A 51,228-nucleotide genomic window follows, 5' to 3' on the forward strand; every position below is an offset into this window, starting at 1 on the left:
ACCAATAGTCGATCCGGTTGAAAATCCAGTATCGGTGCTCCCTGTTTGCATACCCTTCTGCCAGCGCCTACGAGTGACATCGCCGGGCCTACACCGATTACGTATCCCCCTTCGCTGGCCAGAGCTACCATGTGGATTAATTATCTACAGCTTTGATAATACACTCATATAGATACGATAGACAATCCGATTACAGGGATAGTATGTCGATTTAGTAGGAGTCGTTAAGGTGCGAACGAACCGTGGAAAACGGAACGCTCGCGGTCAGTACTCCTCGTTAGGGTTTGCAACCGACTTCTGAAGTGATATATTCTGGAACGCAGATAAGACACATTTCCCATAACTTGCGACAATATACCATTACCTAATATGAGTATGGCATTGTCGAGGTTAATGTGTGGGTATTATCCAAATCTACGCCGATACAAACAGCAATCCAAGTTCGATACCAACGATAGTTGGAGCACTGTAGATATCTCTTCTATATGAGGTATCGGATGTAATGGCATAATATCATCATACTGCGTGTTGTATGGTATCCCAACACGAACAGATTTCAAATTGTTCTGTTGAATGAAAGGGGATTGCTAACATTCAGACTACTGGAGTTAGCTGGATCGAGGCGCTAAGTCGCCTTCCGCCGCGACCGAACCAAAACTAAATGGCGGTGTAGGTCCAGTTTTCGCACACTGATGACTGCCAGACTCTCATCGTTCGAATCGTCGCTCGACGAACTGGGTGTCTCGGTGACACGCGTCGATCCGGGTTCGCTGTGTGAACGCCTCGACGAACTGATCACCGCACCTGCCGTCGGCGTGGCGCCCGAGGAGGCGTTCGACGATCCGTCGCTCTCGCTCGCCGAGACGGCAATCGAGGTCGATCCCACACCCGCAGCGTTGCGCGAGGCGACGACCGGCGTGACGGGGGCGCGAGTGGGCGTCGCCGATTACGGATCGGTGACGCTCTCGATGACTGACCGAGGGAGCGAACTGGTGAGCCTGTTCGTCGACCGTCATATCGCCGTCCTCCGGGCCGCCGATATCCTTGCGACGATGGAGGACGGCATCGACGCGCTCGACGACGAAATCGGCCGCACTCGCGGGAGTTCGATCATCGCGACCGGCCCGAGCGCGACGGCGGACATGGGTGCGCTGGTGAACGGAGCCCACGGGCCGCGAGACGTCCACGTTCTCGTCATAGAAGAGGAGGGGTCGTAACGATGGCCACTGCGGACGAACTCCGGGAATTGATGCGGACCGAGGGTGCGGCCGTCGCGACGAACACGCAGGCGTTCAACGACGGGCGATACGCGTCAGTGTCCGATCTCGAGGACTACGAGGCGCTCAAACGCGAGGCGCGAGCCATCAAGGAAGACGCCATCGAACGGCTGCCGGAGTTACTCGAACGGTTGACAGAGACCGTCGAGGAAAACGGCGGGACGGTGTATCTCGCGGACGACGCCGCGGACGCCAACGAGTACATTCGATCGGTTGCCGCCGAGCGGGAGGCAAATCGGGTCGTCAAGAGCAAGTCCATGACCAGCGAGGAACTCGAGGTCAACGAGGTGCTCGAGAAAGACGGCGTCGACGTCGTCGAGACGGACCTCGGCGAGTGGGTGTTGCAACTGGCTGACGAGGCCCCGTCGCACATCGTCGCGCCGGCCATTCACAAGTCCCGCGATGCGATCGCCGAGTTGTTCAACGAGCGATTCGACCCCGACGAACCGCTGGAAACCGCCGAAGAGCTGACTCGCTTCGCCCGCGAAACGCTCGGCGAGCAGATCATCGACGCGGAGGTCGGACTGACCGGCGCGAACTTCATCGCGGCCGAGACGGGGACGATGGCACTGGTTACCAGCGAGGGCAATGCCCGGAAATCCGTGGCCGCGACTGACACCCAGATCACCGTCGCCGGCGTCGAGAAGATCGTCCCGACGGTCTCGGACCTGCAGCCGTTCGTCGAACTCATCGGCCGATCGGGAACGGGCCAGGACATCACCTCCTACATCTCCCTGTTGACGCCGCCGGTGGAGACGCCGGTCGTCGACTTCGAGGACGATACGACGCCCATCTCCGAGTTCGACAACGACCGCGAGTTCCACCTGGTGCTCGTCGACAACGGCCGCATGGATATGCGGGACGACGAGCACTTGCGGGAGACGCTGTACTGCATCCGATGTTCCGCGTGCTCGAACTCGTGTGCTAACTTCCAGAGCGTCGGCGGCCACGCCTTCGGCGGCGAGACATACTCCGGCGGCATCGCGACCGGCTGGGAGGCCGGAATCGAGGGCCAGGACGTCGCCGCCGAGTTCAATGATCTCTGTACCGGTTGCACTCGCTGCGTGAACGCCTGTCCGGTCGGAATCGACATCCCTTGGATCAATACGGTCGTCCGAGATCGCACCAATCGGGAGAGCGAGGGACCCGCCGACTGGCTCGTCGACGGACTAACGCCCGACGACGAAGACGAGGGTGCGCCGCTTCAGAAGCGCTTTTTCGGCAACTTCGAAACGGTGGCAAAGCTGGGCAGCGCGACGGCGCCAGTCTCGAACTGGCTCGCCGGCACGACCGTCTCCCGGCAGTTCATGGCGCGATTTCTCGAGGTCGACCCTCGTCGCGAACTGCCGACCTTCGAGCGCGAGACGCTCGTCGACTGGTTCGCCGATCGCGAGTCGACGGTTGTCGACCCCGAGCGGCGGGCCGTCCTCTACCCGGATCTCTACACGAACCACGTGCAGGTCGACCGCGGAAAGGCTGCCGTCAGGGTGCTCGAGGCGCTCGGCGTCGACGTTGTCATCCCGCAGGTTCCGTCCAGTGGACGAGCACCGATCTCTCAAGGAATGGTCGCGACGGCGGCGGACCACGCCGAGCGAGTCGCCGATACCCTCGCCCCGCACGTAGCGGACGGCCGCGATATCGTCGTCGTCGAACCGAGCGACTACGCCATGTTCCAGCGGGAGTACGAACGGTTCGTCGACGAGGAGCGGTTTACCGCCCTCGCTGACGGAAGCTACGAGATCCTGGAGTACGTTTACGGCCTCCTCGAGAACGGCTCCGACGTCTCGGCGCTCGCGACGACCGAGGACGGTGCGGTCGCGTACCACAGTCACTGCCAGCAGCGGACCCTCGGACTGGAAGCGTACACCGTCGCTGTTCTCGAGGAGTGTGGCTACGACGTGGCCACGTCCGACGTCGAGTGTTGTGGCATGGCCGGAAGCTTCGGCTATAAGTCCGATTACTACGAACTGAGCATGGACGTGGGTGATCGCCTCCGCAAGCAGCTGCAGGTAGATGGCGTCCGCGAACGGCCGGTCGTCGCGAGCGGCACCTCCTGTCTCGAGCAGATTGATGCGCTTTTGGAGCGCCAGCCTCGCCACCCGATTGAACTGTTGGCCGAGTGAGCGGCGGTGGCGGCTCCCGGTCGGTCAGTTCAGGCCGACGTGGCGCCGGAACGACTTCTCCGTTATCCAGGCTCGATCCGCGTCCGAGAGCGAGTCGACGTGTTCGGCTTCGGACGAGAAGCGGCGTACGCGAACAGGGCAGCTATACGATTGCCTGCTACGGATCGGCGCCGTCGGATAATTCTGCCACCAGCGGCACCGTTCGTCGGAGATCCGCTTCTGACCGCAGCTTCGACGAGTCGCTCGGTCCGCAGTTTCGTTCGTTCCAACCTGTTCCGGTGAGAGCGGATCCGAACTCCGTGACGGCTGCCTAGCCGTGACATGCTCATCAACTCTCGCGTTCATCCGGTACTGCTGGTATCCGTCCTCGCGAACGTCGCAACGATATAATTACGCCAGTACCGCTGTAAGCCACTCTATCTTTGCTTTTTAGGAGACGGAAACTCCGTATCGAGTGAACGGAGCGAAACTCGAGCAGTGCGGTTCGGTCGAATCCCGGCTCCGGCAGCTCGAGACGGCCAAGCACTTTCCCAAACGGTTATGCAACCGCGGGGTGAATCCGCCACTATGAACACCCTGCTGACCGGTGCGTACGGCCGTTGTGGAACCGCCATCATCGATCATCTGCACGACGAACCGGAGTACGAGTTCACTTACCTCGACCGCAAGGTACCCGACGATAACAGCGTAGACGCCGATCACGACACTGTCGTCGCTGACGTTACGAACGGACTCGACGTTCGTGAGGCCGCTACCGATCAGGACGCGATGATCCACCTCGCCGGCTACCCCTTTACCGACGGCACGTGGGACGACGTCCACCAACCCAACATCATCGGCGTGCTCAACGCCCTCGAGGCCGCCCGCGAAGCCGAACTCGAGACGGTCGTTTTCGCCTCCTCGAATCACGTCATGGGGATGTACGAGGTCGAAAACGCGCCCGAACTGTACGTGGGTTCGGACGCCCCGTTCAGACTCACCCACGAGGATCCGGTCCGTCCGGACTCCTACTACGGTGTCTCGAAGAGTTTCGGCGAAGACCTCTGTCGGTACTACGTCGAGAACTACGAGTATCCAAAACGGGCCCACGCGATCCGGATCGGCAGCGTCCGAACGCCCGAGTACGACCATCCGTACGGCGACGCCGAACGCGCCGTCGACGGCGGCGAGTACGACCGCGACAGCGACGAGTACGACCGGCAGGTCGCTCGCATGAAAGCGACGTGGAACTCCCGCCGCGACTTCGCCCACATGATCGACTGCTGCCTACAGGCCGACGAGCCAGGGTTCGAAATCTTCAGCGGCGTCAGCGACAACGATCGGCGCTGGTACAGTCTCGAAAACGCCCGCGAAACCATCGGCTACGAGCCGCGGGACAACGGCGAAGAGTGGGACGCCCCGCCGGAATAGCGACTTTGAAGGGGGTTCGCGACGAATCGAGCGGTATGCACGTAACCTGCACGCTCTACGGCCCGCTTCGGGACGCGGTCGGCGACAAGAGCCTCGAGCGCGAGGTGCCGGCCGACGCGACCGTCGGCGACGTGTTCGACGACCTTGCGGACGACTACCCCAACGTTCGGGAGCTGGTGTTCGACGGCGACGACGAGTTCAGCGGATCGATCAGCGTCATGCGAAACGGTCGGAACGTCGCCTTCGAAGACGGGACCGAGACGCCGGTCGCCGACGGCGACACGCTCAGTGCGTCACCGCCGGCCGAAGGCGGCTGATGCGGGTGGGCTGACTACAGTCGGCTCGCGTGCCTCCTCAGTAGCATCGGTTCCAACGCACGTGGAACGAAACCGAAAAATTCCGGTCGGGTTCGGTCTTCAGTCGGCCTGTGCGTACTCCCCGACGGCGTCGGTCGGAACCGTCCCGTCGTCGTTCCAGCCGCGGAGTTCGTAGTACTCCTCGATCGACGACGCCAGATCCGGTAGGTCGTAGGGCAGTCTGTCCTCCTCGCCGTCGTACCCCCGCTGGGTCCGGAAGTGACGCTCGAGTTCGACGACGCGAGCGCCCACCGCGAGCAGTTCGTCATAGTCTGCGTCGAACAGGGCCTCGAAGCGGTCTCCTTCGACCGCGCGGCCGAGGCCGAACTGACAGATGACGCCGCTGTCTCTGAGCGCGTTACGGTTCTCGTTTTCGATCACGAGTTCGGCCTTGCCCGTCGTCCCCTGCGGGTCGACGTCGCCGCCGTACTCGTCGGCGAGCGTCGTCGAGTACATGTGGTCGGCACCGCGGTTCGAGACGGCGTAGGAGAGTCCCTGCCCGTTGAGCGCGCGGCCGTCGTGGGCGGCGAACTCCATGCCCTTGACAGAGAAGTTCTCGACGCCGAGCGCCTCGTGCGCGCGGGCGACGCCCTCCGCTAACAGATCGCCTTCGTCCTCGCGGAACGCGATCTTCTCGACGAGGTCGTGGACGAGGTCGGCGTTGCCGAACTCCGCTTCGCTCGCGAGATAGGCCGCGACGACGTTGCCACAGGAGATCGTATCCATCCCGTACTGATCGCACAACTCGTTCGACTGCATCACGTCGACCAGGTCGCCGACCCCGCAGTTCGAGCCGAAAGAAAAGACAGTCTCGAGCTCCGGCCCTTCGGTCTCGAGGCCGGTTTCCTCATCTTTCGTCGGCAGTTTACAGGCAAACGCACAGACCGAACAGGAGGCTTTCTTGTACTTTTTCTCCTCGACAGCGTTGCCACCGATGTTTTCGATGTCCTCGAACGAGCGTTCCGAAAAGTACCGCGTCGGGAACGAGAAGTTGTCGTTGATGAACTCGATCGAGTTCGTCGTTCCCTGGCGGCGCATGATGTGATCGCTGGTTGCGGCCTCCTGATGAACCGTCGACTGAACGTCTTCCGCTGGAACGTCCACGTCAGGTGCGGAGTCACCCTGGAACGTGACGCACTTGACGTTTTTCGCCCCCATCACGGCGCCGAGTCCGCCGCGGCCGAACGCTCGGCTGTCGTAGGTCATCACGCAGGCGAACCGAACGCCGTTCTCCCCCGCGGGCCCGATGGTCGCGAGGTTTTCCGCCTCGAGACCGTGGCGTTCGTTCATCGCCGCGGTCACCTCGGGAACCGTCGCCTCCTCGAGTTCGGGCACCACCTCGAACTCGACGTCGTCGTCGGTGACGTGGACGGCGAGCAAGTCGTCGCTTTCACCCACGAGTTCGACGACGCTGTGGCCGGTGTCGACGAAGTTCCGCGAGAGGTAGCCGCCGGCGTTCGCGGAGGCGACGCCGTCGGTCAGCGGCGAGAGAGCGGTACAGTTCATCCGTCCGGTAAAGCTCATCTGGGACTGCTGGAGCGGCCCGGTCGAGAAGTACAGGCGGTTCTCGGCACCGTACGGATCCGCATCGAACGGGATGCGGTCGTGGGCGAGCCTGGTCGCGACGCCGCGTCCGCCGATGAACTCGGCCAGTTCGTCTTCGATTTCGTTCGTTGTCACGGACCGGTCCCCGACATCGATCGTACAGAGCGACCCTTTTGCGTGGAGCATAGCGGTGACCAACGCGGGTAGCGATAAAAAATCTAGGGATCGCTCAAGACAGTGGGGGCACTTCGGACCGCCGTTTCAGACGGATTTCGATCGGTCCGAGAGCACAAATCGGACGGAGCTATTTTCGACTCGCTCCGAGACGTGTTTGACGAAGATACAAGACAGACTCGTAACACATATCGAACCTGTTACGATGGTTGCGTGGGGAACAGGAACTGCAGCGGCTGATAGCGGAAATACGTGCCGAATAGTATTACAGACATACCCCTGTAAACAGTTTTTGGATCCGAACGCTTTTTATAGATCAGCGACAACGGGGAACTAGTGACAGATCAAAACCAATCAGCCGACTCGAGCACACAATGCGGGTGCAAACTCGGGCGCATTACCGCGGAGTACGATCTCGTCGGTCTCGACGGCGATCTGATCGCGTACTGGACCGGCGCCGGCGACGAACAGTACAGCACGCGGGAACTCGCGACACACGTCAATCAGCGCGTCCTCGAGACGGCACTCGAGGACGCTGACCTCCCGCCGAAGGAGGGCGAAGTGGAGAACACGTACCGACTCCTGACCGACGACGACGTCAGCAGCGGGACGCAGGTTCAGACGCGAAACGAACTCGAGCGAGACGGCGTCCCGATCGAACAGGTCGAGTCGGATTTCATCTCCCATCAGACGGTGTACAATCACCTGACGGACTGTCTCGACACGGCACTCGAAACGCCGAGCGACGAGGAACGACTCGAGCGAAGCGCGGAGAAACTCGGGGCGCTCCAGAACCGGACGGCGGCGGTCACGACGGACACGGTCGACCAACTCGAGCGCAACGACATTCTCGATATCGGCGAGTTCAACGTCGCCGTCTCGGTTACGGTGACCTGCGAGGACTGTTTCCAGGAGTACACGGTCAGAGATCTGCTCGAGGAGCAGTCGTGTGACTGTGAGACCAGTAGTTGAAACGATCGAAGTGTTTCTTGAGGCCAATATGAGGGGATTGAACGACGACTGCTAAAAGCGACTATACGGCTTCAAACGGCCGTGTACTGGCAACTGACGGTGCTACGTGGGAGACTGCTCAGACGAGAACTACAGATAGGTTTGTGTCCCGTCTCTGTGAATTTTTCCGGCCGGATGTGTGTGCAGATGAAGTGGCAATGCCTATGTATAAGGAGGCGGTATGGTGGTCCATGGAAAGTGGATTAGATACGAAGAAACGAGAAGTTCCGGGGCAAGCGACCCTTTCCGTTGACAATATCGGGGGTATCGACGATGCGGAAGTCTCCTTCCGGCAGGGCATAAACGTTCTCTCGGGTCGGAATGCGACCAATCGAACATCGCTGCTGCAGGCGATTATGGCGGCACTCGGCAGCGATCAGGTAAGTCTCAAGGCCGACGCCGACGAGGGAACTGCGACGCTCGAGTTCGGCGACGATACCTACCGACGATACCTGCAGCGTCGAAACGGCACGATCACGACCGACGGCGACCCCTATCTCGAGGACCCGGAACTCGCCGACCTCTTCGCGTTCTTGCTCGAATCGAACGAAGCGCGACGGGCGGTCGCTCGCGGCGACGACCTCCGCGAACTGATTATGCGGCCGGTCGATACCAACGCGATCCAGGCCGAAATCGAAGAGTACGAGCAACGAAAACAACGGATCGACGACCAGCTCGACGAACTGGACGACCTCGAGCAGCGCCTGCCCGACCTCGAGGCGAAGCGAACGACGGTAACCGACGAAATCGAGACGCTACAGGCCGATCTCGAGGAGGCGCAGGCCGAACTCGAGGAAACGAACGTCGACGTCGAAGAGCGACGGGAGGAACAGTCCGAACTCGAGACGAAACTCGAGGAGTTACGCAGCACACGCTCCGAACTCGAGCGCACTCGCGATCGGATCGAAACCGAACGCGAGAGTATCGAGGCACTCGAGACCGAACGGGAGGAGGTTCAGGAACAACTCGAGTCGCTCTCGACGGGCGATGAAACGGAGATTAGCCGCCTCGAAGCCGAAATCGACGCGCTCCAGGACGAAAAGGCTGATCTCTCCGAAGAGATCTCACAGCTACAGAGCACCATCCAGTTCAACGAGCAACTTCTCGACGAGCCGGATTCGGTTCTCGCAAACACCGAGGCGAACGGCGGGGACGGACCCGTCACGGACCAGTTGCTGGAGGACGGCGAGACGGTCACCTGCTGGACGTGCGGTTCGTCGGTCGCTCGAGACCAGATCGAAACGACCGTCGACCAGCTTCGAAGCGTTCGCCAGGAGCGCCTCGAAGAGCGATCCGAACTCAGCTCCGAACTCGACGAGCGGAGAGAAACGCTTTCGAACATCAACGAGAACCGTACCGAGTACCAGCAGACCCAGCGGCGTCTCGACTCGATCGACGACGAGATCGACCGCCGAAACGACCGCGTCGACGAGTTGACGACGGACCGGGAGGCGCTGACCGACGAAATCGACGAGCTCGAAACGGAGATCGACGAACTCGAAACCGAGGATTACAGCGGTGTTCTCGATCAGCACAAGGAGGTCAATCAACTCGAGTTCGAACTCGAGCGCAAGGAGCGCAAACGCGACGAGATCGAGGACGAAATCGCCTCGATCGAGGACCGGCTCCGCGAACGCGGGGATCTCGAGGCCCGCCGCGAGGACGCTACCGACGAACTGACGGATCTCCGCACACGGATCGATCAGATCGAAGCGGACGCCGTCGAGGCGTTCAACGAGCACATGGAAAACTTGCTCGAGACGCTGGAGTACGACAATCTCGACCGGATCTGGATCGATCGGACCAGCCGCGAAGTTCGCGAAGGTCGTCGAAAAGTCTCGCGCTCGTCGTTCGATCTCAAGATCGTCCGCAGCACGGCTGACGGCGCGGCCTACGAGGATACGATCGACCACCTGAGCGAGAGCGAACGGGAAGTGACCGGGCTCGTCTTCGCGCTGGCGGGCTATCTCGTACACGACGTCTACGAGACGGTTCCGTTCATGCTGCTCGACTCCCTCGAGGCAATCGACTCCGAGCGGATCGCGACGGTCGTCGAGTACTTCGAGTCGTACGTGCCGTATCTCGTCGTGGCGTTGCTGGACGAGGACGCGCAGGCGATCGAGGGCGACCACGACGTGATCACGAACATCTGATCGGATCCCTTCGACGCGTTCGTTTTCACGATAGCCAAACTATTACATTCGTATGTATGTAACACACTACTCATCGAGGTAGTCGTGATTCAAGGAATATCCGAGAGAGTCGGAAGGAAGGAGTACCCGCCATGTCTGGCTTGATACCGTTGTGACGTCTCATTTCGGGAAATACCCGGTCTAATATACGCGAAAACTTTTCCGAAGAGGTCGGAACCGAAGTTCGACGTGTCGTCAGAAATTCCGCCCGCATTCCGAAGCGAGTTATCGAATTTTCTCCGTGCGGGTAATCCAAGACTGTCTCTTCTCTCTGCGAGAGAAGCGAGATAAGTAGCAATTAAAACAATACAACTCCTTGAAGGCCATTCGACTCTCTCGGAACGCCACCGTCTCAGTAGGATCTTGTTACCATATCACATTGAAGTGCAAATCCACGCTTTTTGGACACCTTGTCGCCTATTTTCGAGGTCTTGTCTGGAATGTGTCACGGAACCCACAGTGAGTTCGAAGAGACGGGACCGCGACAGCTCGAAAACCCATCCGAGATAGTCGAAAGTTTTCTGTGGGTGGAGATTGTGGGTACGAGAAATGGCGGGGACATCGAACCAGTCGGTCGGACGGGCGTTCAGGATCGTGGACGAACTCGCGGAAAACGGCGGGGGAAGCGTCTCCGAACTGGCGGACCGTCTCGAGATGCCCGTGAGTACGGTCCACGACTATCTGCAGGCACTCGTCGAGACGGGGTACGTGACCGTCACGGACAAGGAGTACCAGACGACGACGCGGTTCCTCGAGGTCGGCCACCGCCAGCGCCATCGCCTGGAGGTGTTCAAAGCGGTCCGTGACGAACTCGAGACCGTCGCTGAAGAGACGGGCGAACACGCGACGCTGATGATCGAAGAGGCGGATCAGGCGGTGATCCTCACCGTGCAAGAAGGGCCGGACGCCATCAACCTGTTCGCGTATCCGGGCGCCCGAATGCCGCTGCACGCAACGGCGCCGGGGAAGGCGATGCTCGCCCACATGGCCGACGACCGCGTCGACGAACTTATCGCTCAGCACGGGCTCGTCGCGGTGACGTCCCGGACCATCACCGATCCCGAGATTCTGTTCGAACAACTCGAGCAGATTCGGCGCCAGGGGTACGCGATCGACGAAGGGGAACGGATCGCGGGCATGGTCTGTATCGCAGCGCCGATCCTCGACAAGAGCGATCGGATACGCGGGGCGATCTGTGTCTGCGGACCACAGAGTCGAATCGACGAGTCGCGTCGAAACGAGATCGCCGACGTCGCAAAGCGGGCGGCGAACGTTACGCAGGTGAACCTGGACTACGTGTGAGCTGGCCGGTTACGAGTCCGAGACCGGGGCGAGTGCCTCGATCGTCCCCTCGGCCAGATCGTCGGCGGCCTGTTCCGGAATCGTCAGCAGCGGCCGATCGATGGCCGTCTCGGAGACGAGGTCGCGAAGTCGGTCCCGCGCCGCTTCCGGCGTGCCCGCAACGCCGAGTTCGTGGACCATCTCGTCGGTCACGTGGCCGGTGGCTTCCCCGCGGTCACCCGCCTGCCACGCGTCGGCGATCCGCTCTGCTCGGTCCGGAAACAGCATTCCGACGGCGTTCCGATAGCCGTCTGCGCTACCGGCGTAGTAGGCGATGTGGCCGCGGACGGCGTCGTACGCCTCGTCGGCGTCGTCGCTCACCGCCGCAGGGACGTACGGAGCGATCGTGATCTCGTTCGGGTCGCGGTCGGCCTCGCGGGCCGTGCGCTCGATGACCTCGAACGCGTCGTCGAGTTCGGAGAACGGGATATTGTGCGGGATCCACCCGTCACAGAGGCGGCCAACGACGCGACGGTTGGCCTGTCCGAGCGCCGCGTGATAGACCGACACGTCCCTGTTTACCGGCGGCACGCCGTCGACGCTGATCAGCTCGCCGTCGTAGTCGACCGGTTCGTCGCCCGTCAGGATGTTCTGGACGACCTCGATGGTCTCATGAGAGCGACGGACCGGTTGCTCGAACGCCATCCCGTGAACGTTCTCGATCGCCGTCGGCGTACTCGTCCCGACGCCCAGGGTCGTACGGCCGTCCGAGACGCGGTCGAGCGTCGCCGCGGTCATCGCGAGGACGGCGGGCGTCCGCGAAAAGACGTTGACGATGGCGGTCCCGATCTCGACGTCGTCGGTCACCGCGGCGATCTCCGAGAGTTTGACGACAGAACTCGTCCCCCAGAGCTCCCCCATCCAGACGGAGTCGTACCCCTGTGACTCCGCGCTGATAGCGAGATCGGTCGGATCGTGCGTGCCAATTCGCGGGATTACCAGTCCGAGATGCATGCCTTTCCCTTTGGGACTCTATTTGATAAATCATTCCGCGGCACGTCTTCGCTACCGGCCGACGAAGTCAGGATCGCCGTCGCCAAAGAACGCTTCGAGACCGCGTTCGTAGTCTTCCGTGTGGGTGGCTCCGGAGATGGCGTCCACCTCGGCGGCCAACTGCGACTCGAGGCTTCGTCCGTAGCTCTCGGTCAGCAGGCGTGTGGCGGTACCCAGCGCGCGGGTCGGGCCGGACGCGAGGTCGGCGGCGACCGACTCGAGTCGCTCGTCGAACTCGCCCGTGGGGGCGACCTCGGTGGCGAGCCCCATCTCCACGGCCATGTCGGGTCCGATCGCCTCGTCGCGGAGGACGATCTCTTTCGCCCGTCGGAGCCCGACGAGTCGGGGCAGGAAGAACGTCGAGCCGCCGTCGCCGGTCAGCCCGATTCCCGGGTAGGCGAACTTCAGCGTCGCGTCCTCGCCGAGCACGAGTAAGTCGGGCATAAGCGCGAGGCTGAAGCCGATTCCGGCGGCGATCCCGTTGACGCCGCCGACGACCGGCGTCTCGGCCTGCTGGAACTGGACGACGGCCTCGTGGGCCCGCCCGGCCAGTTCCCGCAGAATCGGCGCGTCCGATTCGTCGCCGGAAAACTGCGAGAGGTCGGCACCGGCGCCGAAGAAATCGCCGGCGTGGGTCAGTACGATACATCGGACCGCCGGGTCCTCGCCCAGCGTCGTCGCCACCGAGACCAGTTCGTTCGCCATCTCGAGGGAGAGTGCGTTTCGGCCGGCCGTGCTCTCGAGGGTCACCGTCGCGACGCCGTCGTCGCGTTCGACGGACAGATTGTCGTAGTCCATGTGCGCCGTCGGTTCGTGACGATATTGGTTAACTGTTATCGTCGCTGGCGACGAGTGCTGTCCGGACGGTACCGTTCTTCGGAATGGGACGCGAACGGGACCGGAAACGAAAATCCCGTCCCGACGGTGATGCCTTTCGATGACTCACCCGACGCACCGTCGCGGGCCGTCCGTCGGCGGATCACACACTTTAGTAGGTTCCTCCCCAATACTCCGGCATGGAGCTAACAGACGAACAAGAACTCATCCAAAACACGGTACAGGAGTTCGTCGCGAACGAGGTCGGGGCCGACGTTCGCGAGGCCGACGACAATCAGGAGTTTCCGGAAGACGTCTGGGATGGCCTCGCAGAACTCGACCTCACCGGACTCACCGTCCCGGAGGAGTACGGCGGCCTCGACGTCGATACGGTCACCTACAGCCTCGTCAACGAAGAACTCGCCTACGGGCATCTCGCCGTCGCCACGGCCCTGTCGGTCCACTGTCTCGCGACCTCGTGTATCCGCCAGTTCGGTTCCGAAGCCCACAAAGACGAGTGGCTCTCGGAAATGGTCTCCGGACGGCCGGTCGGCGCGTTCGCCCTCTCCGAACCCGACGCCGGCTCGAACCCGGCCGAGATGACGGCCGAGGCGACTCGAGACGGTGACGAGTACGTCATCAACGGGAAAAAACAGTGGATCACCAACGGCGAGCGGGCGGGCGTCGTCATCCTGTTCGCCAAAACCGATCGGGACGACCCCGACACCGTGACCCAGTTTCTGATTCCGAAAGACGTCGACGGACTCGAGGTCGGCAAAAAGGAGGACAAACTGGGGCTGCGGGCGAGCGACACAACGACGCTGCTCTTCGACGACGTCCGCATTCCGGCCGAAAACCGGCTGACCGAGGTCGGGCGGGGGCTCCAGGCCGCGTTCTCGATTCTGACCGGCGGCCGGGTCGCGATCGCGAGCCAGGCCGTCGGGGTCGCACAGGCGGCCCTCGACGACTCGATCACCTACGCGAACGATCGCGAGCAGTTCGGGAAGCCGATCGTCGAGCACCAGGCGATCGCTCACAAGCTGGCGGATATGCAGACCGACGTGCAGGCGGCCCGGCTGCTGACCCGCGACGCCGCGCGCAAGAACGACGACGGCGTCGATCCCATGTCGGCGGCCATGGCGAAGTACTTCGCCAGTGAGGCGGCGGTCGACGTGGCCAACGAGGCCGTTCAGGTCCACGGCGGCTACGGCTACACGAAGGATTTCGACGTCGAACGCTACTACCGCGACGCCAAGATCACTACCATCTACGAGGGCACGTCGGAGATCCAGAAGAAGATCATCGCTCGCAACCTGAAGCGGTAGCGGTCGTTCGGAGGGCGACTTTATACGGGTATCGCCGTTCTCGCGCAACTCCGGCCCTCGAGACGCTGCACCGAATCAGTCGTACTCGTAGAAGCCCGATCCCGTTTTCTTCCCCAGTTCGCCGGCCTCGACTTTGCGTTTGAGGAGGTAGGCCGGCTTGTACCGATCGCCGAGTTCCTCGTGGAGCGTCTCCGAGGCGTGGAGACAGATGTCGAGTCCGATGTGATCGGCCAGCGTGAGCGGCCCCATCGGCACGTTCGTCCCGAGTTCCATCCCCGCGTCAATATCCGCTTTCGTGGCGACGCCCTCGTCGAACGCCCGGATTCCCTCGTTGATCCAGGGCATGAGGATTCGGTTCGTGACGAAGCCCGGTTTGTCGTCAGACTCCCAGGTCGTCTTCTCGAGGTCTTCGGCGAACTCGTGGGCCAGATCGACGATCTCCGGATCCGTGTTCTCGCCGACGACGACCTCGACGCCCTCCATGATCGGGACGGGGTTCATGAAGTGAAGGCCGACGACCGACTCCGCGCGGTCGGTCGCGCTGGCGATCGACGTGATCGAGAGCGTGCTCGTGTTCGTCGCCAGCAGGGCGTCTTCGGCCGCGATATCGTCGAGATCCTCGAAGATGTCGCGTTTAATCTCGAGTTCCTCGAGCGCCGCTTCGACGATGACGTCGCAGTCCGCGAGCTCCTCGAGGTCGGTCGTGCCGGCGATCCGGTCGCGGACCGCCTCTGCCTCGTCCTCCGAGAGGGTCTCGTTCGAGACGAGTCGGTCGAGGCTGTCGTCGATCGTGTCGAAGCCGCTGTCGAGGTACTCCTGTTCGATGTCCCGCATCACGACGTCGTAGCCCTGCGTGGCGGCGACCTGTGCGATACCGCTGCCCATCGTGCCCGCGCCGACGACACCGACGCGGTCGATCGTTTCGAGATCCATCATCAGTTCCTGTTCCGACGACGATAATAAGCGTGCCGACTCGCCGGATATCGGCCGTCCCGGTCGACCGTCGGCCACACTCTCGTCGGAACCCGTTCGATACACATATAGTCCCGTCTGTGCAACAGTGGCGTGGTAGCTAATGTCGAAGGCATTTATCGGCGGAACGGGGATGACGTCGTTCGGGTCCTTTCCCGATCGAACGGGACGAGACATGTTTGCAGAGGCCGGCCTCGCCGCACTCGACGACGCCGGACTCGCGCCCGAGGACGTCGACGAAGTATTCTACGGCAACTTCGTCGGAACGCTCGCGGAGAACCAGGGCCATCAGGGACCGCTCGCAGCAGAGGCGCTCGGCACGACGGCCCCCTCCAGACGCGTCGAGAGCGCGTGTGCCTCGAGCGGGCTGGCGATCCGCGACGCCGTTCGCGCGGTTCGAACCGGCGAGTCGGACGTCGTCGTCGCCGGCGGCATGGAGCGGATGAGCAACATGGGAACGGCCGGGGCGACCGACGGCCTGGCCCGCGCGGCCGACGACCTCTTCGAGGTGCGGTCCGGGGTAACTTTCCCCGCGGCTTATGCGCTGTTAGCGCGGGCGTACTTCGCGGAGTACGGCGGCGATCGGACGGATCTCGCACACATCGCCGTCAAGAATCACGAGAACGCGCTCGTCAACGACCACGCCCACCTCCAGCAGGAGATCACGGTTGACGACGCCCTCGAGGCGCCCGAAATCGCGTCGCCGTTCGGGCTGTACGACGCCTGTCCGATCAGCGACGGTGCCGCCGCGGTCGTCCTGGTATCGCCGGCGTACGCGGCCGAACACAGTTTCGACGCGGGCGTCGCCATCACGGGCTCCGGCCACGGCGGCGATACGATGGGCGTACAGGATCGACGGTCGCTCGCGAAGACGCCGGCCACGCGTGACGCCGCCGAAGAGGCCTACGACGACGCCGGAATCGATCCGACGGACGTCGGACTCGCGGAGGTCCACGACTGCTTTACGATCGCGGAGGTGCTCGCGCTTGAGGGACTCGGCCTCTACAGCCACGGGGAAGCGATCGGTGCGGCCCGCCGCGGTGAGACGCGACGGGACGGAGCGCTGCCAGTGAACCTCTCGGGCGGACTGAAGGCGAAGGGCCATCCCGTCGGTGCGACCGGCGCGGCCCAGGTCGCGGCCATCCGGGCGTTGCTCGAGGGAACGCATCCCCGCGCCGACGCCGTCGGTGACGACGTGACCGTCGGCCTCGCACACAACGCCGGTGGCACCGTCGCCAGTGCAACGGTCCACGTGCTGGAGGTGGCGACATGACGGCCACACAGGAGACCGGATACGACGAATTCCTCGATGCGCTCGAGGCCGGCGAGGGGTACTACGCCGAGTGCTCGAACGGGCACGGAACGCTGCCGCCGCGGCGGGTCTGTCCCCACTGCGGGGACCGCGAACTGGAGACGGTACCGTTGGCGCCGACCGGAGAAATCGTCACCTACACTACCGTTTCCGTGCCGACGCCGGCGTTCGACGACGATGCCCCCTACGTTACAGCGATCGCGTCGTTCGGGCCGGTGCGACTGACCGGGATCGTCCGGAACGCCGGCGAGGACGACCTCGAAATCGGACGGGAAGTTACCGTCACCATCGAACCGACCGAAACGACCGACGAGCGGACGATCGCGTTCGAACCCTGACACCCCAACCACACATCCACCAGATTTCTCACGATGGCACACACGACCGATATCACCGTCGACTGGGGCGATACCGACGCGGGTGGCCTCATCTACTACCCCCGGTTCTTCCACTTCGTGATCGTCGGGTTGAACGACTACTTCAGCCCCGCCACCGGCGGCGACCATCCGATGGAATCGTACCGAAAAGAGGGCTACCTTCTCCCTGCGGTCGAGGCTTCGGCATCGTTTCACTCGCCGCTTCGCGCCGGCGACGCGGCGACGCTCGAAACGACCGTCGTCGACAGCGGGACCGCCTCGCTGACGATCGAATTTGCGATCGCTCGAGTCGCGGACGGCGAACACGTCGCCGACGGCGAGGTGTCGTTCGTCTTCGTGGACGAGGCGTTCGAAGCGGCGCCGCTTCCCCCGGAGATCCACGAGTGTATCCGCGAGCGCGGCGATACGACGGACTGATCGAGGGACTCATCTGGACGGATTGACATCGAAAAAAGCGATCGATCACGGCCACGGCGGCGTCGCCGAACTGCAGCGTCGTTCGATCAGGCGTGTTTCTCCTCTTCCTGCTCTCGCAGTTCGACCCGTCGGATCTTGCCGCTCGAGGTCTTGGGCAGTTCGTCGACGAACTCGATTCGTCGGGGGTACTTGTAGGGTGCCGTCTCCTCTTTCATGAACTCCTGGAGTTCGGTCTTGAGTTCGTCGCTTCCCTCGTACCCCTCGGCGAGGATCACGTACGTCTTGACGACGCTGCCGCGTTCGTCGTGTGGACTGTCGACCGCGGCGGCCTCCGCGACGGCGTCGTGGCTGATGAGCGCGTCTTCGACCTCGAAGGGGCCGATGCGGTACCCCGACGAGATGATGATGTCGTCGGCCCGGCCTTCGAAGAAGAAGTAGCCGTCTTCGTCCTGGGAGGCCAGGTCGCCGGTTCGGTAGTACTCGCCGGACAGCTTCTGTTCGTCGAGTTCGGGCTTCTCGTAGTAGCCGTCGAAGATCGCCGGGGAGTCGACGGGCACGGCAATTTCGCCGATTTCGCCGGGTTCGACCTCTTCTTCCTTGTCCATTTCGACGATCGTCGCGCCGACGCCGGGGGTCGGCTTGCCCATGCTCCCGGACTTGACCTCGATTCCCGGATAGTTCGTCACGAGCGCGACGGTCTCGGTCTGGCCGTAGCCGTCCCGCGGCGTGACGCCCCAGGCCTCTTCGATGCGCTCGATGGGCTCGCGGTTGAGCGGTTCGCCCGCCGAAAGCGTGTTGTTTAGCTGCACGTCGTAGGACTCGAGGTCGGCGTTAGCGAACATCCGGTACTGGGTGGGAACGGCACAGAGCTTGGTGACGCCCTCGTCCTCGAGGATCTGGAGGAAGGTTTCGGGTTCGAAGTCGCCGTCGTAGATGAGCTGCGTCGCACCGGAGGTCAGGCCGACGCCGACCGGGCTCCAGAACCACTTGGCCCAGCCGGTGCCGGTGGTCGCCCACAACAACTCCTCCTCGAGATCGGTGTCGTCGTCGACGCCCCACCAGTACGGGCCGTTGACCCGGTTGAAGCAGTACTGCCAGCGGTGTTTGTGCAGTACCGGCTTCGGCTGGCCGGTCGTCCCGCTGGTGTAGTTGATCGACATCGGGTCCTCCGCCGAGAGGTCGGGACCGTCGTACTCGGTCGGCTGATCGTCGATCACCGACTGGAACGTCGTCCATCGGTCGTCGTCGAGGTCGGCTTCGTCGCCGTCGAGGACGATCACGCGCTCGAGCGGCGAGTCGTCGAGGATCGGCTCGACCATGTCGGTGAGCGACTCGTGGACGATGACCGTCGTCGCGGTACAGTCGTTCGAGCGGAACTCGATGTCCTTCGCACGCAGCATCGACGAACAGGGAACCAGCAGCGAGCCCGTCGCGAGCGCTCCCAGCTGGATGGCGAACGCGTCCGGATGGCGCGGGAACAGGTGCATGACGCGGTCGCCCTTGCCGACGCCGAGCTCCTCGAGCCCGTTCGCAAATCGGTTCATGTCGTCGCGAAGGTCGGCGTAGGTTCGCTCCTCCCGATGCCCGTCTTCGTTCAGAAAGTGAACGGCGACCCGGTCCCCGAACGACGCCGCGTGGTCGGCGACGGTCGACGTGACCGTGTACGATTCGGGGATGTCCCATTCGAACTCCTCGACTATGGTATCGTAATCCACACCCATACCCGAACAATCATACCATGCCCGCTTTAATGTTTTGCTGACTCCGTTACTTTTGCCGAGAACGCCGTTTGTAGAGACTCATACTGCCGGTCAGAACGATTCGAAGATCGGTCGCGCTACTGCGGCCGTCATCCCCAAGGACGGCCGCGAATTCGCGACCGACTTCTCAGTGACTTCTGTCCGACAGTCTCACGAAAGGGAATCGAGCCTGGCCGTTACCTTCGGTAGGGACCGACGCGAGTCGGCAGTTATGGCGAGGTGTCGCGAGGGAACACTTAACACACTTTGCCTCGCGTCTCGAGTATGGACACGAGCGATCAGTTGTACGAACTGGACGCGACGGGATGGAAACGAGGGCTCTACGACGACGTCAAGCGAACGTTCAGAGCGCCGATCGTCAACTGGATCTTCCGGACGACGATGGCGAACTATCCCGAGTTCGTCCGCTACGCCTGGGGGCAAGTGAAGCCGGCGTTCGAAACCGCTCGGTTCGGCCGGTTCTCGGTTACCTATCGGGACACCGTTCTCTCGGCGGTCGAAGAAACGGAGCCCGTTCCGACCTATCGCTGCGACGAACTCGCGGTGTCACCCGCCGAATACGGTGAGCTTCGCGGTCAGCTCGCAACCTATGATATCGTCGCCCCGCGACTCGCCGTCCTCTTCGAACTCGTCGATCGAGCCCTCCACGACGAGCCGATCGGGACCGACCCCGATCGAACTCGTGCGGCGACGGCACCCCTTCCAGCGGACCTCGACGCGGATCGGGGCCGACCGCCGACGATGGTCGCGTTCGACGAGACGCCGGCCGAACTGGCCGACACATTGTCGGCCATTCAGTCCTTCCACGGGCTCGAGGACGGTCTTCCGAGCATCTACCGTACCCTCGCTCAGTGGCCCGACTATCTGGGTCCCATGTGGGACGACCTCGAGCCGCGCCTCGAGAGCGACGGGTTTTCGACCGCGACGAACGCCGGCCGAGAAGCGGTGACCGACTACGTCGACTCGCTGCCCTACACGCCGCGACTGGATCCCGACTCGCTCGAGAAACGGGGGATCGACGAGACGGCGACCGAGGAACTCGGGGACCTGTTCCGGGAGTTCAGCCGTGGAGCGATCGAGACCGTCATCCCGGCGCTGCCGATCTACGCGGCAACGGTCGACGCCGCCGGAAAGCGTTCGTCGGACTGATACTGTCGAACAGAACGACGTGAAGACCGGCCGCGCTACTGCGGCCGTCTCCGACGTCGACGGTCGCGAATTCGCGATCGACTTCGTATTGACTGCTGTCCGACAGTATGAACTGGGTTGGCTGCAGTTCGAAAGCACGACTCGAGAAGTAGCGCCGGTGTGTGAATCACCCACAATATTGCCGGTGCCGATCGAAGAGCGCCGTATGTCGTTCGAACCAGCAGCGGTCGAGGCGGTGATGGTCGACTCCTACGGCACCTTCGTCGATTCGTCCGCCGTGGAAACGACGCCGGAATTTTCGATTCGCCCTCCGACTTATCGATCCAGTACCTTCGAGCAGCCGTGTATTCTCGGATATTAGGTCTCTACCAGCGTAAGAATTTAATACTTGCATTATGACGAGAGGTAGTGTATGCAGACACATACCAAAGAAGCACTTGCGTCGATGATCGCGGCATTGGCGCTCATCGGTGTCATACACGCGGGGATCTGGTTCACCATATTCGGGACCCCCGATTTCACGGTGTTGGGGTTTCCGTTCCACTACTTCTGGCTGGTGGCCGGTGGGCCGATAGCGATGTTCGTCCTGTACTGGATCTATTACCAGTACGTCACGACGTCCATCATGGAGGAAAAGCAGCAGTTGAAGCAAGCGGCAGCAGACGCCGAAACGACCGGTGAAGTCGGTGCTGAGCCGGGTGATTCCGATGATTAATCCGCTACAGCAGGCCGGCGAGTATCCGTTCCAGGAAACGTTCCAGGAACTTGCGATTCCGATTCTGATCATCCTTGCGACGTTCGTCGTGTACTACGGGATCAGTTACTACATGAAAAATCGGATCAAGGGAACGGACGACTACATGGTCGCCGGCCGAACCATCGGCCCGTTCGTCAACGGCTCTGCGATCTCGGCGACCTGGGAGAGTCTGGCGACGTTCATGGGCGTCGTCGCGTTGATGGTCCAGGTCCAGATTCCGTTTCTGGCGGTGTGGACCAACTTCCTGCTGTCGATCCCGCTGATCGTCATCCTGTACGGGCAGACGCTTCGCCGACTCGGATCGTACACCCCGGCGACGTTCTGTAAGGACCGGTACGGGAATACGATGTCCGTCGTCATGGCGCTACTCATCGTGTTCGTCATGCTGATGTACGCGCTGGGTCAGTTCATCGGCCTCGCACAGATCGCCGAGATCCTGTTCGGCTGGGACTACACCCTCTCGCTGTTCGTTATCGCGGCACTCGTGACGGGATACGTGGTTATCGCGGGAATGTGGGGTGTGTCCTACAACTCCGCGCTCCAGTTCTGGATCATGTTGACGGCGGCGTTCATCCCGATGATGTTCGTGCTGAACCAGCTCGGCTCCTCGGGCTGGTTCTTCCCGCCGCTCGGATACGGGGACCTCGTCCCGGAGATGGAACAGACGAACCCCGGCTTCTTCGACATGACCTTCGATACGCGATGGTACTTCGCGATGTTCCTGGCGATGGCGCTGGGTCCGATCGGCATGCCCCACCTCGCACAGCGGATCTTCACCAGCCGCGACGTCGAGGCCGGTCGGAAGACCGTCTTCTGGTTCGTCGTCGTGACAGGCCTGATGTTCGCGACGATCTACTCCGTCGCGTTCGCCGGCGTCTACTGGCTCGGTCAGGAGGGGTACGAAGTCGCCGAAGCTGACTTCGACAAGATGATCTTCTACCTCAACTTCGCGTTCAGCGGCGATACGGTGACCGGGTACGTCGTCGCCGGCGCCATCGCCGGAGGCCTCTCGACGGTGAGCGGCCACATGCTTGCGATCAGTGCCGCCGTCGCGAACGACATCACCGAAGCGTTCGAACTCGACATCACCGAAGACCGCAAGACGCAGTTCGGCTACGCGTCCGTCATCGGCGCCGGACTCGTCGTCGCCCTGATTGCCCTCAGCCCGCCCGCGTTCCTCGTCGTCAGTATCCTGTGGGCGTTCGCCGTCAGTGCGGCCGCGATCACGCCGACGATCGTGCTCGGCGTCTGGTCGGCTCGGGTCAACCGATACGGGGCGATCGCCTCGAGCATCGTCGGCTTCTTCACCGTCGTCATCCTCTCGCCACACGCGCTCGGCGGGATCGGTGCCGGCGCCGAAGGATTGACCGCAGACCTCGGGATCGACGCGATCATGATCGCGTTCCCGCTCTCGATTCTGACGTTCGTCGGCGTCTCGCTCGCCGCCGAACGTATCGATTCACTCGACGTGGACCCGGCGGACAACCGATCGCTCATCAACGAAATGCACGGCTATCCCGACGACGGCACCGAACGTTTTAACAGCGCGATGCCGTTGATCGCCCTCGCCGTGCTCATGCTACCGATTCTCTGGTGGGGAATCCAGCCCTGGTAATCTGCTTTATCTTTCACATTCACACTATGCAGCTCTTTGGATCCAGACTCGGAACGGTGCTGTGGCTGCTCATCGGGATCGGTACCGGTGTGCTCGCCGTCCAGAACGACAATCAGATAACCGCACTCATCGCCGTGGGATGGCTCGCCGTCGCCGTGTTCAGTTGGGCCGAGTATCGGAAACCCGATTGACGCGGCGACCGTCGCTGTTCGACTGCGACACTCGAGATTCGAAACCTACGGCTTGCGGCTCGCGACTCGCGTTTCGAGACGGTATTTTCGATCGAGACCCCTCGAGGCTCGATTTTCGAGAGTTGGCCACTCCCCATTCTCAGCGGACGCTGCCAGAACTCGAGATCGACCGAGTCTCTACCGAAAAGCAGGCTGAGCGCCTCGGAACCGTCCGGGAATCTTCGATTGCCTCGCTCACGAGAATCGCAAATTCTCGAACGGCTCGATCCCGAGGCGATTCACTCGCTCATCAATACGGTAACCGGCCGCTCGGCGTTGAGCAACACTGACTGCGTGACGCTTCCGAACAGCACTTTCCCGGCCGCACTTTTCTTTCGTCCGCTCATGATGATGCTGTCGGCGTCGATTTCCTCGGCCACGTCGATGATCCGGTCGGTGACGTCACCGCGCTCGAGTCGCGTTTCGACGGCGATGCCTTCGTTTGCGAGGGGTTCGTACGCCGCGTTCGTACTGTCCGGCAGATCGGGATCCTCCCGTCCGTCGGCGCGCTGGGCCTCGAACTCCTGTAACCAGGGTTGTTTGGTATCCTCGACGACGTTGAGGAGGACGACTGATTTCGCTTCGGAGCCACCGGGAAGCCCGATCACGGTTTCGGCTGCGCGACGCGCGCGTTGTTCGCTCTCGTCGATCGGGAGCAAAATCGTGTGCATACGTGACAGTCGACTCAGTATCACTTAACGATTTGGGGGAGGCGTGAAGAGGAGCACGGATAGCGCCCAGAAAGGAAGAGCAGGCAACCGCCACGGAGGGCGGAGATTCCGATACGAGGAGCGGAGACGGACTCGACCGGACGATTCCGCGAGGGCACGTAGCGGAACTACTGGCCATCCGATAACAAGACTTTAGAATCTTGGCACTGATATTCATACCAATGTTCGACCAGGAAGAGCTCGACGGAATTCGCAACCAGCGCGAGCAGTGGGAAGAAGACACGCTCGAGCCCACACTCGAGGCCCACGGCGAACGAAAGGACCGCTTCGGGACGGTCTCGAACCACGAGGTAGACCGACTCTATACGCCGGAGGATATCGCCGATCTAGATTTCGAAGACGATCTCGGATTCCCCGGAGAGCCGCCGTATACGCGCGGTCCATACCCGACGATGTACCGCGGGCGGACGTGGACGATGCGTCAGTTCGCCGGCTTCGGGACCGCCGAAGAAACAAACGAGCGGTTCCACTACCTCATCGACGAAGGCCAGACCGGGCTCTCGACGGCGTTCGACATGCCGTCGCTGATGGGGATCGACTCCGACCACCCGATGAGCGAGGGTGAGGTCGGAAAGGAGGGCGTCGCCGTCGACACCCTCGCGGACATGGAAATCCTCTTCGACGGTATCGACATCGACGAGGTTTCGACGTCCTTTACGATCAACCCCTCCGCAGCGGTCATCTACGCGATGTACATCGCGCTGGCCGACCAGCAGGGCGTCCCTCGAGACGAGGTTCGTGGAACCCTCCAGAACGATATGCTCAAGGAGTTCATCGCCCAGAAGGAGTGGGTGATCCCGCCGAGCCCGTCGCTCAAGATCGTCACCGATACCATCGAGTTCGCCGTCGACGAAACGCCGAAGTTCCACCCCGTCTCCATTTCGGGCTACCATATTCGCGAAGCCGGCTCGACGGCCGCTCAGGAGGCCGCGTTTACCCTCGCCGACGGCTTCGCCTACGTCGAAGACTGTCTGGACCGCGGACTCGACGTCGACGAGTTCGCGCCGCTGCTCTCCTTTTTCTTCAACTCTCACAACTCAATCTTCGAGGAAATCGCGAAGTTCCGCGCCTCCCGTCGCATCTACGCGAGAGTGATGGAAGACTGGTACGACGCCGACCGACCCGAATCGAAACGGCTCAAGTTCCACACGCAGACCGCGGGTCAGTCGCTGACCGCCCAGCAGCCGCTGAACAACATTGCCCGCGTCACCATTCAGGCCCTCGCCGGCGTCCTCGGCGGCACGCAGTCCCTGCACACGAACAGCTTCGACGAAGCGCTCGCCCTCCCCAGCGAGAAGGCCGTCCGCGTCGCCTTGCGGACCCAGCAGATCATCGCCGACGAGTCCGGCGCAGCCGATATCGTCGACCCCATGGGCGGCAGCTTCGCCATCGAGAAGCTCACCAACGAGATGGAAGAAGAGATCATGGCGTACATCGAGGAGATCAAAGAGATCGGCGACGGTTCGGTCCGCGACGGCGTCCTCGACGGGATCGATCAGGGCTACTTCCAGCGCGAAATTCAGGAGTCGAGCTACGAGTACCAGCAACGCGTCGAACGCGGCGAAGAGGTCGTCGTCGGCGTCAACAAGTACACCATCGAAGAGGACACTTCGCCGGACATCCTCCAGATCGACGAGACGACGCGCGACCGCCAACTCAACCGCCTCGAGCGCGTCAAAGACGAACGCGACGACGAGGAAGTCGAGGCCACGCTCGAGGCGCTGTCGGACGCGATCGAGTCCGAGGAGAACGTCATGCCGTACATCATTGACGCGGTCAAAGCCTACGTGACGATGGGCGAGATCATGCAGGTGTTCGAGGACCACCACGGCGCCTACCAGGAAGAGCTGAGCCCGGTCTGAGCCGGCCGAGACGGTAGCGGTAGCGGTTTCGTTTTTTGTTTTCCCTCTACGGCTCAAGCACGTACGTACACTCGGTGTAGCTGTCGCCACCGATCTTGATCGCTTCCGTCGAGACCTGCTCGAACCCGAACTCGCGATAGAACTCGTTGCCGGGTTCGTTGGCTTCGAGCACCATCGCCTTGATGCGCTCGACGTCCTGATCCGTCAATCGGTCTCGGGTCTCCTCGAGCAACCGTCCACCGAGTCCCTCGTTGCGGTGGTCGGGCGCGACGTAGACGCGAAGGATGTTCCCCTCCTGTTCGTCGTGATCCCAGGTCGCGTGGGCGAAACCGACGATTTCGTCGTCCCGTTCAGCCACGACCATCAGCGCCCGCGACCAGATAATCGAGTCCTCGATCCGATCCGCGGAGTACCACTCGTCGAGCCCCTCCTGAATGGATTCACGGCTCAGAATGTCGGGATAGTCGTCGGTCCACGAGTCCTGTGCCACCCGCTGAATGTCGTCGATATCGTCGGTCGTCGCTTCGCGTATTGTCATATGGTACCAACCATCTATATCGGATTAATCCTTTTCCTCGATTCGGCGGAAAATTCGGTGAACCGATAGACGGACGTGACAGTCACGTTCGGCGACCAAAGCGAGAGCCGTTTCGTTGCGGGTTCCGATAGAATCATACCGCTTCCGGTGAAACGCTGGACCATGAGTACGGAGAGCGAACAGCAGAGTATTCGGTGTATGGTCGCGAAAGTCGGACTGGACGGACACGACCGCGGCGCCCACGTCATCGCTCGCGCTTTTCGCGATGCCGGCTTCGAAGTCATCTACTCCGGACTGCACAAAGCACCCGATGAAATCGTCCAGGCGGCAGTCCAGGAGGACGTCGACGTCCTCGGCATTTCGATCCTCTCCGGCGCTCACGACACGCTCGTTCCGAAGATCATGGACGGACTCGAGGAGTACGGTGCCAAAGACGACACGCTCGTTCTCGCCGGCGGCGTGATCCCCGATGAAGACCGGACTCAGCTCAAAGACGACGGCGTCGCTGCGGTTTTCGGGCCGGGAACCTCGATCGAGGAGACGATCGAATTCGTGCGTGAGAACGCTCCTGATCGGTGAGCGCTGAGAGTGGACCAGACGGTTGACAATCGAGCCAGTACCTGATCGTGCTCCGTTCGGTGGTGTTCTACGGATTAGCCCCGCGAGGAACGTATTTGGGTCTTGTCACCAAATAACTGGTATGGCATACAGTTACAAGCCACATTACTTCGAGGAGTTCGAGGTCGGACAGACGTTCCAGAGCCCCGGCCGAACGATCACCGAGACTGACGTCGTCATGCACTCTGCGATGACCAGCGACTGGAACGAACTCCACACGAACAGCGAACACGCTGAAGAGCGTGGATTCGGCGAACGGATCGTCCACGGCCCGATGACGTTCGTACAGACGATCGGCATGGTCATGCGTATCGGCATCCTCGAGCGCACGGCGTTCGCGTTTCTGGGCATGAACTACATGGACCTCCCGAACCCCGTGTATATCGGCGACACCGTATCGGTCGATATCGAGGTTGCCGAGACGAAATCGCTGGAGAGTCGCGATGACGTGGGGTTGGTCATCTTCGAGACCGAAATGACGACTCAGGAGGACACCGTTGTCTTCCAGGGGGACATGAAGTTCTTCGTTCTCTCGAGCGAGAACACAGAATCGTAGTCCCCCGGACCACGCGTGGTCGGTAGTCGCACCTATCGACCTCGAGTAGGGCGAGAATAGAGCCCCAACCGGACCTGATTTCACACTATCGCACAGCCATCGGGAGAGCAGGTACGCACTGGTTGCCAGTGGCTATTGTAGTGGCCGATAACCGTGTCTCTGTCGGACCTGCAAATCAGAAACAACGATCGGTGAGTAGCTAGCATGTCTGAGTAGACATAATTATTATAGCTCCCTGTATTTGGATAGCTAATATCTGGAAAGTGGTATTTATAACGGTTAGTCTAATTCATTAGTCTAACTAAATAGCATAACCAAATGGCGCGGTGCTACGGGCCTAAAACGGTGTATCTGGTAGTAAGAATATATGGGACTGCTCGGAATAGCGAAGTTCACCACACTATTGCAATACTTTGAATTCAAATGATAGTATAACCCCCATAGTAATATTTCAGAGGTGTTCCGAACATCGATTACCAGATGATGTCAAGTCGCGGCAGAAATTCTGATTCACGATTAACTGATCAGTGGGTCATCATCCACTTCCCATACCACTGGTCGGAATCGACTCGAACACCACCATGTCCGCTGTTCTCGAGCGCTGCCCGAGTACTGCAAAAGGTCGTTCACCATCTCTACTCCCATTGTCCGTATCGACGTGGTCGTTGCAAGATTCACTTTCAATCAGTGCACAAATTACTGCGGACATAGTGGTGTTGTCTCTGACTATCGGAACCACCGAACGTCAGCAAACGTCCGATCTCACTGGAGTCCGAAAGGTAAGAATAGTGACACTCAAACGGGGAACGGATATGACCGGGAGCGGAACAAACGAGGCCCGGAGACAGTGCGGTCGGTGTGGAAACCGTTTCAACTTCGGTACACTCCTCCCTCTAATCTCCCACGGGATGGATCTGCCTCGATTACCATCTTCGCTGGCTCCGATTTTTCGCCCAATAAACTAATCACGAGCCGATACAGTCTATTCCAATAGCGAGCTATGTCCCCGCAGATCCGAGAGGTGATGACAGAAGACGTGATCTCCTGTGAGAACACGTCATCACTTCACCGAGTCGCAGAACTGATGCTCAGTCATTCCGTTGGTAGTGTCGTCATCACCACTGACGGAGATCCCTATGGAATCGTCACTGAAAAAGACCTCATCCACGCAGGGTATCAGTCGGGAAAGTCTTTCGCGGAAATACCGACTCGAGCAGTAGCCAGCCATCCGCTGGAAACTATCGCCCCAAACCGAAGTGTACAGCTCGCGGTAAAGCGGATGCAAGAGGACCGTATCAAGAAACTCGTTGTCGTCGACGGTCTCGAGGTCTGTGGGATCATCACCCATCAGGACCTTTTGAACCACTACGGGAAATTGAACAGGGAACTCCAACAAACCCTCCAGGAGCGAAAACAACGACCAGAATCATCACGATGGAGATAGTATCCAAAGCAATCACACTCTAAATGTGAATTTGTAGCCGCTGGGAGTAACGTAGCTCCCCGTCTCCATAGATGAGATATATTTCTGATTATTTACACGCCGGACTGGGCTTCCTCGCGAGTACTACCCCAGTTGACTGCCCACTACTTACAAGTACGATCATCCACGTATAGAAGAATATCCGTCTATGGGGGTGATCGATTTCATCGGGACGGCCCTCGGCCTGCTCCTGATGATGACCGGGTTCGCAACGTCCGGATTCATGAGCGGTCGGCTCGGCACGCTCTCCGCGGTTGCGTTCATCAGCGTCGGCTTTCTGTTCTTTCTCTGGGGGGAGACTCGGTGATCCCTCTCGAGAACGCAACGTGGCGGTCCTCCGATCGCTCGGGGTATCGGTGGACAAAATCTATTACAGTCCTCAAGGGGTGTGACCGACGCGACTCATAGTCGATACAACGGCCAGACACAACAGATCACCAAATCTACCGACAATTCCTCTCCGGCCGTTTCGTTCGTTCTTCTGTTCGTTTTCGCCACAAATTTACTCGATTACATGTGGACATCAAAACTGGACATCAATGAGAAGATGAACTAGGTTTACATGACTGGATAACCGACCAGTTTGGTATGAGTTCGCCCGAGGTCAACCCAGTAGATCCGCACGTCCTCGAGCGCAACTACGACTACGCACAGAAGAACGTGCGCCTGCTCTCGATGTGGTACGACTGCGAGCCAAAGCAGATGCTCGAGTTGCTGGCCGACAACGACATCGAGCTTTCGCGGAACGATAGGCTGCAGTTCGGGCAGTACTATCAGGCGGTGCAACAGCAGTCTCCGTGACTGGGTTCTGAACGACGAGTTCTTTCCTCGGGTGGCGACCGTCAACTCGCTTTTTTCGGTTCCGACGACACAGCTTTTCTCGAGCGTTTCGCGGCCGATCGGTCCGGTTCGAACACCACAGTGTCCGGAGTACTGTCCGCCACTTGACCTCCCTCCTCATCCGGCTACTGTAGGTCAGTACCGGCGCCACCACAGTCGTAGTTGGACGGGGAACTCGGTACAGCAGTCCGTATCAAGCGTGATCGAAGCGCGACTTTGGAGTCCGCAGTCGACTCGCTACGGTCTCGGCGCTGCCTTCTGCAGTGCCGTCTCGGCGATGTTCCCGCCGTAGTCGGCACTGCGGGAGAGCGAGTCGAGAATCAGGCCGAGCGACTGAGCCCGTACGGGATCGAGATCGCGGAGCATGTCGTCGATCGACCGGGTGTGTTCGTCGATGGCCAGAACGGATTCGAGCGCGTCGTGACCGAGATCGGCCGCCTCGTCGGTGTCCTCGGCGAACAGGGCGTCCATCGACTGCTCGAGAATCGTCGATGCATCGGCGTGCAGTTCGAGCAGTCCGTCGGCGACGTCCTCGGGAATGTCGTCGAGCTTCTGGGCGAGCTGGCTAATCTTGACGGCGTGGTCGGCGACCCGCTCGAGTTGCCGGGCGCTCGAGTGAAAATCGAAGCAGTCCTCGCGGGAGACACCGAGCCCCTCGGCGGCGCGGGGAGACCGAAGCGTCGCTCGGAAGATCCGCGAAACGACGAGAAAGAGCCGATCGACGTCGTCGTCGCGTTCGACGACGTCCCGTGCCATGTCGTCGTCGTTCTCGACGAGGGCCGTGAGTGCGTCCTCGAGCATCGAGGTTGCGATCAGCCGCATTCGGGTCACGGCGTTGACGATCGACAGCTCCGAGGAGTCCAGCAGATCCTGAACGACGACGGCCTCCGTCGACTCCTCGACGATCTCGACGCCGACGAGTCCCTGCACGGCGTTGCGAATCGCCCGTCGCTGGTCCGTCGTGATGCGACCTGCCTCGAGCCGAATGATGTCGAACCCGCTGACGTACATTGTGAGAATGGCTCGCACGAGCTGTTCGTCCTCGAGCGTGGCGACCTCGAGCGTGCCTTCTTGATGGTCGGCGTCGCGCTGTGGCGTGACCAGTAGCGTGTCGTCCTCCGAGTAGAGCTCCACGGTCGAGCCGCTGCTGATACCGTTTTCGGTTGCCCACGTTTTCGGGAGCGACACCGTATACGTCGATCCACCGGTCACCTGGACCTTTCGGGTCTCCATGGGTGGCGATTTTCACGAATAGAATATAAATCTACCTGGATCTATAGAGCTATCGCGGGATTCGGGAATGGGGGATCAAATAGGGTATATTCGGGGATATAGCGAACACATTCAACTGTACTAGTATGCAGAGAACGGGAAACAAACATATTACTATATAGATATGGATACGGATTCGGATAGTCGCCGAGACAGAACGAGGTGGCGGATCGGTGACCGTGTATTGTCGTTCAAAGAGTGGGTTATACACCGTTTAGAAGGGATGTCGGGATTGTTCGGTACTGGTGATTCCGACGAAGAGGGTCGCTTCGAGGGTCTGTTATCGAGCAGTCGTCCGTTCAACGCTCGTCCCGAGAACTGCTTGTCGACGGCTGTTCTACCGTGTTCCGATATCTATAGTCGGATACGGAGACGGATATTGAGCTACGCGAATAGATATATAGATCATAGCATCCTCTTTATATAATACACACCACGACTCATCTGATGACGGACAACACGTCCGAAACCGGTAGAATCGGGATGACATCGCGGCGAGGATTCCTCGTCGGAACCGGCGCCGCAGGCATTACGGCGCTCGCGGGCTGCAGTGCCGGAGGCAGCGACGGTCCGTCCGGAACGATCGACGCGTCCGGGTCGAACACGGTCGCCCCGATCACCTCGTGGGCGGGCGAGAACTTCGAGAACGAGTATCCGGACGTACTCGTCGACGTCGCCCCCGAGGGAACGGGTGCTGGGTTTCAGGAGTTCTGTCGTGGCAATTCCGCCGTCCAGAGCGCGAGTCGAGAGATCACCGAAGACGAGATCGGTCTCTGTGAGGAGGAGGACGTCGATTACGGCTTCATCGAGGTCGGACTCGACGGGCTGTCGGTCGTGAAGAACTCGGAAAACGACTGGGTCGACAATATCACGCTCGACGAACTGCAACAGATCTGGGAGTTCGAGTCGGACGTGGAGACCTGGAGCGACGTTCGCTCTGAGTGGCCCGACGAGGACATGGAACTCCATGCTCGCGACGATGCCTCAGGGACGTTCGACTACTTCACCGAGGCGATCAACGGCGAACTGGGGAACATCCGCGACGACTACTCCGCGACCAGCCAGACCAACGAGATCATGAACGCCGTTGCCAGCAACGAACACGGCTTCGGCTGGGGCGGTCTCGGCTACCTTCGTGCCATCGAAGACGACCAACCGATCGAAGCGGTCCCCGTCGAGAGCGACGCGGACGGCGAGTTCTACCTACCCGAACAGGAAAACATCGAGGAAGGAACCTACTCGCCGCTCGCCCGCCCGTTGTTCGCGTACATCAACCTCGCGAGTCTCGAGGAAGAACCCGACTTAATCGGCTCGTTCGCTCGCTTCTACGTCAACAACCAACACGACTTCGCACGCGACGAAGGGTTCTACGCGACGACCGACGAAGCCCAGGAGGCAAACCACGACAAGATCGACGACTGGCTCGATCAAGTCGGATCGGATCCGGACGATATCACCGTTCAGCGAGCGTAACCGAAAGGAAACACGATGAGCACTGAAACCGACCCCGGACCGGGAATTACCGGCGGTACCGCTCGAGACGATATCGAGTCGAACCGCCGGGCACGACGCATTCTCTTCGGGTGTGCGTCGATCACGGTCCTCACGACGCTCGCGATTTTTTTCGTGCTGTTCGATAACGCCGCCAGCTACTTCTTCGGTGCGCGGTTCACCGAGATGCTCATGGGCGCAAGCGTTGAGCAGACGGTCACGTTCACCGAGTTCTTCACCGGAACCCGGTGGGCACCGTCCCATGCGACGCCGTCCCACGGGGCGCTCCCGATCATCTTCGGGACGCTCGCGATCACCGTCGGCGCGGCGTTCGTCTCGATTCCGATCGGCACCGCGACCGCGATCTACCTCTCGGAGTACGCCTCGCCGGCGGTTCGTTCGAAGCTCAAACCGACGCTCGAGATTCTCGCCGGGATCCCGACGATCGTCTACGGCTACTTCGCGATCGCCTTCATCAATCCGGTCATCCTCGGCCCGATCGCCGGTGCGCTGTTCGGCATTAATCTCGGTCGATACAGTCTCCTCTCGGGGATGCTCGTCGTCGGGATCATGACGATTCCGATGGTGTCTTCGATCAGCGAAGACGCGATGAGCGCAGTTCCGGACGACCTCAGAAACGGCGCGTACGCGCTCGGCGCGACGAAGTACAACGTCTCGACGCGAATCGTGCTCCCGGCCTCGATCTCGGGCGTCTTCGCGTCGTACATCCTCGCGGTCTCGCGAGCGATCGGCGAGACGATGGCCGTGACCCTCGCCGCCGGGTTCAACGCGAACATCACCGCGAACCCGTTCGACGAGGTCATGACGATGACGGCGTACATGGTGTCTCGGGCCCGCGGCACGTCGGCGGTCGGGACCGTCGACTACCAGAGCCTGTTCGCCGTCGGACTCCTGTTGTTCCTCATGACACTGGCGATGAACTTGCTCAACGACTGGTTCAAGCGACGCTTCCAGGAGGAGTACCGATGAGTACCGATACCGACGACGCGCCGTTTGCCGAATCCGAAGAGACGCCGTTTACCGACATCGACCTCGGGTGGGAACACCGCAAGAACCGGATCTTCCTCGGCATCATCTTCGCCGCGTCGATGTTCGGTGTCGTCATGCTGGCGCTCTTACTGCTCGACGTCGTGACCGACTTCTACCGAGGACAGACCGAGTTCGGCATCAGCCTGATCGACTTCTTCACCCGCGACGGTTCGCGTCGTCAAGAGTTGGCCGGGTTCAGGGGGGCGATCGTCGCCTCGGTGATGCTGATGATCTTCACCGCAATACTGGCGTTTTTCGTCGGCGTCGGCTCGGCGATCTACCTCGAGGAGTACGCGCCGGACAACCGAGTCACGCGACTCATCGAGGCGAACCTGGCGAATCTCGCCGGCGTTCCGTCGATCGTCTACGGGCTGCTCGCGCTGGCCGCGTTCGTCAATGGAATCGGTCTGGGTCCGATCCTGTTGGCCGGGGCAATTGCGCTCGCGCTGCTGGTGATGCCGATCATCATCGTCTCCACGCAGGAAGCGCTTCGGGCGGTACCCGACAGCATGCGAAACGGCTCGTACGCGACCGGCGCGACGAAATGGCAGACGATTCGTGGGGTCGTGCTCCCGGCCGCGATGCCCGGCATCATGACCGGAACCATCCTCGCGCTCGCTCGAGCGATCGGCGAGACGGCACCGCTGATCATGGTCGGGGCGCTGTTTACGAACCGAATCGCGTGGGGCCCCTTCGATCGCTTCAGCGCGATGCCGACCCAGATCTACAACTGGGCGGCCGAACCGGAGCCTCACTTCATCCACCTCGCGGCGACCGGGATCGCCGTGTTGCTCGCGTTTCTGTTCGCCATGAACGGGATCGCGATCTACCTGCGAAACAAATACGAGAGGGATCTATAGCATGTCAACAGAGCAAAACAACGAGCCGATCATCAAGACGGGTGTACAGAACGTCGCAATTGGAGCACGCGACCGTCCCGACGAAACCGTCCTCGAGGCGACGAACCTCGACGTCTACTACGGCGACGAGCGGGCGATCGACGACGTCTCGATCGAGATTCCCGAAACGAAGGTCACGGCGATGATCGGCCCCTCGGGCTGTGGGAAGTCGACGTTCCTGCGCTCGATTAACCGGATGAACGACCAGATCGACGCCGCACGCATCGACGGCGACCTCTACTTTCAGGGGAAAAACGTTTACGACGAGGACGTCGATCCCGTCGCCCTGCGCCGGAAGATCGGGATGGTGTTCCAGAAACCGAACCCGTTCCCGAAATCGATCCACGATAACGTCGCCTACGGCCTGCGCGTTCAGGGGAAAGACGACGACGTCAATCTCGACGAGGCAGTAGAACGGGCGTTACGCGCCGCGGCGCTGTGGGACGAGGTGAAGGATAAACTCGATTCCTCGGGCCTCGACCTCTCGGGCGGCCAGCAACAGCGTCTCTGTATCGCTCGCGCTATCGCCCCGGACCCAGAGGTCCTTCTGATGGACGAACCGGCGTCGGCGCTCGATCCGATCGCGACGTCGAAGATCGAGGATCTGATCGCCGATCTGGCCGAAGAGTACACGGTCGTCATCGTCACGCACAACATGCAGCAGGCGGCGCGGATCTCGGACAAGACCGCGGTCTTCCTCACCGGCGGCGAACTCGTCGAGTTCGACGACACGACGACGATTTTCGAGAACCCCGACGACAACCGCGTAGAGGACTACATCACCGGCAAATTCGGCTAACCATGGCACGAAACGACTACCGGCGACAGCTTGCGGAACTGCGCGAGAGCGTCCTCGAGATGAGCGAACTCGTCTGTCAGCGGCTTCGGAAGGCGCTCGAGGCCCTCGAAACTAAAGACGACGACCTCGCAGAGCGGATCATCGCGGGCGATCACGAGATCAACCGGCTGTACCTCGATCTCGAGGGGCAGTGTATCGACCTGTTCGCGCTCCAGCAGCCTGTTGCGGGCGACCTGAGATTCATTGCGGCCTCGTTCAAGATCAGCACCGACCTCGAGCGAATCGGCGACCTCGCGGTCAACCTCGCGGAGTACTCACAGCGGGCCGAACGAGATCGGTACACCGAGATCGATATCGGCTACATCGGCACGCAAACCGTCGAAATGGTCGAGGAAGCCATGCAGGCGTACGCCGACGACGATCCGGAGACGACCCGCGACATCGCGGCGCTGGACGACGAGATCGACGCCCTCTGCGAGGGAGCGAGCGAAGTCGTCGTGCGAGACTTGCTCGAACTCGAAGCGACGACCGGCGTGACCGGCGACGAAGCCCTGATCGAGGACGTCTCCCGGATGTTACTGACGATTCGGGACCTCGAGCGCGTCGGCGATCACGCGGTGAACATCGCCGCGCGAACGCTGTACATGGTTGAGAACGACGACGAACTGATCTACTAAAAAAAGCACCGTGAGTGCCTAGGAGTCGTACGGAAGACAACGTTTTCCGTGACCGAGCGGAGCCAAGCGCGAGCAACGCTCCCGCGAGGTCGTCGGTGATCTCCGCCCACTGTAAGCGATTCCACAGCAATTGCTCTGTCCGCGAGACCGACGGTTTCGTTTGATGCGGAGACGCTTTCGGCGTCTCGAACCACGTGACGCAGGCAGTCCATCGAGAATAGAATCGTGGAACCGCCTGCTGATACTGTCTGACAGAAGTCAATACGAAGCCGATCGTGAATTCGGGGTCGTCGCCCGCGGTGACGACCCCAGCAAAACGATCGGATTCACGTCGTTCTATTCAACAGTATGAAACAAAACCCGTCGCGGTCACCTGCTGTCTTCTCGAACCGGGACACCGTAATCGACGTGAACGTCCGGAGTTCGCGGCGACTCAGGCGAGGTAACCCCGCTCCAATCGGCGAGATGGACGTTCCGCACCTGGCCGGAAAATCGGAACCGCATGACCCCGGTCTCGACCGCACCTTCCGCGGCGTGTTCTGAAACGACCGTCGCCTCCTCGAGCGGATCGGCACCCACCAGTTCGATAGCGCCGTCAACGCTGATTTCGTAGTTCGAGAGACTACCTCTCCCGATAATTGTAACGAGGTTGGGAAGTCGGACGTCGGCTGACATACCCTGATAGGTCAAGCCGATCGGTATAAGCCTTCTTTTTGACCGAAGCGGGGACTCGCTCGAAATCGCGTCTCGTGACCACAAAGTATATTATTCCTTGCACTACCGGATTGTGTACGAAGTGGGCAGCGGGTAGGGGTACTCGCGTTTCTGCCCACTCGACTCCCGTCCGTGAGCCGTGGCGGTGGGACGTCTCGGGTTTCGACGTCCCCCGACTCCGTTCGTTCCGGCCGCGAGTGTCCTGCAGTGATTTCCGCCATCCAACTGCTTTTGGAACGGCTCACCAGTGATTGTGTATGCCAACGCCAACGGAGCGAGTCCGCCGAGCCGAACGCTCGAGTATCCGTATCATGTTCGATCTCGCGGAACGCCACGACGGCGACCTCGTCCGACTCGAGGTCGGCGAACCCGATTTCGATACGCCCGAACACGTTATCGACGCGGCCGCGCAGGCCGCTCGCGAGGGGGCGACACACTACACGCCGAACGCGGGACTGCCGGCGTGTCGGCGGGCGATCAGCGAGACGCTGGCCGAGAATTTCGGCGTGATGCACAATCCCGATGAGGTCGTGGTCACCGTGGGCGGAATGGAGGCGCTCCATCTGGCGATTCTGGCGACGGTCTCGCCCGACGAGGAGGTTATCGTTCCCGGTCCCACGTGGCCGAATTACGAGACCCAGGCCCTCCTCGCGGACGGATCGTTCCGCGAGGTGCCGATGCCGGCCGAATCGGGGTTCGACCTCGAGGCCGACCGCGTCGTCGAGGCGATGAGCGACGACACCGCAGCGGTCGTGCTCACGACGCCGTCGAATCCGACCGGCCGGGTGTTCGATCGCGACGAGTGCCGTGCGGTCGTCGAAGCCGCTGCCGACCACGACGCCTACGTGATCGCCGACGAAGTGTACCTCGGGCTTACCTACGACGGCGCGGCCGAGGGAATCGCCGCGTACACCGGCCACCCCGACCACGTGTTGACCGTCGGCTCCTGTTCGAAGGCGTACGCGATGACCGGCTGGCGACTGGGCTGGCTCGCGGGCGATAGCCACCTCATCGACGAAGTTACCAAGATTCACGAATCGACGACCGCCTGTGCCTCGAGCGTGGCCCAACACGCCGCGATCGCCGCACTCACGGGGCCACAGGAGCCGTTCGAGGAGATGTATCGAGCGTTCCGACGGCGGCGGGATCTCGTCGTCGACCGCGTCGGGGAGATCGACGGGCTGTCCTGTCCGCGGCCGGAGGGGGCGTTCTACGCGTTTCTCGAGACGGAGATCGACGACGACAGCCTCTCGATCGCGAAATATCTGTTGCGGGAACACGGCGTCGTGCTCGCCCCCGGCAGCGGGTTCGGAGACACGGCCCCGGAACGGCTGCGGCTCTCGTTTGCGAACTCCACCGAGCGTCTCAACGAGGGGTTCGATCGGATCGAGGCCGGGCTTCGGGAGTACTGAAACCTCTCGAAGAACAGCTCGATAGGCCCGTTACTGCATTAATTCGCCGCCGTTCACGTTTAGCGTCTCGCCCGTAACGAACGTCGCGTCGCGGAGGTACGCGACGGCGTCGGCGATGTCTTCGGGCTGTCCGTACCGGTTGACGGGAATCCGAGCCAGCTCGTCGCGTTTCTCCTCGGCCGTCCGATCGGCGGTCATATCCGTCTCGACGTGACCGGGCGCGACTGCGTTCACGCGGATCTCGGGGGCGAAATCAGCCGCGTGGCTCCGGGTGAGCGAGAGGAGCGCCCCCTTCGAGGAGGCGTAGTGACATTCGATCGCTGCGCCCGTATGAGCGAGAATCGAGGAGATGTTCGTGACCGAGGGATCGTCGGTCGACTCCCGAAGCCGTGGCAGTGCCGCCTTCGTGACGTTGAACGCGGAGTTGACGTTGACGTCCATGATTCGATCGAAGTCGTCCGGCTCGAGGGCGTCGGTGTGGACGTGCTGGTCGATGCCGGCGTTGTTGACGACGTGATCGAGGCCCCCGAGCGCGTCGGCGGTGGCGTCGACCAGTTGGGCAGCGTCGTCGGCGTCCGAGACGTCTGCACCGACGACGATCGCCTCCTGGCCGTGGTCGCGGATGTCGTCGGCGACCCGTTCGGCGGCGTCCTCGCTCGAGTGGTAGTTCACCGCGACGTCGTAGCCGTCGGCGGCGAAGCGAAGCGCGGTCGCGCTGCCGATACCGCGGGACGATCCGGTGACGAGTGCAGCGGGCATATGCCCACGGTGAGAACGGGCATCGACTTTGCAGTTCCGGCTGTTGGAACGGATTGGTGGCGATGTATCAGCGGTGCTGAGTAGTACGTTGACTTTGACGACGCATTGGTCGTTGTCCGTGGCGACCTCGCTTGTTCCGCGGGAACAATCTCCGCTATCGCCTAAACCAGAAGCTGAACGTCGGATTCGGCCATGTGCTGGATCGCGGTGGCCGCGCCGACACCCGTCGTCACGCCGTCGTAGAAGTCGTCCTCATCGTATTCCATCAACTCGATCGTCATCTGACAGGCCTGCAGGTCGACGCCGCTTTCTAGCGAGACGTCGATGAGTTCTTCGATAGTGGCGGTCCCGTTCTCGTCGATTTTCTTCTGCATCATCTTCGTTGCCATCGCGTCCATCCCGGGCAGCGCGGCGAGCGCGTTCGGCATCGGCATGTTCGGATTCCCGACGGCGCTCAGTTTGAGGTCCTGTGACTTCTCCTCGTGAAGGATGTCGAGTCCCCAGAAGGTGTGGAACACGATGACCTCCCAGCCGAACGCAGCGGCGGTACTCGCGAGGATCAACGGCGGGTACGCCATATCGAAACTCCCCTGGGTGGCGACGATCGTCATCTTCTGCTGGTCGTCGCCGTCGTCGACCGCAGCCATCGACGCCTCGAGTTCCTCGACGCGCTCGCGTAGGGCCTGTAATTCGGCGGCATCGACCTCGCTGTCGGCGTCGTCGACCGACGTCGTTGGGTTGTCCGTGCTCATTATTCCGTCTTCTTCACGTAGTGGGTGTACAGATCGTCGCCCTCGACCTGCTCGAGCAGTTCAACGCCGTCGGTACCGTCGGCCCATCCCTGAATGTCGCTTATGCTGCCCGAATCGGTCGCGACGACCTCGAGCACGTTACCGGCCTCGAGGCCGTCGATAGCCTGCTTCGTCTTGACGATAGGCATTGGGCAGGACTGTCCTTTCACGTCGAGCGTCTCCGTGGTATCGTATTCCGAACTCATAGTGGATCTTTGTGCTCTGTATTGGAGCTATCATACAATATTGGCTATGACCATATAAGGATATCGATTATTGCACAGTACACGAATAGCCGACTGCAGAGCAATTATCGATCAAAACATCCTCTAGGGCACTCTACTGTGCGTCAATGCCCATCTCACTGCTATATCTTGCCAACCTATATTGTACATAATGGGAAATACTATGCAAAACCTTAAGTGGTCGAGCCCGGTACTGAGAAGTGTACAACATGGACGACATGGACTTTCCAACGCCGGACGTCGAGATCGAGTCGGTGACGCCGACGGAGCTGAAAGGACGCATCGACGCGGGTGAAGACGTCACGCTTCTCGACGCCCGAATGGAGTCGGACTACGAGGAGTGGCGAATCGACGGCGAGACCGTCGAGTCGGTCAACGTTCCGTACTTCCACTTCCTGGACGAGGTGATCGACGACGACGTTCTTGCACAGGTTCCCGACGACCGTGAGGTTACGGTCCTCTGTGCCAAAGGCGGCGCCAGCGAGTTCGTCGCGGGCTCGCTCAAAGAGCGCGGCTACGACGTACACCACCTCGAGGAGGGGATGAACGGCTGGGCGCGCATCTACGAGCGCGTCGAAGTCGAACGCTACGACGGTTCCGGAGCCCTCTATCAGTATCAGCGCCCCTCGAGCGGCTGTCTCGGCTACCTCGTCTCCGACGGCGACGAGGCGGCCGTCATCGACCCCCTGCGTGCGTTCACGGATCGCTACCTCGAGGATGCTGCGGAACTCGGCGTCGACCTGCAGTACGCGATCGATACGCACGTCCACGCGGATCACATCTCGGGCCTTCGAAACCTCGCCGAGGAGGGCGTCGAGGGCGTTATCCCCGCGGCCGCAGTCGACCGCGGCGTCACCTACGCCGACGAGATGACGCTGGCCGAGGATGGGGACGAGTTCCAGGTCGGCGACGCCACCATCGAGACCGTTTTTACGCCCGGCCACACGTCCGGGATGACCTCGTACCTGATCGGCGACTCGCTGCTCGCGACCGGCGACGGCCTGTTCGTCGAGAGCGTCGCTCGCCCCGACTTAGAGGAAGGCGACGAGGGCGCCGAAGACGCCGCCAAACAGCTCTACGAATCGCTGCAAGAGCGCGTGCTCTCGCTGCCCGGCGACACCCTCGTCGGCGGCGCCCACTTCAGCGACTCGGCCGTTCCCGCCGAAGACGGCACGTACACGGCACCGATCGGCCAGCTCGAGGCGGACATGGCCGCCCTGACGATGGACGAAGACGAGTTCGTCGAGTTGATCCTCTCGGATATGCCGCCCCGTCCGGCTAACTACGAGGAGATCATCGCGACGAACCTCGGCCAGCAGGAGACCGGCGACGAGGAAGCGTTCGAACTCGAGCTCGGTCCGAACAACTGCGCCGCCAGCCAGGAGTCGCTGGCCGGTGACTAACCACATTCAGCAGCCGAATGGTAACTGAACTCTTCGCACCCGCGCTGTACGAATCCCTGTTCCCCGCCGGGATCAGCCGCTACGCCGTCGGCGGGCTGCTCGTCGGCCTCGGCGCCGTCGTCATCTACCTCGGGACCGCCATTCCGGCCGGCGCAAGCACGTTTCTCGAGTCGACGCTGTCGTACGTTTCGGACCGGTCACGGTTCCAGCGCTACGTCTCCTCGCGGGATTGGCGGGTCGTCTTCACGCTCGGGATCGTCGCGGGCGCGTTCGTCTACGCGCTAACGTTCCAGTCTGGACTGGTCTCGAGCGGGCTCTACGAGTCCGGTACGACCGGACAGCTGTACGACGTCGGCGGTTTCTCGCTCTGGTTGACGGACGTTCAGCCCTGGCGGCTGTTCCTGGGCGGGATCCTCGTCGGCATCGGGACCCGGATCGGCAAGGGCTGTACCTCGGGCCACGGCGTCTGTGGGGTCGGCTCGGCCTCGAGGACGTCGATCGTCGGCGTGATGACGTTCCTCGCCGTGGCGATCGGAACGGCCCAAGTCGTGATGGCACTGGGGGTGAGTCCGTAGCCATGGCGGATCGACATCCCCTGTTCATGCCGCTGATCTTCGTCGGCGGCCTGATCTTCGGGTTCGGGCTGGGCTTCAGCCACATGGCCCGCCCCGAAGTCGTCCTCAACTTCCTCCAGTTCGAGGACTTCGGGCTGTTGTTCGTCATGGGCGGCGCAGCGGTCGTCACTGGCATCGCCTTCGCGCTGGTGCCGCGACTGCTCGACCACGCCCCGCTGACCGGCAACACCTACGGCCGACGGCTGAAATCGTTCGACCGAAACGTCCTGATCGGCGGCGCGATCTTCGGCGTCGGCTGGGGTCTCTCGGGGATCTGTCCCGGCGCGGCCTACGCCAGCCTCGGCGTCGGCAACGTCACGATTCTCTGGGCGCTGGCCGGCATGTTCGTCGGGGCCTACGCCCAGGGCTACTGGCGCAGCCAGCGCGCCGCCTCGGAGACGTCGGCCGCGGGCGCTGACTGACGTTTCGTGTGCGGCGTACCGCCGAGACCGACGTACTTATTGAGCGGCACGATGTACGTGTGCCCGTACGTGTACACATGGCCACGAAAACCCTGACGATTACCGAGGAGGCATACGAGCGGCTCAAGTCGCACAAACGGAAGGACGAAAGCTTCACGGACACCGTCATACGGCTTACCGAATCGAACGAGGACGTTATGAAAGGATTCGGCGCGCTCGCCGACGACGATGGGTTCGACGAAGCCGCCGGCCGTACGCGCGACGACCTCGACGACGCGTTCGACGAGCGGCGCGAACGACGCACCAGCGAGCGATGATCGCGCTCGACTCGTCGTTTTTGGTCGATTATCTTCAAGGACAGGACGCCGCGCGGTCGTTTCTGGAAGGGCGAGACGAACCTGCGTACTACGTCCCGACGATCGTGCTCTTTGAACTGTATCGGGATGCAGCGTGGTCCGACACTAGGTCGACCGACGTCGTTTCGGAGAGCCTCGATTGGACGGAACCGTTAGCGTTCGACGCCGGCGCGACGCGTGAGGCGGCACAAATCCACGCGGAACTACTCGCGAACGGGAACCAAATCAAGGTTGCAGACGTCATGATCGCCGGCGTCTGTCGCCGCCACGGCGCGTCGATCGTGACCCGAGACGGCGACTTCGAAGCTGTCGATGACCTCGAGATGATTCGATACTGACTGAACGGCGGATCGGCGCCGCACACGCCCGACCGCCCGGAGTGACTCACAGGAAAACGAGTCAGTCCGAATCAGCTGTACTGTTCGATCAGCCCCTCGAGTTGTCCCTTGCTCTGCGCGCCCACCATTCGCTCGACCGGTTCGCCGTCGGCGTACAGCACGAGCGTCGGGACGCCTTGAGCGCCCAGTTGCTGTGCCAGCCGCTGGTGGGTATCGACGTCGACTTTCGCGACCGCGGCGTCGGTCTCGGCCGCCAGCGATTCGATCGTCGGCTCGAGCATCTGGCAGGGGCCACACCAGTCGGCGTAGCAGTCGACGAGCACGACGTCGTGTTCGCCGACGACCTCCTCGAGGTGACCCGATCCGTCGATCGCGATCGGTTCTGACGGCGTTGGGGCGGTGGCACTCCCGTCTGCCCCCAGATCGCCGCCGTTTTCGAGCCGCTCCTGGAGTTCTCGTTTCTTCTGCTCGCGGATCTGCTCTCGCTCCTCCTCGAGTGAGTCGGTCATTACGTCCTCGTACGTCCTCGTCGCCCTTAAATTGTGTGAACTAAACAATACTCTATCGTGGCAGAGCGTGTCGGATCAGCCGAGTTCCCACTTTCATCAACCCACGTGAACGCTTATCCACGACGGCTCCCAACGATTCGTATGGAGACGCCATCGGGTTCCGCGTCGCTCGCCGAAGACCGGTCGACAGCGCTGGTGGATCGGCTGGACGTTCGGCGGCAGGCGGTGTTCGTCGTCCTGACGTTCCTCGGGATGACGATCGGACTCCTCGGCAGTTGGTTCGACGCGCCCCCGTCGGTCGTCTGGGCCAGTTACACCGTCGCCTACGTCTTCGGCGGCTGGTACGGGCTCAAAGCGAGTATCGCCGCGTTACGAGAACCCGCTATAGAGATCGACCTGCTGATGATCATCGCAGCACTCGGCGCGCTCTACATCGGAGCGCCGTTCGAGGGAGCGATGTTACTGTTCCTGTTCTCGCTCTCCGGCGTCCTCGAGGAGTACGCGATCGGCCGCTCGAGAACCGCGATCAAGTCGCTGGTCGACATGCGTCCGGAATCGGCGCAGGTCCTTCGCGACGGGACGGAAGCGACGACGCCGATCGACGACGTCGAGATCGGCGACGTGTTTGTCGTGCGCCCCGGCGAACGGCTGCCGCTCGACGGGGTCGTCGAGTCCGGTCAGAGTACGGTCGATCAGTCGTCGCTCACCGGCGAGTCCGTTCCCGTGACGAAAGAATCCGGCGACGAGGTGTTCAGCGGGACGATCAACGAGACGGGCAGCCTCGAGGTGCGGGTCACTCGAGAAGCCACGGAGTCGGCGATCTCTCGACTGATCCAGATGGTCGAGGAGGCCCAGGAGAAGCGCGCGCCGACCCAGCAGCTCATCGACCGCTTCGAGCAGCCCTACGTGCTGGGCGTCTTCGCGATGACTGCCGTCGCAATCGCGCTGCCGATCGCACTGTTGAACCACTCGTTCGAGCCAACGTTCTACCGCGCGATGACGCTCATGGTCGCCGCCTCTCCCTGCGCGGTCATCATCTCGACGCCGGCTGCGGTACTCTCCGCGATTTCGGCCGGCGGCCGACAGGGCGTCCTGTTCAAAGGCGGCGAACACATCGAAACGGCGGGGAACGTCGACGCCATCGCCTTCGACAAGACGGGGACGTTGACGGAGGGCAACACGCGGTTGACCGACGTCCGCGCTCGCGAGGGCGCCCTGTCTACCGACGGCGGTGCGATCGGCAGCGACCTGCTCGTGGACAGCGCCCTCGAGAACAACTCGCTGGTCGACGACCGACTGCTCGCTATCGCGGCGGCCGTCCAGGCCCGGTCGGAACACCACCTCGCCGAGGCGACCGTCGAGGCTGCCGCGGAGCGCGGCCTCGAGGTGCCCGATACCAGCGACTTCGAGGCGGTCGTCGGCAAGGGCGTCCATGCGACCGTCGAGGACCAGACGGTCCACATCGGAAATCCGCGGTACGTCGAGACCGTTCTGGCCGATCGTCCGATCGACGGCCGCGAGACGGGGCTCGAGGCGGTTCGCGACCTCGAGGCAAACGGGAAAACGAGCGTCCTCGTCGTCAGCGAGACCGACGAGGGCCTGCGCGTCCTCGGCTGGCTCGCGTTCACCGACACCATCCGCCCCGACGCGGCCGAGATGATCGCGAAACTCCGCGAGCGCGGCGTCGAACAGATCGTCATGCTGACGGGCGACAACGAGCGAGTCGCCCAGTACATCGCCGACGAACTCGGGATCGACGAGGTGTACGCGGAGTTACTCCCCGAAGAGAAGGTTGACCACATCGAAGCGCTCCAGGAGCGCCACGAGGCCGTCGCGATGGTCGGCGACGGCGTCAACGACGCCCCGGCGCTCGCGACCGCCGATATCAGCGTTGGCATGGGCGGTGCCGGGACCGACGTGGCGCTCGAGACGGCCGATATCGTCCTCATGTCGGATAAACTCGACCGGCTTCCGTACGCGTTCGCGCTCAGCAAGGAGACGCGACGCACGCTGTACATCAACTTCGCCATCGCGTTCGGAGCGATCGGAATCATGGTGATCGCGATTCTTACTGCCGGGATCCCGCTCCCGGTCGCCGTGGTCGGCCACGAAGGATCGACCGTCCTCGTCAGCCTGATCGGCCTGCGACTGCTCCGGTTCGACGGCTGAGGACGCGATCGCCGCGCCCGAACGCAAATGCGTGCACTCTTGTGACTACCGCACAAATATATCCGTATGGGATTTCACACGTTTCCCGTCGAGCGCGCCGACAAACTCGAGGATCCGTCGCGGTATCGCTTCTGTTCGCGCGAGGAGTTGCTCGAAATGATTGCACCTAACGCCGAGGACGTCGTCGCCGACCTGGGATCGGGGACGGGCTTTTACTCGCGAGACATCGCGCCCTTCGTCGACACGGTGTACGCGGTTGACGTACAAGAGGGGATGCACGAGTACCATCGTGAGGTGGGGGTCGCAGCGGGCGTCGAACTGGTCACGGCCGGTGTCGACGCGCTCCCCTTCGAAGACGACGAACTAGACGCTGCCTTCTCAACGATGACACACCACGAGTACGCCACGGATGAAACGATGACGGAACTCGCCCGCGTGATTCGGCCGGACGGACGCCTCGTGACCGTCGACTGGTCCGCCAACGGGACGGGTGAGGACGGCCCCGACGTCGACGAACGGTTCGGAGTCGACGATGTCGTGGCTCAACTTGAGGATTCGGACTTTATCGTCGACCGCGTTCACGACCGGCCGGAGACGCTGGCAGTCGTGGCTCGTCGATAACGGCTCGACGACACACGATCGGAATCGCGCGCCGCAACGGAACCCACCAGCGACGGGGACCAAGCGCGTGTGGGTTTAACGGTACTGGATGGCGTGACGGCCCGTATGGAATCGACCGACGGAGCGTTCGATTTTCTCGTGATCGGTTCGGGGTCGGGACTCGACGTCGCGAGTGCGGCGGCCGCTCGCGGACAGTCCATCGCAGTCGTCGAGAAAGGACCGCTCGGAGGCACCTGCCTCAACCGGGGCTGTATTCCCTCGAAGAAGTTGCTCTACCACGCCGAGGTGATGAAAACCGTCGAGCGCGCCGACGAGTTCGGGATCCTCGCCGACGTGACCGACGTCGACTTTGCCGATATCGTCCGCGAGGTGAACGCAGACGTCTCCGAGAGCGCCAAGTCGATCCACCACGGGCTCCGAACGTCGAGCCAGCACACGCTCCTCGAGGGCGAAGGCCGGTTCGTCGACGATCGGACGGTCGAAATCGTCGACGGCCGCGACGCCGGTGCGCGTGCCTCCGCCGAGACCGTCCTGATCGCGGCCGGGACGCGACCGACGATTCCGTCGATCGACGGCCTCGAGAGGGTCGACTACCTCACCAGCACGGAGGCGCTGCAACTCGAGGTGCCGCCAGATCACCTCGTGGTCGTCGGCGGCGGCTACATCGCGGCCGAACTCGCGCACTTTTTCGGCACGTTCGGGAGCGATGTCTCGATCGTGGGTCGTCGCCCACACCTCCTGCCGCAGGCCGACGAGGAGGTCGCCACAGCGTTCACCGAGCGCTATGCCGACCGGTTCGACGTCTACACGGGCTACGAAGCCGTCAGTGCGTCCGAGTCCAACGGCGGGGTCGCGGTCGAAGCGCGTCCGTATCCGCCCGCCTGGCCCGACCCGTCCGAGCACGAGGACGTGACCGTCACTGGCGACACGCTGTTGATCGCGGCTGGTCGTCGACCAAACACCGATCTGCTGAACCTCGAGGCGACGGGCGTCGAGACCGACGAACGAGGGTTCGTCGAGACTGACGAGTACCTGCGAACCACGGCTGAGGGCGTGTGGGCGCTCGGCGATATCGTCGGCGAGTACCTGCTGAAACACAACGCGAACCACGAGGCCGGCACCGTCGTCCGGAATCTGTTCGGCGACGACCTCGAACCGGTCGACTACACGGCGATGCCCTTCGCGGTCTTCGGCTCGCCGGAGGTGGCTGGCGTCGGCGTCACGGAGCAAGAATTGCAAGCGGACGACCGCGAGTACGCCACACGGACGTACCGGTACGAGGATACCGCCCGCGGGAGCGCGATGAAGGTCGAGGGATTCGTGAAGGTGCTCATCGAGCCGAACGGGGAAATTCTCGGCTGTCACATCCTCGGTCCCGAGGCGTCGAACCTCCTCGAGGAGGTCGTCGTCGCGATGAACGCGGGGACGGGGACCGTCTGGGATATCCGCCAGTCGGTCCACGTCCATCCCGCGCTCTCGGAGGTCGTCGATCGGGCGTTTGCGGGACAGTTCGTCCGTCGTGGGCCCGAGGCACACGACCATCATCACGGTCACGACCACGACCATCACGACTGAGCGCAGTTCGCGTTCTCGTCTCCACGCAGCGTGAGCAACCGAGAGTGTTTAACACACCCAAAGAATGCAGGGATCGACGATGACCACGTTTTCGATAGCGTTCTACAGAGAAAGCAAGGCGAGTGCCTCGGGGCTTGACCCCGAGGCGGTTCACTGGATTGGGACGTTTGCCATCGTCGCTGCGGTAGTGAACAGCGAGGGAATCGTCGCAATATTTCGCCACCGAGAGAGGGCAAAACGATAGAACGCGTCGGGCCACCGATCGGCTCGCGGCCGTGATACGATGTGTTCCGTTTGACCGGTTGTCGTCAGTAGACGACGAGCGCCAGGTAGAGCTGGCCGGCTCCGGCGACGATCATCACTGCGCCGGCGAGTCGCTTCAGATGGCCAGCGTACGCCGCGAGTCGTCCCGCACCCGCGACCAGCCCCATCCCGGTCGCGACGGTCATCCCGAGCATCAACACCACGACGCTGCCCACGTACGTCGCTACCACGACTGCCGCTACGTCGGCCGGCAGCGATAGCGCACGGGCGACCACGGCGAGAAACACGGGGGCGACACACCCGGCTGCAGCGAGCGCGTAGCCCGCCCCGAATATTCCGAAGCCGAGCACGCTCGAGCGGCGTTCTGGAAGGGGGATCGACAGCGACGGAACCCAGCCCAGCAGGACGAGCACTCCGAAACCCACCAGCAGCCCGCCGACGAGCGACTCGAAGAACGTGAGTTGTGAGACCGTCGACTGGCCGAGCCAGAACGTCGCTCCCAGAAGGACAGCGAGCGTCCCCAGCACACCGATGCCGGCGACCCCACCGCGGAGGAGCGCGCCACCGAGCGAGGCGTCGTCACCGTCCGTCTGACTGACGTAGAACCCGACGTACCCCGGCAGTAACGGATACGCACACGGACTGAAGAAGGTTGCAAGACCAGCGGTAAGTCCGAATCCGATCGCCGAGAGGAACGCGGCGTCGAGCATCGGTTACGTCCCTGCCTCCGCCTCGAGCGCTCGTTCGATCCCTGCGACGAGTTCGTCTGCGGTTTTGACACCGGAATCGGACCACTGAACGCGTCCACCCGTATCGATCGCGACGGCGGAGGGGTAGCCGCCCGCGAGATACCGCGAGGTCAGTTCGGCGGTCGGGTCGAGTCCGAGCAGCCAGTCGCCGTCGTGTTCGTCCCACCAGTCGACCAGTTCGTCTTCGGTGACGGACGAGCCGACCGCCTCATTCGTAACCGAGAGAAACAGCACGTCCGATCGAATGCGATCGTTCGCCTCGGCCAGTGCGGGCATCTGCTCGATACACGGCGGACACCACGTTCCGAAGAAATCGACGAACGTCACCCGCTCGGGCGCCGGAATCCGAACCTCGCCTGCCTCGCTGCCAGGCGCCTCGACCGTTTCTATCGTGATCGAATCGGGAGCCGTCGCCCCCGCTCCATCCGTCGCTTCCGGGTCGTCGCTCCCGGTTTCGAACGAGGGGACGCCACGGACCGCCAGTACGCCACCACCACCGACGACCCCGACACTGGTGAGACCAGCGAGGACATCTCGCCGTCGCATCTACGTTGTCACCACCGTTTCGAAGTCGTCGACCACCTGCGACGGATCGACGGTCGCCCCGTCCGGATACACACGCTCGATGCGTCCCTGTTCGTTGACGAGGAAGATGTAGTTGTAGTGAGGGAACATGTACTCGAGATTCTCGTACTCGTCGGCGTCCCGTTTCTCGAGTGGCAGTCCGAACTGATCAGTGAGGCTCGCTTTTGCATCCTCGTACTCCTTTGGGCGAAGGAAGTGCCAGTTTCCAGCGTCGAGATTGACGCCCTGCTGCTCGGCATACGCTCGTAACTCGTCTTCGGTGTCGCGTTCGGGGTCGAAGGTCATCCCGAGAAAGGCAGCGTCGTCCCCGTAGCCTTCTTCAGCCGCGACCTCCTGCGCTCGTCGCAACCGCAAGAGAAGCGCGGGACACGCGCCGTCCGGACACGACGTATAAAAGAACGTCATCAGCGTCGTCCGCTCGCCGACAAACTGCTCAGTCGAGACGGTCTCGCCCGTCAACGGGTCAGGGAACTCGACCGTTGGAAACTCCTCACCGTAGCTCGGATGCGACGCCTCGCTCAAATCCTGTTCCGGTGGCCCGAGCGTGACGCCATCCGCGCGTGAACGAGTTGACTCCTCGTCACCCGGTGACAGCGACTCGAGACAGCCTGCAGTGGCGATGAAACTCGAGGCGACGATCGTTTGGAGGCACGTACGCCGGTTCATAGCTCGGTATTTCGAGCCGATTCATAAACGCCGTCCGGCGATTCCCTGGCTCGGAAAAATTGCAGCATTTCAGGGAGAAACTATCGCCGCCGCAATTCGTATTACTGTCGTCGAAGTGAGAGAATGACGAGTACCATGCCGCTCGAGACAATGACCCCCTGTACGAGCGCTGCGGACGCGATCGTCGTACCGAATAGCTGGTAGATGAGGCCCTCACAGATCGCACCGACGCCGATGAAGACGAATCCACCGGAGACGTACAGCATCGGCGTCTGCCCGCTTCGCCGGTAACCGTGGTACGCAAGATATGCGACGATGAGGCTCAACACGAGCGTAATTCCCTTCGAGAGGAGGAACGAGACTTCCATCAGTCACCTCCCCGAAGATCGCTCCACAGTGACGTGAAGTTGTCCGCGAGATCGTCGCGCGTTTCGACTGTCAGCGAGAGTTTTCCGTCGCTAATCGTGACGTGAAGCTCCTCGAGTGACGTTTCGAACTCGCTTCGGTGAGAGCCGTCGGAATCGACGGTGTGGTGTTCCTCGACGAGTTCGTGTTCTTGTAGCACCGAGACGCGGCGGTAGATGGTCGTTAGTGAGGCGTCACACTCCTCGCTGAGTGTTTTTGCGGTCTTCGGTCCACTATCCGCGGCGAGGAGGATCTTCCGTGCGTACTCGTCAGCGAGAAGTTGGAAAATGTCTACCGAATCCCCGGAGCCTCCGTGTTGCACGCAATACATTCCGTCAGTTACCGTCAAATAGGCCACGGTTTGCTGGTTCAGCAAATCACCGAGACCGTCTTATACGTGCGTCCGCGTTGCTTCTCGGCGTTTCGTCAGCCCTCATATCGAGTCCTGTGATACTCAACGAACTGCTGACATGGTTATTTGGGATCAGTCGGAATACATCGAGTTATGGATCCGACGGTCGAACGGCGATGTCACCTCTTGTTCGGTCTCTCGTTAGTACTCCTGACGTTCGGGATCGGATACTCAGTACTTCACAAAGCCGCTTAGTTAGAACGTCTGCTTGCTGTGAATGTGCCTAGCAAACAGCAGCAAGCAGACAATGA

54 protein-coding genes are annotated in these 51,228 nt (G+C 61.7%); 36 read left to right on the top strand and 18 right to left on the bottom strand.

The genetic code is table 11. The annotated features are described in order from the left end of the window. The first annotated feature begins 692 nt into the window (after nt 1-692). From GS429_RS00450 to GS429_RS00465, 4 genes are all read left to right on the top strand, one after another. Nucleotides 693-1,217, top strand: coding sequence for an LUD domain-containing protein (locus GS429_RS00450; RefSeq protein WP_160061638.1), 525 nt, complete (start codon nt 693-695; stop codon nt 1,215-1,217). Nucleotides 1,218-1,219: 2 nt separating this feature from the next. After that, nucleotides 1,220-3,400, top strand: a complete 2,181-nt coding sequence (locus GS429_RS00455; protein ID WP_160061640.1) for an LUD domain-containing protein — start codon at nt 1,220-1,222, stop codon at nt 3,398-3,400. 567 nt (nt 3,401-3,967) lie between these two features. Further along, nucleotides 3,968-4,810: an NAD-dependent epimerase/dehydratase family protein gene (locus tag GS429_RS00460; RefSeq protein ID WP_160061642.1), complete on the top strand. Its 843-nt coding sequence runs from the start codon at nt 3,968-3,970 to the stop codon at nt 4,808-4,810. 35 nt (nt 4,811-4,845) lie between these two features. Further along, nucleotides 4,846-5,127, top strand: a complete 282-nt coding sequence (locus tag GS429_RS00465) for a ubiquitin-like small modifier protein 1 (RefSeq protein ID WP_160061644.1) — start codon at nt 4,846-4,848, stop codon at nt 5,125-5,127. Nucleotides 5,128-5,226: 99 nt separating this feature from the next. On the opposite strand, the gene GS429_RS00470 is transcribed toward GS429_RS00465, so the two are convergent. Beyond that, complete coding sequence (locus tag GS429_RS00470; RefSeq protein ID WP_160061646.1) at nt 5,227-6,897, bottom strand: aldehyde ferredoxin oxidoreductase family protein; 1,671 nt, start codon at nt 6,895-6,897, stop codon at nt 5,227-5,229. Between the two features lie 324 nt (nt 6,898-7,221). On the opposite strand from GS429_RS00470, the gene rdfA reads away from it, so the two are divergent. The 3 genes from rdfA to GS429_RS00485 all read left to right on the top strand — a co-directional run bounded on the left by rdfA (nt 7,222) and on the right by GS429_RS00485 (nt 11,390). Then, nucleotides 7,222-7,857 (top strand): rod-determining factor RdfA, encoded by a 636-nt coding sequence (gene rdfA / locus GS429_RS00475; protein WP_328821171.1) that lies wholly within the window; start codon nt 7,222-7,224, stop codon nt 7,855-7,857. A 230-nt stretch (nt 7,858-8,087) separates the two neighbouring features. After that, nucleotides 8,088-10,049, top strand: a complete 1,962-nt coding sequence (locus GS429_RS00480) for an archaea-specific SMC-related protein (RefSeq protein WP_160061648.1) — start codon at nt 8,088-8,090, stop codon at nt 10,047-10,049. Nucleotides 10,050-10,637: 588 nt separating this feature from the next. Beyond that, nucleotides 10,638-11,390 (top strand): IclR family transcriptional regulator, encoded by a 753-nt coding sequence (locus tag GS429_RS00485; RefSeq protein ID WP_160061650.1) that lies wholly within the window; start codon nt 10,638-10,640, stop codon nt 11,388-11,390. A gap of 9 nt (nt 11,391-11,399) precedes the next feature. Here GS429_RS00485 and GS429_RS00490 read toward each other — a convergent pair whose 3' ends face one another. Together GS429_RS00490 and GS429_RS00495 are read right to left on the bottom strand one after the other, a co-directional pair. Beyond that, nucleotides 11,400-12,383, bottom strand: coding sequence for an LLM class flavin-dependent oxidoreductase (locus GS429_RS00490; protein WP_160061652.1), 984 nt, complete (start codon nt 12,381-12,383; stop codon nt 11,400-11,402). A gap of 51 nt (nt 12,384-12,434) precedes the next feature. Further along, nucleotides 12,435-13,220, bottom strand: coding sequence for an enoyl-CoA hydratase/isomerase family protein (locus GS429_RS00495; protein WP_160061654.1), 786 nt, complete (start codon nt 13,218-13,220; stop codon nt 12,435-12,437). A gap of 218 nt (nt 13,221-13,438) precedes the next feature. Here GS429_RS00495 and GS429_RS00500 point away from each other — a divergent pair, with 218 nt between their 5' ends. Next, complete coding sequence (locus GS429_RS00500) at nt 13,439-14,563, top strand: acyl-CoA dehydrogenase family protein (protein ID WP_160061656.1); 1,125 nt, start codon at nt 13,439-13,441, stop codon at nt 14,561-14,563. 75 nt (nt 14,564-14,638) lie between these two features. Here the strand turns inward: GS429_RS00500 and GS429_RS00505 are convergent, their stop codons facing one another. After that, nucleotides 14,639-15,496 (bottom strand): 3-hydroxyacyl-CoA dehydrogenase family protein, encoded by an 858-nt coding sequence (locus GS429_RS00505; RefSeq protein ID WP_160061658.1) that lies wholly within the window; start codon nt 15,494-15,496, stop codon nt 14,639-14,641. 142 nt (nt 15,497-15,638) lie between these two features. Here GS429_RS00505 and GS429_RS00510 point away from each other — a divergent pair, with 142 nt between their 5' ends. From GS429_RS00510 to GS429_RS00520, 3 genes are read left to right on the top strand one after another with little or no spacing between them, the layout of a single operon-like run. After that, a complete protein-coding gene (locus GS429_RS00510; RefSeq protein WP_160061660.1) occupies nt 15,639-16,808 on the top strand; it encodes a thiolase C-terminal domain-containing protein in 1,170 nt (389 codons plus the stop codon). Then, nucleotides 16,805-17,185: a Zn-ribbon domain-containing OB-fold protein gene (locus GS429_RS00515; RefSeq protein WP_160061662.1), complete on the top strand. Its 381-nt coding sequence runs from the start codon at nt 16,805-16,807 to the stop codon at nt 17,183-17,185. The genes GS429_RS00510 and GS429_RS00515 overlap by 4 nt, the downstream gene beginning before the upstream one ends. Nucleotides 17,186-17,218: 33 nt before the next feature. After that, on the top strand, nt 17,219-17,641 hold the full coding sequence (locus GS429_RS00520; protein ID WP_160061664.1) for an acyl-CoA thioesterase: 423 nt from the start codon (nt 17,219-17,221) through the stop codon (nt 17,639-17,641). Between the two features lie 86 nt (nt 17,642-17,727). On the opposite strand, the gene GS429_RS00525 is transcribed toward GS429_RS00520, so the two are convergent. Next, nucleotides 17,728-19,362 (bottom strand): acetate--CoA ligase, encoded by a 1,635-nt coding sequence (locus tag GS429_RS00525; protein WP_160061666.1) that lies wholly within the window; start codon nt 19,360-19,362, stop codon nt 17,728-17,730. Nucleotides 19,363-19,665: 303 nt separating this feature from the next. On the opposite strand from GS429_RS00525, the gene GS429_RS00530 reads away from it, so the two are divergent. The 4 genes from GS429_RS00530 to GS429_RS21655 all read left to right on the top strand — a co-directional run bounded on the left by GS429_RS00530 (nt 19,666) and on the right by GS429_RS21655 (nt 23,113). Next, nucleotides 19,666-20,550 carry a halocarboxylic acid dehydrogenase DehI family protein gene (locus GS429_RS00530; protein ID WP_160061668.1) on the top strand — a complete coding sequence of 295 codons (885 nt, stop codon included), beginning with the start codon at nt 19,666-19,668 and terminating at the stop codon, nt 20,548-20,550. 412 nt (nt 20,551-20,962) lie between these two features. After that, nucleotides 20,963-21,265 (top strand): hypothetical protein, encoded by a 303-nt coding sequence (locus tag GS429_RS00535; protein ID WP_160061670.1) that lies wholly within the window; start codon nt 20,963-20,965, stop codon nt 21,263-21,265. Continuing rightward, the gene (locus tag GS429_RS00540; protein ID WP_160061672.1) at nt 21,258-22,922 is read left to right on the top strand and encodes a sodium:solute symporter family protein; all 1,665 of its coding nucleotides are present in this window, start codon (nt 21,258-21,260) and stop codon (nt 22,920-22,922) included. Before GS429_RS00535 ends, GS429_RS00540 begins: the two co-directional genes overlap by 8 nt. 26 nt (nt 22,923-22,948) lie before the next feature. Further along, nucleotides 22,949-23,113 (top strand): hypothetical protein, encoded by a 165-nt coding sequence (locus GS429_RS21655; RefSeq protein WP_201293921.1) that lies wholly within the window; start codon nt 22,949-22,951, stop codon nt 23,111-23,113. 278 nt (nt 23,114-23,391) lie between these two features. Here GS429_RS21655 and GS429_RS00545 read toward each other — a convergent pair whose 3' ends face one another. Then, on the bottom strand, nt 23,392-23,823 hold the full coding sequence (locus tag GS429_RS00545; protein WP_160061674.1) for a universal stress protein: 432 nt from the start codon (nt 23,821-23,823) through the stop codon (nt 23,392-23,394). Nucleotides 23,824-24,044: 221 nt separating this feature from the next. On the opposite strand from GS429_RS00545, the gene GS429_RS00550 reads away from it, so the two are divergent. Continuing rightward, the gene (locus GS429_RS00550) at nt 24,045-25,745 is read left to right on the top strand and encodes an acyl-CoA mutase large subunit family protein (protein WP_160061676.1); all 1,701 of its coding nucleotides are present in this window, start codon (nt 24,045-24,047) and stop codon (nt 25,743-25,745) included. A 46-nt stretch (nt 25,746-25,791) separates the two neighbouring features. Here the strand turns inward: GS429_RS00550 and GS429_RS00555 are convergent, their stop codons facing one another. Further along, nucleotides 25,792-26,283 (bottom strand): GNAT family N-acetyltransferase, encoded by a 492-nt coding sequence (locus GS429_RS00555; RefSeq protein ID WP_160061678.1) that lies wholly within the window; start codon nt 26,281-26,283, stop codon nt 25,792-25,794. A 162-nt stretch (nt 26,284-26,445) separates the two neighbouring features. Between GS429_RS00555 and GS429_RS00560 the strand changes: the two genes are divergently transcribed. The 5 genes from GS429_RS00560 to GS429_RS00580 all read left to right on the top strand — a co-directional run bounded on the left by GS429_RS00560 (nt 26,446) and on the right by GS429_RS00580 (nt 29,741). After that, complete coding sequence (locus GS429_RS00560) at nt 26,446-26,862, top strand: cobalamin B12-binding domain-containing protein (RefSeq protein ID WP_160061680.1); 417 nt, start codon at nt 26,446-26,448, stop codon at nt 26,860-26,862. A gap of 121 nt (nt 26,863-26,983) precedes the next feature. Beyond that, a complete protein-coding gene (locus GS429_RS00565; protein WP_160061682.1) occupies nt 26,984-27,457 on the top strand; it encodes a MaoC/PaaZ C-terminal domain-containing protein in 474 nt (157 codons plus the stop codon). 1,024 nt (nt 27,458-28,481) lie between these two features. Continuing rightward, nucleotides 28,482-28,901 carry a CBS domain-containing protein gene (locus tag GS429_RS00570; protein ID WP_235920696.1) on the top strand — a complete coding sequence of 140 codons (420 nt, stop codon included), beginning with the start codon at nt 28,482-28,484 and terminating at the stop codon, nt 28,899-28,901. 187 nt (nt 28,902-29,088) lie between these two features. Next, nucleotides 29,089-29,247 carry a hypothetical protein gene (locus tag GS429_RS00575; protein WP_160061686.1) on the top strand — a complete coding sequence of 53 codons (159 nt, stop codon included), beginning with the start codon at nt 29,089-29,091 and terminating at the stop codon, nt 29,245-29,247. A gap of 281 nt (nt 29,248-29,528) precedes the next feature. Next, complete coding sequence (locus GS429_RS00580; protein ID WP_160061688.1) at nt 29,529-29,741, top strand: hypothetical protein; 213 nt, start codon at nt 29,529-29,531, stop codon at nt 29,739-29,741. A gap of 276 nt (nt 29,742-30,017) precedes the next feature. Here the strand turns inward: GS429_RS00580 and GS429_RS00585 are convergent, their stop codons facing one another. Continuing rightward, a complete protein-coding gene (locus tag GS429_RS00585; RefSeq protein WP_160061690.1) occupies nt 30,018-31,013 on the bottom strand; it encodes a phosphate uptake regulator PhoU in 996 nt (331 codons plus the stop codon). A gap of 486 nt (nt 31,014-31,499) precedes the next feature. On the opposite strand from GS429_RS00585, the gene GS429_RS00590 reads away from it, so the two are divergent. From GS429_RS00590 to phoU, 5 genes are read left to right on the top strand one after another with little or no spacing between them, the layout of a single operon-like run. Continuing rightward, complete coding sequence (locus tag GS429_RS00590; protein ID WP_160061692.1) at nt 31,500-32,525, top strand: substrate-binding domain-containing protein; 1,026 nt, start codon at nt 31,500-31,502, stop codon at nt 32,523-32,525. Between the two features lie 15 nt (nt 32,526-32,540). Then, a complete protein-coding gene (gene pstC, locus GS429_RS00595) occupies nt 32,541-33,533 on the top strand; it encodes a phosphate ABC transporter permease subunit PstC (protein WP_160061694.1) in 993 nt (330 codons plus the stop codon). After that, nucleotides 33,530-34,453, top strand: coding sequence for a phosphate ABC transporter permease PstA (pstA, locus tag GS429_RS00600; protein ID WP_160061696.1), 924 nt, complete (start codon nt 33,530-33,532; stop codon nt 34,451-34,453). Before pstC ends, pstA begins: the two co-directional genes overlap by 4 nt. Before the next feature lies 1 nt (nt 34,454). Next, on the top strand, nt 34,455-35,291 hold the full coding sequence (gene pstB, locus GS429_RS00605) for a phosphate ABC transporter ATP-binding protein PstB (protein ID WP_160061698.1): 837 nt from the start codon (nt 34,455-34,457) through the stop codon (nt 35,289-35,291). Nucleotides 35,292-35,293: 2 nt separating this feature from the next. Next, nucleotides 35,294-35,968 carry a phosphate signaling complex protein PhoU gene (gene phoU / locus GS429_RS00610; RefSeq protein WP_160061700.1) on the top strand — a complete coding sequence of 225 codons (675 nt, stop codon included), beginning with the start codon at nt 35,294-35,296 and terminating at the stop codon, nt 35,966-35,968. 369 nt (nt 35,969-36,337) lie between these two features. Here phoU and GS429_RS00615 read toward each other — a convergent pair whose 3' ends face one another. Then, nucleotides 36,338-36,643, bottom strand: coding sequence for a hypothetical protein (locus tag GS429_RS00615; protein ID WP_160061702.1), 306 nt, complete (start codon nt 36,641-36,643; stop codon nt 36,338-36,340). A 296-nt stretch (nt 36,644-36,939) separates the two neighbouring features. Here GS429_RS00615 and GS429_RS00620 point away from each other — a divergent pair, with 296 nt between their 5' ends. Continuing rightward, nucleotides 36,940-38,094 (top strand): pyridoxal phosphate-dependent aminotransferase, encoded by a 1,155-nt coding sequence (locus GS429_RS00620; protein WP_160061704.1) that lies wholly within the window; start codon nt 36,940-36,942, stop codon nt 38,092-38,094. A gap of 30 nt (nt 38,095-38,124) precedes the next feature. On the opposite strand, the gene GS429_RS00625 is transcribed toward GS429_RS00620, so the two are convergent. The 3 genes from GS429_RS00625 to GS429_RS00635 all read right to left on the bottom strand — a co-directional run bounded on the left by GS429_RS00625 (nt 38,125) and on the right by GS429_RS00635 (nt 39,850). Continuing rightward, a complete protein-coding gene (locus tag GS429_RS00625) occupies nt 38,125-38,853 on the bottom strand; it encodes an SDR family NAD(P)-dependent oxidoreductase (protein ID WP_160061706.1) in 729 nt (242 codons plus the stop codon). A 161-nt stretch (nt 38,854-39,014) separates the two neighbouring features. After that, a complete protein-coding gene (locus tag GS429_RS00630) occupies nt 39,015-39,605 on the bottom strand; it encodes a DsrE/DsrF/DrsH-like family protein (RefSeq protein WP_160061708.1) in 591 nt (196 codons plus the stop codon). Next, entirely contained in the window at nt 39,605-39,850 is a 246-nt protein-coding gene (locus GS429_RS00635; RefSeq protein WP_160061710.1) for a sulfurtransferase TusA family protein, read from the bottom strand. Before GS429_RS00635 ends, GS429_RS00630 begins: the two co-directional genes overlap by 1 nt. A gap of 248 nt (nt 39,851-40,098) precedes the next feature. On the opposite strand from GS429_RS00635, the gene GS429_RS00640 reads away from it, so the two are divergent. From GS429_RS00640 to GS429_RS00660, 5 genes are all read left to right on the top strand, one after another. Then, complete coding sequence (locus GS429_RS00640; protein WP_160061712.1) at nt 40,099-41,292, top strand: MBL fold metallo-hydrolase; 1,194 nt, start codon at nt 40,099-40,101, stop codon at nt 41,290-41,292. 17 nt (nt 41,293-41,309) lie between these two features. Beyond that, nucleotides 41,310-41,867, top strand: a complete 558-nt coding sequence (locus tag GS429_RS00645) for a YeeE/YedE family protein (RefSeq protein ID WP_160061714.1) — start codon at nt 41,310-41,312, stop codon at nt 41,865-41,867. 2 nt (nt 41,868-41,869) lie between these two features. Then, complete coding sequence (locus tag GS429_RS00650) at nt 41,870-42,328, top strand: YeeE/YedE family protein (protein ID WP_328821172.1); 459 nt, start codon at nt 41,870-41,872, stop codon at nt 42,326-42,328. A gap of 77 nt (nt 42,329-42,405) precedes the next feature. Next, on the top strand, nt 42,406-42,645 hold the full coding sequence (locus GS429_RS00655) for an antitoxin VapB family protein (protein WP_160061716.1): 240 nt from the start codon (nt 42,406-42,408) through the stop codon (nt 42,643-42,645). After that, on the top strand, nt 42,642-43,022 hold the full coding sequence (locus tag GS429_RS00660) for a type II toxin-antitoxin system VapC family toxin (RefSeq protein ID WP_160061718.1): 381 nt from the start codon (nt 42,642-42,644) through the stop codon (nt 43,020-43,022). The genes GS429_RS00655 and GS429_RS00660 overlap by 4 nt, the downstream gene beginning before the upstream one ends. A 71-nt stretch (nt 43,023-43,093) precedes the next feature. Here the strand turns inward: GS429_RS00660 and GS429_RS00665 are convergent, their stop codons facing one another. After that, the gene (locus tag GS429_RS00665; protein ID WP_160061720.1) at nt 43,094-43,531 is read right to left on the bottom strand and encodes a thioredoxin family protein; all 438 of its coding nucleotides are present in this window, start codon (nt 43,529-43,531) and stop codon (nt 43,094-43,096) included. Nucleotides 43,532-43,672: 141 nt separating this feature from the next. On the opposite strand from GS429_RS00665, the gene GS429_RS00670 reads away from it, so the two are divergent. From GS429_RS00670 to GS429_RS21660, 4 genes are all read left to right on the top strand, one after another. After that, nucleotides 43,673-45,700 (top strand): heavy metal translocating P-type ATPase, encoded by a 2,028-nt coding sequence (locus tag GS429_RS00670; protein WP_160061722.1) that lies wholly within the window; start codon nt 43,673-43,675, stop codon nt 45,698-45,700. A 66-nt stretch (nt 45,701-45,766) separates the two neighbouring features. Continuing rightward, on the top strand, nt 45,767-46,321 hold the full coding sequence (locus GS429_RS00675; RefSeq protein WP_160061724.1) for a class I SAM-dependent methyltransferase: 555 nt from the start codon (nt 45,767-45,769) through the stop codon (nt 46,319-46,321). Between the two features lie 105 nt (nt 46,322-46,426). Continuing rightward, on the top strand, nt 46,427-47,896 hold the full coding sequence (locus GS429_RS00680) for a dihydrolipoyl dehydrogenase (RefSeq protein WP_160061726.1): 1,470 nt from the start codon (nt 46,427-46,429) through the stop codon (nt 47,894-47,896). A gap of 79 nt (nt 47,897-47,975) precedes the next feature. Further along, complete coding sequence (locus tag GS429_RS21660) at nt 47,976-48,140, top strand: hypothetical protein (protein WP_201293922.1); 165 nt, start codon at nt 47,976-47,978, stop codon at nt 48,138-48,140. A gap of 64 nt (nt 48,141-48,204) precedes the next feature. On the opposite strand, the gene GS429_RS00690 is transcribed toward GS429_RS21660, so the two are convergent. The 5 genes from GS429_RS00690 to GS429_RS00710 all read right to left on the bottom strand — a co-directional run bounded on the left by GS429_RS00690 (nt 48,205) and on the right by GS429_RS00710 (nt 50,887). Beyond that, on the bottom strand, nt 48,205-48,870 hold the full coding sequence (locus GS429_RS00690) for a cytochrome c biogenesis protein CcdA (protein ID WP_160061728.1): 666 nt from the start codon (nt 48,868-48,870) through the stop codon (nt 48,205-48,207). 3 nt (nt 48,871-48,873) lie between these two features. Then, nucleotides 48,874-49,455: a TlpA family protein disulfide reductase gene (locus GS429_RS00695; protein WP_160061730.1), complete on the bottom strand. Its 582-nt coding sequence runs from the start codon at nt 49,453-49,455 to the stop codon at nt 48,874-48,876. Continuing rightward, the gene (locus GS429_RS00700; RefSeq protein ID WP_160061732.1) at nt 49,456-50,160 is read right to left on the bottom strand and encodes an SCO family protein; all 705 of its coding nucleotides are present in this window, start codon (nt 50,158-50,160) and stop codon (nt 49,456-49,458) included. It abuts the gene before it with no gap. 101 nt (nt 50,161-50,261) lie between these two features. Further along, a complete protein-coding gene (locus GS429_RS00705) occupies nt 50,262-50,528 on the bottom strand; it encodes a DUF7521 family protein (RefSeq protein WP_160061734.1) in 267 nt (88 codons plus the stop codon). After that, complete coding sequence (locus tag GS429_RS00710; protein ID WP_141465452.1) at nt 50,528-50,887, bottom strand: ArsR/SmtB family transcription factor; 360 nt, start codon at nt 50,885-50,887, stop codon at nt 50,528-50,530. Before GS429_RS00710 ends, GS429_RS00705 begins: the two co-directional genes overlap by 1 nt. Between the last annotated feature and the right edge of the window lie 341 nt (nt 50,888-51,228).

The sequence above is a fragment of the Natronorubrum halalkaliphilum genome (assembly GCF_009834785.1).
Lineage (GTDB): Archaea > Halobacteriota > Halobacteria > Halobacteriales > Natrialbaceae > Natronorubrum > Natronorubrum halalkaliphilum.

What these genes read in the sequence shown, in the direction of transcription:
- GS429_RS00450 (WP_160061638.1), top strand. Translation starts at nt 693, where the DNA reads ATGACTGCCAGACTCTCATCGTTCGAATCGTCGCTCGACGAACTGGGT.
- GS429_RS00455 (WP_160061640.1), top strand. Translation starts at nt 1,220, where the DNA reads ATGGCCACTGCGGACGAACTCCGGGAATTGATGCGGACCGAGGGTGCG.
- GS429_RS00460 (WP_160061642.1), top strand. Translation starts at nt 3,968, where the DNA reads ATGAACACCCTGCTGACCGGTGCGTACGGCCGTTGTGGAACCGCCATC.
- GS429_RS00465 (WP_160061644.1), top strand. Translation starts at nt 4,846, where the DNA reads ATGCACGTAACCTGCACGCTCTACGGCCCGCTTCGGGACGCGGTCGGC.
- GS429_RS00470 (WP_160061646.1), bottom strand. Translation starts at nt 6,897, where the DNA reads ATGCTCCACGCAAAAGGGTCGCTCTGTACGATCGATGTCGGGGACCGG.
- GS429_RS00480 (WP_160061648.1), top strand. Translation starts at nt 8,088, where the DNA reads ATGGAAAGTGGATTAGATACGAAGAAACGAGAAGTTCCGGGGCAAGCG.
- GS429_RS00485 (WP_160061650.1), top strand. Translation starts at nt 10,638, where the DNA reads ATGGCGGGGACATCGAACCAGTCGGTCGGACGGGCGTTCAGGATCGTG.
- GS429_RS00490 (WP_160061652.1), bottom strand. Translation starts at nt 12,383, where the DNA reads ATGCATCTCGGACTGGTAATCCCGCGAATTGGCACGCACGATCCGACC.
- GS429_RS00495 (WP_160061654.1), bottom strand. Translation starts at nt 13,220, where the DNA reads ATGGACTACGACAATCTGTCCGTCGAACGCGACGACGGCGTCGCGACG.
- GS429_RS00500 (WP_160061656.1), top strand. Translation starts at nt 13,439, where the DNA reads ATGGAGCTAACAGACGAACAAGAACTCATCCAAAACACGGTACAGGAG.
- GS429_RS00505 (WP_160061658.1), bottom strand. Translation starts at nt 15,496, where the DNA reads ATGGATCTCGAAACGATCGACCGCGTCGGTGTCGTCGGCGCGGGCACG.
- GS429_RS00510 (WP_160061660.1), top strand. Translation starts at nt 15,639, where the DNA reads ATGTCGAAGGCATTTATCGGCGGAACGGGGATGACGTCGTTCGGGTCC.
- GS429_RS00515 (WP_160061662.1), top strand. Translation starts at nt 16,805, where the DNA reads ATGACGGCCACACAGGAGACCGGATACGACGAATTCCTCGATGCGCTC.
- GS429_RS00520 (WP_160061664.1), top strand. Translation starts at nt 17,219, where the DNA reads ATGGCACACACGACCGATATCACCGTCGACTGGGGCGATACCGACGCG.
- GS429_RS00525 (WP_160061666.1), bottom strand. Translation starts at nt 19,362, where the DNA reads ATGGGTGTGGATTACGATACCATAGTCGAGGAGTTCGAATGGGACATC.
- GS429_RS00530 (WP_160061668.1), top strand. Translation starts at nt 19,666, where the DNA reads ATGGACACGAGCGATCAGTTGTACGAACTGGACGCGACGGGATGGAAA.
- GS429_RS00535 (WP_160061670.1), top strand. Translation starts at nt 20,963, where the DNA reads ATGCAGACACATACCAAAGAAGCACTTGCGTCGATGATCGCGGCATTG.
- GS429_RS00540 (WP_160061672.1), top strand. Translation starts at nt 21,258, where the DNA reads ATGATTAATCCGCTACAGCAGGCCGGCGAGTATCCGTTCCAGGAAACG.
- GS429_RS21655 (WP_201293921.1), top strand. Translation starts at nt 22,949, where the DNA reads ATGCAGCTCTTTGGATCCAGACTCGGAACGGTGCTGTGGCTGCTCATC.
- GS429_RS00545 (WP_160061674.1), bottom strand. Translation starts at nt 23,823, where the DNA reads ATGCACACGATTTTGCTCCCGATCGACGAGAGCGAACAACGCGCGCGT.
- GS429_RS00550 (WP_160061676.1), top strand. Translation starts at nt 24,045, where the DNA reads ATGTTCGACCAGGAAGAGCTCGACGGAATTCGCAACCAGCGCGAGCAG.
- GS429_RS00555 (WP_160061678.1), bottom strand. Translation starts at nt 26,283, where the DNA reads ATGACAATACGCGAAGCGACGACCGACGATATCGACGACATTCAGCGG.
- GS429_RS00560 (WP_160061680.1), top strand. Translation starts at nt 26,446, where the DNA reads ATGAGTACGGAGAGCGAACAGCAGAGTATTCGGTGTATGGTCGCGAAA.
- GS429_RS00565 (WP_160061682.1), top strand. Translation starts at nt 26,984, where the DNA reads ATGGCATACAGTTACAAGCCACATTACTTCGAGGAGTTCGAGGTCGGA.
- GS429_RS00570 (WP_235920696.1), top strand. Translation starts at nt 28,482, where the DNA reads ATGACAGAAGACGTGATCTCCTGTGAGAACACGTCATCACTTCACCGA.
- GS429_RS00575 (WP_160061686.1), top strand. Translation starts at nt 29,089, where the DNA reads ATGGGGGTGATCGATTTCATCGGGACGGCCCTCGGCCTGCTCCTGATG.
- GS429_RS00580 (WP_160061688.1), top strand. Translation starts at nt 29,529, where the DNA reads ATGAGTTCGCCCGAGGTCAACCCAGTAGATCCGCACGTCCTCGAGCGC.
- GS429_RS00585 (WP_160061690.1), bottom strand. Translation starts at nt 31,013, where the DNA reads ATGGAGACCCGAAAGGTCCAGGTGACCGGTGGATCGACGTATACGGTG.
- GS429_RS00590 (WP_160061692.1), top strand. Translation starts at nt 31,500, where the DNA reads ATGACGGACAACACGTCCGAAACCGGTAGAATCGGGATGACATCGCGG.
- pstC (WP_160061694.1), top strand. Translation starts at nt 32,541, where the DNA reads ATGAGCACTGAAACCGACCCCGGACCGGGAATTACCGGCGGTACCGCT.
- pstA (WP_160061696.1), top strand. Translation starts at nt 33,530, where the DNA reads ATGAGTACCGATACCGACGACGCGCCGTTTGCCGAATCCGAAGAGACG.
- pstB (WP_160061698.1), top strand. Translation starts at nt 34,455, where the DNA reads ATGTCAACAGAGCAAAACAACGAGCCGATCATCAAGACGGGTGTACAG.
- phoU (WP_160061700.1), top strand. Translation starts at nt 35,294, where the DNA reads ATGGCACGAAACGACTACCGGCGACAGCTTGCGGAACTGCGCGAGAGC.
- GS429_RS00615 (WP_160061702.1), bottom strand. Translation starts at nt 36,643, where the DNA reads ATGTCAGCCGACGTCCGACTTCCCAACCTCGTTACAATTATCGGGAGA.
- GS429_RS00620 (WP_160061704.1), top strand. Translation starts at nt 36,940, where the DNA reads ATGCCAACGCCAACGGAGCGAGTCCGCCGAGCCGAACGCTCGAGTATC.
- GS429_RS00625 (WP_160061706.1), bottom strand. Translation starts at nt 38,853, where the DNA reads ATGCCCGCTGCACTCGTCACCGGATCGTCCCGCGGTATCGGCAGCGCG.
- GS429_RS00630 (WP_160061708.1), bottom strand. Translation starts at nt 39,605, where the DNA reads ATGAGCACGGACAACCCAACGACGTCGGTCGACGACGCCGACAGCGAG.
- GS429_RS00635 (WP_160061710.1), bottom strand. Translation starts at nt 39,850, where the DNA reads ATGAGTTCGGAATACGATACCACGGAGACGCTCGACGTGAAAGGACAG.
- GS429_RS00640 (WP_160061712.1), top strand. Translation starts at nt 40,099, where the DNA reads ATGGACGACATGGACTTTCCAACGCCGGACGTCGAGATCGAGTCGGTG.
- GS429_RS00645 (WP_160061714.1), top strand. Translation starts at nt 41,310, where the DNA reads ATGGTAACTGAACTCTTCGCACCCGCGCTGTACGAATCCCTGTTCCCC.
- GS429_RS00650 (WP_328821172.1), top strand. Translation starts at nt 41,870, where the DNA reads ATGGCGGATCGACATCCCCTGTTCATGCCGCTGATCTTCGTCGGCGGC.
- GS429_RS00655 (WP_160061716.1), top strand. Translation starts at nt 42,406, where the DNA reads ATGGCCACGAAAACCCTGACGATTACCGAGGAGGCATACGAGCGGCTC.
- GS429_RS00660 (WP_160061718.1), top strand. Translation starts at nt 42,642, where the DNA reads ATGATCGCGCTCGACTCGTCGTTTTTGGTCGATTATCTTCAAGGACAG.
- GS429_RS00665 (WP_160061720.1), bottom strand. Translation starts at nt 43,531, where the DNA reads ATGACCGACTCACTCGAGGAGGAGCGAGAGCAGATCCGCGAGCAGAAG.
- GS429_RS00670 (WP_160061722.1), top strand. Translation starts at nt 43,673, where the DNA reads ATGGAGACGCCATCGGGTTCCGCGTCGCTCGCCGAAGACCGGTCGACA.
- GS429_RS00675 (WP_160061724.1), top strand. Translation starts at nt 45,767, where the DNA reads ATGGGATTTCACACGTTTCCCGTCGAGCGCGCCGACAAACTCGAGGAT.
- GS429_RS00680 (WP_160061726.1), top strand. Translation starts at nt 46,427, where the DNA reads ATGGAATCGACCGACGGAGCGTTCGATTTTCTCGTGATCGGTTCGGGG.
- GS429_RS21660 (WP_201293922.1), top strand. Translation starts at nt 47,976, where the DNA reads ATGACCACGTTTTCGATAGCGTTCTACAGAGAAAGCAAGGCGAGTGCC.
- GS429_RS00690 (WP_160061728.1), bottom strand. Translation starts at nt 48,870, where the DNA reads ATGCTCGACGCCGCGTTCCTCTCGGCGATCGGATTCGGACTTACCGCT.
- GS429_RS00695 (WP_160061730.1), bottom strand. Translation starts at nt 49,455, where the DNA reads ATGCGACGGCGAGATGTCCTCGCTGGTCTCACCAGTGTCGGGGTCGTC.
- GS429_RS00700 (WP_160061732.1), bottom strand. Translation starts at nt 50,160, where the DNA reads ATGAACCGGCGTACGTGCCTCCAAACGATCGTCGCCTCGAGTTTCATC.
- GS429_RS00705 (WP_160061734.1), bottom strand. Translation starts at nt 50,528, where the DNA reads ATGGAAGTCTCGTTCCTCCTCTCGAAGGGAATTACGCTCGTGTTGAGC.